Source organism: Phaeodactylibacter sp., from assembly GCF_022763345.1.
Classification (GTDB): Bacteria; Bacteroidota; Bacteroidia; order Chitinophagales; family Saprospiraceae; genus Phaeodactylibacter.
Genome location: NZ_JALEGS010000004.1, coordinates 57,672 through 115,250 on the forward strand (window position 1 = coordinate 57,672; position 57,579 = coordinate 115,250).

55 protein-coding genes and 1 tRNA gene are annotated in these 57,579 nt (G+C 51.1%); 44 read left to right on the forward strand and 12 right to left on the reverse strand.

Annotated features, from left to right (window positions below):
• The first annotated feature begins 105 nt into the window (after positions 1–105).
• From MRY86_RS00535 to MRY86_RS00590, 12 genes are all read left to right on the forward strand, one after another.
• Positions 106–861 carry an SDR family oxidoreductase gene (locus tag MRY86_RS00535; protein WP_293563508.1) on the forward strand — a complete coding sequence of 252 codons (756 nt, stop codon included), beginning with the start codon at positions 106–108 and terminating at the stop codon, positions 859–861.
• Between the two features lie 12 nt (positions 862–873).
• A complete protein-coding gene (locus tag MRY86_RS00540) occupies positions 874–1,563 on the forward strand; it encodes an SDR family oxidoreductase (protein ID WP_293563509.1) in 690 nt (229 codons plus the stop codon).
• Positions 1,564–1,669: 106 nt separating this feature from the next.
• Entirely contained in the window at positions 1,670–1,846 is a 177-nt protein-coding gene (locus MRY86_RS00545) for a hypothetical protein (RefSeq protein WP_293563510.1), read from the forward strand.
• 131 nt (positions 1,847–1,977) lie between these two features.
• The gene (locus MRY86_RS00550) at positions 1,978–2,223 is read left to right on the forward strand and encodes a hypothetical protein (protein WP_293563511.1); all 246 of its coding nucleotides are present in this window, start codon (positions 1,978–1,980) and stop codon (positions 2,221–2,223) included.
• A 79-nt stretch (positions 2,224–2,302) separates the two neighbouring features.
• A complete protein-coding gene (locus MRY86_RS00555; RefSeq protein WP_293563512.1) occupies positions 2,303–3,535 on the forward strand; it encodes an Nramp family divalent metal transporter in 1,233 nt (410 codons plus the stop codon).
• Positions 3,536–3,540: 5 nt separating this feature from the next.
• Positions 3,541–4,722, forward strand: a complete 1,182-nt coding sequence (locus MRY86_RS00560; protein WP_293570943.1) for an aminotransferase class V-fold PLP-dependent enzyme — start codon at positions 3,541–3,543, stop codon at positions 4,720–4,722.
• A 13-nt stretch (positions 4,723–4,735) separates the two neighbouring features.
• A complete protein-coding gene (locus tag MRY86_RS00565) occupies positions 4,736–5,293 on the forward strand; it encodes a GNAT family protein (RefSeq protein WP_293566951.1) in 558 nt (185 codons plus the stop codon).
• 145 nt (positions 5,294–5,438) lie between these two features.
• Positions 5,439–6,176: a S24 family peptidase gene (locus MRY86_RS00570; protein WP_293566950.1), complete on the forward strand. Its 738-nt coding sequence runs from the start codon at positions 5,439–5,441 to the stop codon at positions 6,174–6,176.
• Between the two features lie 445 nt (positions 6,177–6,621).
• Positions 6,622–7,146, forward strand: a complete 525-nt coding sequence (locus MRY86_RS00575) for a hypothetical protein (RefSeq protein ID WP_293566949.1) — start codon at positions 6,622–6,624, stop codon at positions 7,144–7,146.
• Complete coding sequence (locus MRY86_RS00580; protein ID WP_293566948.1) at positions 7,127–7,636, forward strand: MOSC domain-containing protein; 510 nt, start codon at positions 7,127–7,129, stop codon at positions 7,634–7,636. Before MRY86_RS00575 ends, MRY86_RS00580 begins: the two co-directional genes overlap by 20 nt.
• A complete protein-coding gene (locus tag MRY86_RS00585; RefSeq protein ID WP_293566947.1) occupies positions 7,629–7,895 on the forward strand; it encodes a hypothetical protein in 267 nt (88 codons plus the stop codon). Before MRY86_RS00580 ends, MRY86_RS00585 begins: the two co-directional genes overlap by 8 nt.
• A gap of 87 nt (positions 7,896–7,982) precedes the next feature.
• Positions 7,983–15,665 carry a T9SS type B sorting domain-containing protein gene (locus MRY86_RS00590; protein ID WP_293566946.1) on the forward strand — a complete coding sequence of 2,561 codons (7,683 nt, stop codon included), beginning with the start codon at positions 7,983–7,985 and terminating at the stop codon, positions 15,663–15,665.
• A 2-nt stretch (positions 15,666–15,667) separates the two neighbouring features.
• Here MRY86_RS00590 and MRY86_RS00595 read toward each other — a convergent pair whose 3' ends face one another.
• The gene (locus MRY86_RS00595) at positions 15,668–16,297 is read right to left on the reverse strand and encodes a MarC family NAAT transporter (protein WP_293566945.1); all 630 of its coding nucleotides are present in this window, start codon (positions 16,295–16,297) and stop codon (positions 15,668–15,670) included.
• Between the two features lie 551 nt (positions 16,298–16,848).
• Between MRY86_RS00595 and MRY86_RS00600 the strand changes: the two genes are divergently transcribed.
• Entirely contained in the window at positions 16,849–17,448 is a 600-nt protein-coding gene (locus MRY86_RS00600) for a pyridoxamine 5'-phosphate oxidase family protein (protein ID WP_293566944.1), read from the forward strand.
• A 43-nt stretch (positions 17,449–17,491) separates the two neighbouring features.
• Here the strand turns inward: MRY86_RS00600 and MRY86_RS00605 are convergent, their stop codons facing one another.
• Together MRY86_RS00605 and MRY86_RS00610 are read right to left on the reverse strand one after the other, a co-directional pair.
• The gene (locus MRY86_RS00605) at positions 17,492–18,667 is read right to left on the reverse strand and encodes a trypsin-like peptidase domain-containing protein (RefSeq protein ID WP_293566943.1); all 1,176 of its coding nucleotides are present in this window, start codon (positions 18,665–18,667) and stop codon (positions 17,492–17,494) included.
• 5 nt (positions 18,668–18,672) lie between these two features.
• Positions 18,673–19,950, reverse strand: a complete 1,278-nt coding sequence (locus MRY86_RS00610; RefSeq protein ID WP_293566942.1) for an asparagine synthetase B — start codon at positions 19,948–19,950, stop codon at positions 18,673–18,675.
• Between the two features lie 225 nt (positions 19,951–20,175).
• Here MRY86_RS00610 and MRY86_RS00615 point away from each other — a divergent pair, with 225 nt between their 5' ends.
• Complete coding sequence (locus MRY86_RS00615) at positions 20,176–22,272, forward strand: hypothetical protein (RefSeq protein WP_293566941.1); 2,097 nt, start codon at positions 20,176–20,178, stop codon at positions 22,270–22,272.
• Positions 22,273–22,295: 23 nt separating this feature from the next.
• Here MRY86_RS00615 and MRY86_RS00620 read toward each other — a convergent pair whose 3' ends face one another.
• On the reverse strand, positions 22,296–23,315 hold the full coding sequence (locus tag MRY86_RS00620) for a hypothetical protein (protein ID WP_293566940.1): 1,020 nt from the start codon (positions 23,313–23,315) through the stop codon (positions 22,296–22,298).
• A gap of 189 nt (positions 23,316–23,504) precedes the next feature.
• Here MRY86_RS00620 and MRY86_RS00625 point away from each other — a divergent pair, with 189 nt between their 5' ends.
• Positions 23,505–24,347: an SDR family oxidoreductase gene (locus MRY86_RS00625; RefSeq protein WP_293566939.1), complete on the forward strand. Its 843-nt coding sequence runs from the start codon at positions 23,505–23,507 to the stop codon at positions 24,345–24,347.
• A gap of 853 nt (positions 24,348–25,200) precedes the next feature.
• Positions 25,201–25,761, forward strand: a complete 561-nt coding sequence (locus tag MRY86_RS00630) for an outer membrane beta-barrel protein (RefSeq protein ID WP_293566938.1) — start codon at positions 25,201–25,203, stop codon at positions 25,759–25,761.
• Positions 25,762–26,302: 541 nt separating this feature from the next.
• Here MRY86_RS00630 and MRY86_RS00635 read toward each other — a convergent pair.
• The 3 genes from MRY86_RS00635 to MRY86_RS00645 all read right to left on the reverse strand — a co-directional run bounded on the left by MRY86_RS00635 (position 26,303) and on the right by MRY86_RS00645 (position 29,423).
• Positions 26,303–26,683, reverse strand: coding sequence for a DUF3276 family protein (locus tag MRY86_RS00635; protein ID WP_293566937.1), 381 nt, complete (start codon positions 26,681–26,683; stop codon positions 26,303–26,305).
• Positions 26,684–26,761: 78 nt separating this feature from the next.
• On the reverse strand, positions 26,762–27,403 hold the full coding sequence (locus tag MRY86_RS00640; protein ID WP_293566936.1) for a hypothetical protein: 642 nt from the start codon (positions 27,401–27,403) through the stop codon (positions 26,762–26,764).
• Between the two features lie 178 nt (positions 27,404–27,581).
• Positions 27,582–29,423, reverse strand: coding sequence for an ABC transporter ATP-binding protein (locus tag MRY86_RS00645; RefSeq protein WP_293566935.1), 1,842 nt, complete (start codon positions 29,421–29,423; stop codon positions 27,582–27,584).
• 118 nt (positions 29,424–29,541) lie between these two features.
• On the opposite strand from MRY86_RS00645, the gene fbp reads away from it, so the two are divergent.
• From fbp to MRY86_RS00705, 12 genes are all read left to right on the forward strand, one after another.
• The gene (gene fbp, locus MRY86_RS00650; RefSeq protein WP_293566934.1) at positions 29,542–30,555 is read left to right on the forward strand and encodes a class 1 fructose-bisphosphatase; all 1,014 of its coding nucleotides are present in this window, start codon (positions 29,542–29,544) and stop codon (positions 30,553–30,555) included.
• A gap of 113 nt (positions 30,556–30,668) precedes the next feature.
• A tRNA-Leu gene (locus tag MRY86_RS00655) sits at positions 30,669–30,755 on the forward strand.
• A gap of 380 nt (positions 30,756–31,135) precedes the next feature.
• A complete protein-coding gene (locus MRY86_RS00660) occupies positions 31,136–31,453 on the forward strand; it encodes a hypothetical protein (RefSeq protein ID WP_293566933.1) in 318 nt (105 codons plus the stop codon).
• 302 nt (positions 31,454–31,755) lie between these two features.
• Positions 31,756–32,070, forward strand: coding sequence for a metalloregulator ArsR/SmtB family transcription factor (locus MRY86_RS00665; protein WP_293566932.1), 315 nt, complete (start codon positions 31,756–31,758; stop codon positions 32,068–32,070).
• Positions 32,071–32,167: 97 nt separating this feature from the next.
• Positions 32,168–32,485, forward strand: a complete 318-nt coding sequence (locus tag MRY86_RS00670; protein ID WP_044229337.1) for a rhodanese-like domain-containing protein — start codon at positions 32,168–32,170, stop codon at positions 32,483–32,485.
• A 103-nt stretch (positions 32,486–32,588) separates the two neighbouring features.
• Positions 32,589–33,188: a class I SAM-dependent methyltransferase gene (locus MRY86_RS00675; RefSeq protein WP_293566931.1), complete on the forward strand. Its 600-nt coding sequence runs from the start codon at positions 32,589–32,591 to the stop codon at positions 33,186–33,188.
• Positions 33,189–33,190: 2 nt separating this feature from the next.
• Positions 33,191–33,370, forward strand: coding sequence for a hypothetical protein (locus MRY86_RS00680; RefSeq protein ID WP_044229086.1), 180 nt, complete (start codon positions 33,191–33,193; stop codon positions 33,368–33,370).
• A 3-nt stretch (positions 33,371–33,373) separates the two neighbouring features.
• Positions 33,374–34,027 (forward strand): Crp/Fnr family transcriptional regulator, encoded by a 654-nt coding sequence (locus MRY86_RS00685; protein ID WP_044229088.1) that lies wholly within the window; start codon positions 33,374–33,376, stop codon positions 34,025–34,027.
• A gap of 159 nt (positions 34,028–34,186) precedes the next feature.
• Positions 34,187–35,908 carry a solute carrier family 26 protein gene (locus tag MRY86_RS00690; RefSeq protein ID WP_293563515.1) on the forward strand — a complete coding sequence of 574 codons (1,722 nt, stop codon included), beginning with the start codon at positions 34,187–34,189 and terminating at the stop codon, positions 35,906–35,908.
• Between the two features lie 120 nt (positions 35,909–36,028).
• On the forward strand, positions 36,029–38,866 hold the full coding sequence (locus MRY86_RS00695) for a UPF0182 family protein (RefSeq protein WP_293570944.1): 2,838 nt from the start codon (positions 36,029–36,031) through the stop codon (positions 38,864–38,866).
• Positions 38,866–40,614, forward strand: coding sequence for a potassium transporter TrkG (locus MRY86_RS00700; protein ID WP_293564294.1), 1,749 nt, complete (start codon positions 38,866–38,868; stop codon positions 40,612–40,614). The genes MRY86_RS00695 and MRY86_RS00700 overlap by 1 nt, the downstream gene beginning before the upstream one ends.
• Before the next feature lie 9 nt (positions 40,615–40,623).
• Entirely contained in the window at positions 40,624–41,331 is a 708-nt protein-coding gene (locus tag MRY86_RS00705; RefSeq protein WP_293564296.1) for a TrkA family potassium uptake protein, read from the forward strand.
• Here the strand turns inward: MRY86_RS00705 and MRY86_RS00710 are convergent.
• The gene (locus tag MRY86_RS00710; RefSeq protein WP_293564298.1) at positions 41,328–42,290 is read right to left on the reverse strand and encodes an ion channel; all 963 of its coding nucleotides are present in this window, start codon (positions 42,288–42,290) and stop codon (positions 41,328–41,330) included. The genes MRY86_RS00705 and MRY86_RS00710 overlap by 4 nt on opposite strands.
• A gap of 88 nt (positions 42,291–42,378) precedes the next feature.
• Here MRY86_RS00710 and MRY86_RS00715 point away from each other — a divergent pair, with 88 nt between their 5' ends.
• The 9 genes from MRY86_RS00715 to MRY86_RS00755 all read left to right on the forward strand — a co-directional run bounded on the left by MRY86_RS00715 (position 42,379) and on the right by MRY86_RS00755 (position 48,482).
• A complete protein-coding gene (locus tag MRY86_RS00715; protein WP_293564300.1) occupies positions 42,379–42,780 on the forward strand; it encodes a hypothetical protein in 402 nt (133 codons plus the stop codon).
• 148 nt (positions 42,781–42,928) lie between these two features.
• Positions 42,929–44,308 carry a cytochrome ubiquinol oxidase subunit I gene (locus MRY86_RS00720; RefSeq protein WP_293564302.1) on the forward strand — a complete coding sequence of 460 codons (1,380 nt, stop codon included), beginning with the start codon at positions 42,929–42,931 and terminating at the stop codon, positions 44,306–44,308.
• Between the two features lie 20 nt (positions 44,309–44,328).
• Positions 44,329–45,363 carry a cytochrome d ubiquinol oxidase subunit II gene (gene cydB / locus MRY86_RS00725; RefSeq protein ID WP_293564304.1) on the forward strand — a complete coding sequence of 345 codons (1,035 nt, stop codon included), beginning with the start codon at positions 44,329–44,331 and terminating at the stop codon, positions 45,361–45,363.
• 104 nt (positions 45,364–45,467) lie between these two features.
• Positions 45,468–46,025 carry a hypothetical protein gene (locus MRY86_RS00730; protein ID WP_293564306.1) on the forward strand — a complete coding sequence of 186 codons (558 nt, stop codon included), beginning with the start codon at positions 45,468–45,470 and terminating at the stop codon, positions 46,023–46,025.
• Complete coding sequence (locus MRY86_RS00735; RefSeq protein ID WP_293564308.1) at positions 46,022–46,435, forward strand: VOC family protein; 414 nt, start codon at positions 46,022–46,024, stop codon at positions 46,433–46,435. Before MRY86_RS00730 ends, MRY86_RS00735 begins: the two co-directional genes overlap by 4 nt.
• Complete coding sequence (locus tag MRY86_RS00740; RefSeq protein ID WP_293564310.1) at positions 46,432–46,881, forward strand: nuclear transport factor 2 family protein; 450 nt, start codon at positions 46,432–46,434, stop codon at positions 46,879–46,881. The genes MRY86_RS00735 and MRY86_RS00740 overlap by 4 nt, the downstream gene beginning before the upstream one ends.
• Entirely contained in the window at positions 46,878–47,339 is a 462-nt protein-coding gene (locus MRY86_RS00745; RefSeq protein WP_044229110.1) for a GNAT family N-acetyltransferase, read from the forward strand. Before MRY86_RS00740 ends, MRY86_RS00745 begins: the two co-directional genes overlap by 4 nt.
• 58 nt (positions 47,340–47,397) lie before the next feature.
• Positions 47,398–48,273, forward strand: coding sequence for a hypothetical protein (locus MRY86_RS00750; protein ID WP_293564313.1), 876 nt, complete (start codon positions 47,398–47,400; stop codon positions 48,271–48,273).
• 2 nt (positions 48,274–48,275) lie between these two features.
• Complete coding sequence (locus MRY86_RS00755) at positions 48,276–48,482, forward strand: hypothetical protein (protein WP_293564314.1); 207 nt, start codon at positions 48,276–48,278, stop codon at positions 48,480–48,482.
• Here the strand turns inward: MRY86_RS00755 and MRY86_RS00760 are convergent.
• The gene (locus tag MRY86_RS00760; RefSeq protein WP_044229117.1) at positions 48,455–48,988 is read right to left on the reverse strand and encodes a hypothetical protein; all 534 of its coding nucleotides are present in this window, start codon (positions 48,986–48,988) and stop codon (positions 48,455–48,457) included. The genes MRY86_RS00755 and MRY86_RS00760 overlap by 28 nt on opposite strands.
• Positions 48,989–49,239: 251 nt before the next feature.
• Between MRY86_RS00760 and MRY86_RS00765 the strand changes: the two genes are divergently transcribed.
• From MRY86_RS00765 to MRY86_RS00795, 7 genes are all read left to right on the forward strand, one after another.
• On the forward strand, positions 49,240–49,662 hold the full coding sequence (locus tag MRY86_RS00765) for a CBS domain-containing protein (protein WP_293564317.1): 423 nt from the start codon (positions 49,240–49,242) through the stop codon (positions 49,660–49,662).
• A 13-nt stretch (positions 49,663–49,675) separates the two neighbouring features.
• Positions 49,676–50,056 (forward strand): hypothetical protein, encoded by a 381-nt coding sequence (locus tag MRY86_RS00770; RefSeq protein WP_044229124.1) that lies wholly within the window; start codon positions 49,676–49,678, stop codon positions 50,054–50,056.
• A gap of 180 nt (positions 50,057–50,236) precedes the next feature.
• Entirely contained in the window at positions 50,237–51,688 is a 1,452-nt protein-coding gene (locus tag MRY86_RS00775) for an MBL fold metallo-hydrolase (protein WP_293564320.1), read from the forward strand.
• 80 nt (positions 51,689–51,768) lie between these two features.
• Entirely contained in the window at positions 51,769–52,392 is a 624-nt protein-coding gene (locus MRY86_RS00780) for a DUF3365 domain-containing protein (RefSeq protein ID WP_293564322.1), read from the forward strand.
• Positions 52,393–52,399: 7 nt separating this feature from the next.
• The gene (locus MRY86_RS00785) at positions 52,400–54,409 is read left to right on the forward strand and encodes a thioredoxin domain-containing protein (RefSeq protein WP_293564337.1); all 2,010 of its coding nucleotides are present in this window, start codon (positions 52,400–52,402) and stop codon (positions 54,407–54,409) included.
• A gap of 127 nt (positions 54,410–54,536) precedes the next feature.
• Positions 54,537–55,127, forward strand: a complete 591-nt coding sequence (locus MRY86_RS00790; RefSeq protein ID WP_293564339.1) for a DUF547 domain-containing protein — start codon at positions 54,537–54,539, stop codon at positions 55,125–55,127.
• A 90-nt stretch (positions 55,128–55,217) separates the two neighbouring features.
• Positions 55,218–56,378, forward strand: a complete 1,161-nt coding sequence (locus MRY86_RS00795) for an ArsA family ATPase (RefSeq protein ID WP_293564341.1) — start codon at positions 55,218–55,220, stop codon at positions 56,376–56,378.
• A 285-nt stretch (positions 56,379–56,663) separates the two neighbouring features.
• On the opposite strand, the gene MRY86_RS00800 is transcribed toward MRY86_RS00795, so the two are convergent.
• From MRY86_RS00800 to MRY86_RS27115, 3 genes are all read right to left on the reverse strand, one after another.
• Complete coding sequence (locus MRY86_RS00800) at positions 56,664–56,993, reverse strand: type II toxin-antitoxin system RelE/ParE family toxin (RefSeq protein WP_282782127.1); 330 nt, start codon at positions 56,991–56,993, stop codon at positions 56,664–56,666.
• The gene (locus MRY86_RS00805) at positions 56,987–57,244 is read right to left on the reverse strand and encodes a hypothetical protein (protein ID WP_282782128.1); all 258 of its coding nucleotides are present in this window, start codon (positions 57,242–57,244) and stop codon (positions 56,987–56,989) included. Before MRY86_RS00805 ends, MRY86_RS00800 begins: the two co-directional genes overlap by 7 nt.
• A gap of 171 nt (positions 57,245–57,415) precedes the next feature.
• Positions 57,416–57,577 (reverse strand): T9SS type A sorting domain-containing protein, encoded by a 162-nt coding sequence (locus MRY86_RS27115; RefSeq protein WP_363325379.1) that lies wholly within the window; start codon positions 57,575–57,577, stop codon positions 57,416–57,418.
• Between the last annotated feature and the right edge of the window lie 2 nt (positions 57,578–57,579).

A 57,579-nucleotide genomic window follows, 5' to 3' on the forward strand; every position in this document is an offset into this window, starting at 1 on the left:
ATGGCCGTCAAACTACTAAGTTTTGCGCAACTTTACCGCGCAAATGTAGAAGCTTTATCCCAAAAATGGGCAGCTTCCTGCCTTTAATTAGGCAAACGGCGCTTTTTGCATATCCGTACAAACAATACGTTACTCCCATTCGTTGCTCCCATTATGGACCAACGCCCCACACTCCTCCTGACCGGCGCCACCAAAGGTATTGGCCGGGCTATTGCGGATCGCTTTGCACCGCATTGTGCCCGCATGGCGCTCATTGCCCGTACTGCTGCCGACCTGCAATCGGCCCGGCAGGAACTGCAAGCCATCGCCCCGGAATGCCACATTGAAGTATTCCCCTGTGACCTTGCAGATGCCGAAGCCTTACAGAGCCTCTGCCAGATCCTGAAGTCCGGCTACGAAACCATAGACATCCTCATCAACAACGCCGGCGCCTACCTGCCCGGCACCCTTTTGGAGGAACCCAGCGGTGCCCTGGAACACATGATGGCGGTCAACCTCTACGCGCCCTACCACCTGAGTCGGGCTGTATGGCCCCAGATGCCCCGGGGCAGTCATATTTTCAACATCGCCTCCGTAGCCAGCCGGGAAGGGTATATTGGGAAAGGCTCCTACGGCATCACCAAAGCCGCTCTGCTGTCCTTCCATCACAGCCTGCGGCACGAACTCAAAGATAAAGGTATAAGGACAACTGCTATCCTGCCCGGCCCCACCTGGTCCGATTCCTGGACTGGCGCCGACCTGCCGGCAGACCGCCTGCTGCAAGCCTCCGAAGTAGCCGAAGCCATTTGGAGCGCCTGGCAGCTGCCGCCCAATGCCGTTATTGAAGAAATCACCATCCGCCCCCAACTGGGCGATTTATAAAATACTGAAGATATGAAAAACATCATCATCACCGGGGCCAGCCGGGGCATCGGGCGCGACACCGCCCTGAAACTCGCCAAAGACGGGCACCGCGTCCTCGCCCTGTCCCGCAACGAAGCCGCCCTAAAGGCACTGCAACAGGAAGCCGGAGATAACCTGCACTACCTCGCCTACGACATCACCTCCCCGGATGCCCGCCCCCTGCTCGAGATCATAGAGCCCTGGGGCACCGTAGACGTGCTGATCAACAACGCCGGCTACCTGCTCAACAAGCCCTTCCACGAAACCACCGGCACCGACTGGGAAAACGTCATGAGCGTCAACTTCCACGGGCCCGTCCACCTGCTACAAATGCTACGCCCCTTCCTGCAGGCCGCCGAAAAAGCCCACGTGCTCAATATCGGCAGCATGGGCGGCTATCAGGGCAGTTCCAAGTTCCCGGGCCTGCTCGCCTACAGCGTCAGCAAAGCCGCCATCGCTACCCTCACGGAATGCCTGGCGGAAGAATGGAAAGACTCCGGCGTATGTGTCAACTGCCTGGCCCTCGGTGCTGTACAGACGGAAATGCTGGCCGCTGCTTTTCCCGGCATGCAAGCCCCGGTGAGCAGCGAGCAGATGGGGGGCTTTCTAAGCTACTTTGCGTTGCAGGGGCATCACTTTTTTAATGGGAAGGTGTTGCCGGTTTCGGTGTCTACGCCCTAGTGGCTTAGGGTGCTGTATCCCACAGCGCCCTAAGTTCCGCTTTTAGGTTTTTTAAACACATAGCCACATAGAGCACATAGCCAGACAATTTAACCCTATGTGTCCTATGTCCCTATGTGTTTCCCATACCCAAAGCCGCCACCCGCCCCCGCACCGTCTCCAAATACCCCCCGATCTGCCCCCACTGCGTGCGCTTGTACAGCTTTTCCCAGACTTCTATGGCCTGATCGTAGAAAACTTTGGCTTCGACTGTATCTTCCTTCGCCCGGTACAGCTCCGCTAATTTGTAGTAGGAAATAGCCAGCCCGTTTTACCCCTTTCCCCCTCGAAACCAAGCAATCTCTTCTTATCCCTTTCGTATTCAATAATTTTATATTATGATACGGCTTCATCGCTAAATTAAACAAAACCACCATGCAAATCGCCGTAGAAATCTCCATGTACCCCTTCCGGCCCGATTACGAGCAGCCTATCCTGAATTTTATCGGGCTACTGAAAGAGGAGGAAGGACTGCGCGTACAAGTCAACGACATGAGCACCCAAATCTTTGGGGCATTCGATACCGCCATGCCCAAAGTGCAGTCGGCCATCAAGGAAGCTTTTTCGGAAGAGCAGGTGACCGTGATGGTGATGAAGGTGTTGCATGTGCCCGAAGGCTAGCTTTCTCACAGTGAACCTGGAGCAGAGCGGGAAGCTCTACCCCAGGGCCAACAGACCTTGTTTTTTGTATCTTGTCCCAATGAGCAATCTAAAAAGACGGCTAAGCTATTTCGGCCCTGGCTTTATCGTGGCAGCGACCGGCGTGGGCGCGGGCGACCTGATTGCCGCCTCCCTAGCCGGGGCGCGATATGGCACCGTCATCCTTTGGGCAGTGCTGCTGGGCGGTCTGCTGAAGTTTGTGCTCAACGAAGGCATTGCCCGCTGGCAACTGGCAACCGGAGAAACCCTCCTGGAGGGCTGGATCAAACACCTGCCAAAATGGGTGTCCTATTATTTTCTGGCTTATCTGCTGCTGTGGTCTTTCGTGGTGGCGGGCGCTCTGATTTCCTTCTGCGGGCTTGCCGCGCAGACCCTTCTGCCTATTCATGAAAATGAAAGCACCGGCACATTGATCTGGGGTGCCCTGCAATCGGGCCTGGCTGTGCTCCTCGTCCTGGGCGGCAGCTATCAGCTGCTGGAGCGGTTGATGAAATTATTCATTGGGCTTATGTTTGCAGTAGTCATCATTAGTGCCTGGGGACTATCACCGGACTGGGGAGATATCGGAATGGCCCTGCTTTACCCGCGCCTGCCCAATGATCCCAAAGCCGTGATGCTCACCCTCGGGCTGATCGGCGGCGTAGGCGGCAGTGTGACGCTGCTAAGCTATGCCTACTGGCTTTCCGAAAAAGGATGGAGCCAGGCGGGTTTCATGAAGCACGCCCGTATTGATCTGGGGATCGCCTACACGCTGAGCAGCCTGTTTGGGGTTGCGCTGGTGATTATTGCCGCGGGGGTCAGCCCGGAACAGGTCAATGGCTACGGGATGATCCTCAGCCTGGCCGAGCAACTGGGCACCGTGACCGGCCCGGTAGGCCGATGGGGGTTCCTCATTGGCTTTTGGGGTGCGGTATTTTCTTCCATGCTGGGCGTATGGGATGGGGTGCCTTATCTTTTTGCAGACTTCGTCCGGAATGTCCGAAAGCGCCCCATTACCCAAGAGCTCCTCCGCCCTACCCTGCCGTATCGCCTGTTCCTGGGCTACCTGGCGATACCGCCCCTGATCATCGTTTGGTGGAGCAAACCTGCCTGGATTGGCATACTATACGCCGTGACGGGTGCCTTTTTCATGCCCTTTCTGGCGGCCATTCTGATCTACATGAACAACCGCTCCTCCTGGCTGGGCAGTGCCCGCAACGGATGGCTCGCTAATGCCGGGCTGATCCTGAGCCTGCTGCTTTTCCTGGCCCTTTTCTTAACCAAAATCATCTGAAAACTATGCTCAATATTGACCAACTTCGGGCTGATACCCCCGGCGTGCAGCACCGTATCCACCTCAATAACGCTGGCGCCAGCCTCATGCCACGACCGGTACTGGAAGCGGCTCAGCAACACCTTCAGCTGGAGTCGGAAATCGGTGGATATGAAGCTGCCGCCCTTTTCCGGGAACAAAGTATCGGCTTTTACGAGTCCGTTGCCCAACTGCTGAATGCCAAACCGGACCAAATCGCCTGGTCCGGCAGCGCTACGCAGGCGTACAATACGGTCCTATCCGCTATCCCTTTTCAGGCAGGAGACACCATTCTGACTACCGAAGACGACTATGTGTCCAATCAGATCGCCTTTCTGCAACTGGCCAAACGGCATCACCTGCAACTCATCCGCGCCCGGACCCTGCCCGAAGGCGGCGTGGATGCCGGCCACCTGAAAGCGCTGATCCGGCAACATCGCCCCAGGCTCGTAGCGGTCACTCATGTGCCCACTAATTCCGGCCTGGTGCAAAACATCATAGGCATAGGCGAAGCCTGCCGGGCCAATGGTGCGTACTACCTCGTCGATGCCTGTCAGTCCGCCGGGCAGCTGCCTCTGGATGTACAAGCCATTGCCTGCGATTTCCTGACAGCCACTTTCCGTAAATTCCTGCGGGGCCCACGCGGGGCCGGCTTTTTGTATGTCTCCGAACGGGTGCTGGAAGCGGGGCTTGAGCCAAAATTTATGGACCTCCACAGCGCTGCCTGGACGGCTCCGGATGCCTACCGCCCACGGAAAAGTGCCGTGCGTTTCGAAACCTGGGAGCGCTCCTATGCTCTGGTGCTTGCCGCCCGGGCTGCCACCAATTATGCAGTCGAACTGGGGCTGCCAGCTATTGCAGAACGGGTTAGTATGCTGGCAGGATACCTCCGGCAAAGGCTCAGCCCGCTTGAGCAGGTCCGGGTGCTCGATCAGGGTCAGCAGCTTTGCGGCATCGTAACCCTTTCCATAGAGAAACTCAGTGACCGGGAGATTATCCCTGCCCTGAACCAAAAAGGCGTCAATGCTTCTGTTTCCGGGAGAGCAGGCGCGGTTATCGACTTCGAAAAGAAAGGTGTGGACTGGGCGCTGCGGTTCTCCCCCCACTATTACAATACGACAGCAGAGCTGGACCGGGCGGTGGAAGCCCTACAGCAATTGCTCGTTTAATAAGCTGCCGCCTATGCTACCCGAAACCCTGCCCGTACGACCACAACTAGACCTGCTGCGCCCGGAGCTGCTCCACACCGCCGCTTTGTACCGGCTAATAGACCGAAGCAGGGCCGGACTAGAGCCCTGGATGGAATGGGTCAAACAAATCCATACGGAAAAAGACGTACACCGTTTCCTGTTTGACGCTATACGTTTCAATGAAGGGCAGCAGCGTTGCACTTTTTTGGTACGTGCCGACCAGCAGATAGCCGGGCTAGTCAGCCTTGTCCGCATCGAATGGGACCACCACCGGGCAGAATTGGGCTACTGGCTCGGCAGTGGTTTTCAGGGCCGGGGGCTGGCTACTCAATCCTGTCGCCGCCTCCTCAGTTATGCCTTTGAGGAGCTCTGCCTCAACCGCGTTGCCCTGCGGTCCACACAAGACAACCAGCGCTCCATAGCTTTAGCCAACCGATTGGGCTTTACAGCCGAGGGGCAGCTCCGCGAAGCCCTCCTCAAAGAAGAAGCCTACCAACACCTTCAGCTCTTCAGTCTCCTGCGCCGGGAGTGGAAAACAAAAAAAATATAATTTTCTTCCTGAATTGATTTGTTTGCAACAAAAATTTGTTTTAACTTGCGTTCAAGTTGATTGTTTTTGTTTATTACGGTACGCTTTCCCCAGGTCGCATGCATTGCACCGGGTGGAGAACAGCGCGAATTAAATCCTCAAAATTATGATCCGAGAAGACAGGCGGCAATTGAATGAAAGATTTATTACGGTTTTCAATATGTTGGAAGAACGTGGCGAGATCGTCAAAAATGACCGAAATGGTAAAGGCATGGGCGATTTTGCAGAACGCATTCTCGGAAATCGTGCCTATGGTCATATTATTCGTGCTTTCCTTAACCCGGATGATAAGCGTTGCATTGATTACCGCCACGCCCGCGCCCTGTGCCGGGAGTATGGGGTAAATGAGTCCTATATGATCGATGGGGAGGGCGAGCCTTTCGGGCTTGAAGCGCCTAAATACGATCAGGTGATGGAAGATGCACCGAGAATGGGTGGCAACATCATGTTCACCACGACGGAAGCCTTTGCAGGCTCTACAGTGAGCGCAGAAAGCTTTACCAAAGAAGAAAATACCTTTTTCAGCATTCCGGGCCTTTCCGGTGCCAGCCTTGTTGCTTTTCCAATTAATGGCAACAGTATGGAACCGGTCATTCTCGATGGGGACATGGTAATCTGTAGAGAGATCAGTGGCCTGCACGAGATACGTGACAATAAAATCTATGCCGTCAAAAATAATGGGCAGCTTTGGGTAAAGTATGTACAGCGTGTGACCGACAGCCGGGGCCGGGTTACGCATCTGAAGCTGATCTCTGCGAATCATCTGGAGCACGATCCTTTCGTGGAGGACGTTGGGCCCTACACCCGCTTGTATGAAGTAGTCCGCCGGATTAGCGATCTATAGCTGCCCCGGGCCTTCCCTAGCAACAACACATGCGCCTTTTACACCGACGACAAAGTCAAGTTTACATAATCCTGATTAGCACCAACTTGAGTTGGCTACTAACTGTACCCCAATTTTGCGGGTAACAGAGCAATCGGTTTATGTTTTTCAAGAATAATATCCTGCTGTTTTTTGATTGGCCTCCCGGGTAAATGGCCCGGGAGTTTTTAATTTTTAACTACAGCTCCTCCTCTTCCCTCCTCCCTATTTTCCTTATCCGAATAACGAGTTGACAGCTCTGGCGAGGCCCTCCTTCCCCTTCCTAATTTTTTCGGCAGCAAGCGCAGCAGTTCCAAATTTTCGTTTTGTCTTTGTGTTTTTTTACCTACTTTTGACGGTCTGACTTAGCAATAACAAACTAAGCGAGGTCAGATCGTCGCAGCGCCAAGCCAACAACAGCAAATTTATGACGACAGTTGAAATCAGGCCAAGGTTCCAGCGGCAGCACCCTGCCACCGCAAAACAGGTGATACATTACCTTAGCGAAGCTTTGAAAAACAGCGACGGCAGCATTCAGGGCTCCGTCATGGACCATCATATTGTGCTGCGCATACCTGTGGAGCAACAACATTACTGGTCCCCACAGTTAAGCCTCACGATCGAGGACAACATGGAGGGAGGAGCGCTAATCCGCGGCCTCTACGGCCCACGCCCCTCTGTTTGGCTCATGTTTGTCTTTCTTTACTCTTCTCTTGGAGCGATTAGTCTCTTTATCGGGATTACTGGATTTTCTCAACTGAGCCTCGGCATGTCTGCCCCTGCACTTTGGGCTTTGCCCGTAGCTGCCGCAATTGCTTTGGTATTGTACCTTTTCGCGAAAGCTGGTGAGCGCCTCGGCAAAGACGAAATGCACCGGCTCCGAAACTTTATGGATGCCGCGCTGGTTGAAACAGAAGCAAAAGCCAGTATCCTTGAAGTTTCCGACGCTTAATGACCTTCAGCAGTACGTTCCACAGACCGGCCGTTTGGACTGGATTGGCAAACGCCCGCAAAAGAAAAGCCCTTTGGCACCCTGCCATTCCGCCACTATTACTCTGGATGAAGGCATTGTGGGCGACCATTACAGCCGCAAAGGTGGAAAACGGCAAGTCACTCTAATTCAGGCAGAACACCTGCAAGCTATCGGGGCTATTTTGAACCGGGAACCCATCGACCCTGGTCTTACCCGCCGCAACCTCGTCGTATCTGGCATCAACCTGCTCTCCCTGATGAAACAGCAAGTGCAGATCGGTACTGAAGTCATTCTCGAAATTACTGGCAATTGCCACCCCTGCTCCCGGATGGAAGAAAACCTGGGCGATGGAGGATATGCGGCGATGCGCGGGCACGGAGGCGTAACCGCCCGTGTGGTCCAAGGCGGAACGATTACACAGGGAGACCCCATTCGTATTTTTGAATCCAAAACTCAAACCCATGCCTAAATCTGTAGAAATTCTCTGCCCAAAATGCGACTGGAAACCCGATGGCCGCGCCTGGTGGATGTGCACCTGTGGGCACCTATGGAATACTTTTGAAACCGGAGGGCGCTGCCCTTCCTGCAAGAGGCAATGGGAGGAGACTCAATGCCCAACCGATGGCGGTGGTTGTGGTGCCATCAGCCCTCACCTCGACTGGTACCGTGGGCTGGACGACTGGCTTGTTGAGGAGTTGGAGCAAATCACTATTCTGTCGCCAGCTTAGTCATTTCAAAAGTTAAGGAGCTTCCGCATTCTCCTAAATAATAGTAACTTTGGAGACTGTTCCATTAATCCCAAGGACATTAGAAATATGCGGCGGACCTGTTTCCTCTTTTGCTTGGCCCTGTTGAGTGGCACACCTCTTCTTTTCGCGCAGCCCTGTGGGCTTACAGACACCCTGGGTATTGCGGTCAACTCCAGCCCTACGTACACCTATGAAGTCTTCGATATTTTCAATAACGACTTAAGCGCCGTTGATCAGGGCATTTGTGGCATAGACATCCGCTTTGCCCATCAGTACGTAGATAATCTTGTGCTCACGCTCACCTCTCCCGGCGGGCAGTCTGTCACGCTGATCGGTCCGGATACCGACCAGCAATTTGAATTCACCTTTGGCTCAATTTGGGATATTGGCTTTGTGCCTTGCCTTGAAGTCCCTGACCCCGACCCCGGCTCTCTTTTTGGGTGGGACAACAACCAAACCGGCAACTTCTCCAACCTGAACTTTTACACCGGCTCCTATTACCCCTTTCAGGGCTGCCTGGAAGATTTCAATACCGGACCTGCCAATGGCACCTGGACCATTAGTATCGAAAATACCCCATCGGATTACATCGGAGAAATCACCTTTTTCCAAATCCAGTTTTGTGATGCTCGTGGCCTCGATTGTTGCTTTGCCGAAGGGGGCAACTTATTTGCAGATGACATCCTCACCTGCGAAGGGGATACCATCCTCGATATCGACCCACTCCTGGCTTTCGATAATGGGCAAACCCCTGACACCGCAATCTATGGCTATACCTACCTCCTGGGGCAGGACGGCACCTTCATTGACACCACTGATCACCCTGACCTGACTGGCTTTGCACCGGGCAGCTATCAAATCTGCGGGCTAAGCTATCAATTGGAAGATATCGACAGCCTTCCTGAACCTGATGGAATACTAACGCTCGATAGTATCCGAAACAACCTCACAGGCCTGGAGCCACGCTTTTGCGGAGAATTGAGCGACAGCTGTGTCCAGGTCACGATTGTACCCCTTCCAACCACCGAGCTGATCGAGGACACCATCTGCCTTGGCGACAGCCTGGTTGTGGGAGATACTACACTGACCAGTACCGGCTTTTACGAAATCGAACTGCTCAGTTTCGCCGGCTGCGACAGCCTGGTCCAAATAGACCTGACCGTACTGCCCCCAGTTGAGACCAATCTGACCGATACCCTCTGCCCCGGGCAGTTCATCACGGTCGGATCGAATGCTTATAATACAACGGGAGTTTTCCGGGACACTTTGACCTCCAATTCAGGGTGCGATAGCATTATCCTTCTTGACCTGACTGTGCTGCCGCCCAATATCGTAGACACCACTGTCACCATTTGTCAGGGGGAAGGTTTTTCGGTTGGAGACAGCCTCCTAACCGAAGCAGGAAGCTATAGTTTCTTCCTGACCTCTGCACAAAATTGCGATAGCACGCTGAATATAACAGTGGAGGTCCTGGCACCCAATGCCAGCATCGCCCCAGCCTTTGACCTGACCTGCATCACCACCGAGCTAATTCTTGAAGGAACCGCCTCCGCACCGTCCGGGCAACTAACCTACCAATGGTATGCACCAAATGGCACACTACTGGGCACCAACGCTACCCAAACCGCAAACCTGGCAGGAGATTATGTACTGGAGGTCAGTCAAATGTCAACCGACATGACCGTATGTACCGACTTTGACACCATTACCGTGCAAGTTGACACCATACCCCCCACTGCGGATGCCGGGCCGTCGGATACCCTCAATTGTACACAAGGCCAGGTCACCCTGGGCACGCTGACCAGCCCTAATCCAGATCACACTTACTTCTGGTTTACGCCGGATGGCAATATTGCCAGCGATGTTTTCCAGCCTACCGCTGTTGCCAACGAGCCTGGCAATTATTTTCTCGTGGTTACGGACATAGACAACCGCTGCAGTGACACGTCTATGACTACTGTTCTGGAAGACCAGTCCCTTCCGATAGTCAGCCCCGGCTCCGACACAGTATTGTCCTGCCTGAACCCCGAAATTCTTTTGGATGGGAGTGGCTCTTCCACCGGAGATGAATTCGCCTATGAGTGGCGAGACGCATCCGGTAGCCTGATACAAGATGGCACGACCCTTTTCCCAACGATCAGCCAAGGCGGCACCTATCAATTAATGGTGGAGAACACCCTAACCAATTGCCGGGACTCTGCGACAGTAGAAGTGAACTACGACACCATTGCACCACGCATCACGCTCCCGCTCCCGGACACCATTACCTGTACCCAGCCTACTGTGAGTATTTCAGCAACTGTGACGGGTGCCGGAGCAGCCCCTATTTATAACTGGGCATCCTCAGGCGGCAATATCCTAACCGATCCGGGCAACCTCAATATTACGGTAGATGCAGGGGCCATTTACACTTTCACTGCAGAAAATACGCTGAATGGCTGCCAGGATACCGCGGTGGTCACCGTTCTGGAAGATGTTACTGTTACCAATGCCGTTTTGGCTACACCCGATACGCTGGACTGTTCCCAACCGAGTATTACCCTGGATGGCACGGGTTCGTCTTCCGGGCCAGACATCTTGTACACCTGGTCCGGCAGCCCACAACCACCGGTCAGTACTGATGGCTTCAATGCAACGGTAGACGCCCCCGGCACCTACCAGCTTATTGTAACCAATACCGCAAATGCCTGTGCAGATACGGCCATGGTCAATGTTGCGCTGGATACCCTCCAGCCACTGTCAACTGCCGGACCGGACCGCACGCTTACCTGCGACAGCACCCTGGTCACGCTCGATGGCACGGGCTCGAGCACAGGCCCTCAGTATGACTACGACTGGGTGGAAATCTTTGGTACGGGCCTGGTAGATACGAATACCCTCCAGGCTACCATTGCCAGCCCCGGCGTGTACATGCTAGTGGTGACTGATACACAAAATGGTTGCTTTGATACCTCCTTTGCGGTTGTCAACATCGACACCTTATCCCCAACCGCAGCTATTGTAACGCCCCTTCGGCTCAACTGTATCTTGTCGGAAGTTATACTCGACGGCACCAATTCTGACGAGGGCACCGGGTTTAGCTTTGAGTGGAGCTCAGCCGACAACAGCAGTTTTGTCAGCGGCGTGAATTCGCTAACCCCTACAGTCAACGCTCCGGGCCTCTATCAGCTTGAGATTGAGAATGACAGTACCGGCTGCACACGGATTGCTGAAGTGGAAGTCTTTCAAGACACCCTTCCTCCGGTGGCTAATGCCGGAGCCGATACGCTCATCAATTGCAACCAACCCACTGTATTAATCGGTAGCAACAGCAGCAGTCAGGGCGCAGATATACTTTATAGTTGGTCCGGGCCACCGGAGGGCATTTCCGGTCCTATGAATGGACAGTTTGCTGTGGCTAATGCCCAGGGTACTTACATCCTTAACGTACGCAACACGACTACGGGCTGTGAAGCCTCAGATACCGTTTTTGTGGCAGCAGACTTCAGCTTGCCGCTTGCCAGCGCCGGCCCGGACCAGGAATTAGGCTGTGCCATTCCCGAGGTAACGCTGACCGGCGCAGGCAGTACTGCCCTTAATACTATTTTCGAATGGACGGGTCCCTGCCTGTCCGGTGATGCTACTGCTCAGGACATTTCCGCTACCTGCGACGGGCTTTACATCTTATCCGTCACCGATACCCTCAATGGTTGCACCACAAGGGATACCGCTCTTGTGACCCGGGACCCGCTGAGCCCTAATGCCATTCTACCGGATACTATAGCGCTGTCCTGTTTGGAAGGGACAGCCCTGCTCGATGCAACTGCCTCGGAAGGTGCCACATTTAGCTGGTTCTTCAATGGCATGCCAATATCGCCCGGCGGGCTTAGCTTCACGATTGATAGTGCAGGCATCTACACCTTGATCGCCGATAACGCCGCCGGCGACTGCCCGGATACGGCTTCCGTATCGGCCACGCTGGACTGTAGCCCGGCCCTTCAGATTGCGGCGCCCGATACGCTGACTTGCGCTATCACCACAATCACCCTGAATGCAACAGGTACGGAGTCCGGGCCCAACATCACCTACACCTGGCTGGCCCCAGGCCCTGATTGTATAGAGTCCGGAGACACCACGCTTCAGCCAGTTGTACGCTGCCCTGGCGTTTATCAGCTCATTGCCACCAATACTACCTTCGACCTTAGCGATACCCTGGCAGTTGAGGTGCCATCCAACACCCTCGCCCCCATAGCGGAAGCCGGCCCAGGTGACACCCTGACCTGCCCGGAACCTACAACGACTCTAAGCGCCACCGGGTCAACCATCGGACCAGGCATTGGCTATACCTGGACGAAGCTGGACGATGAGACTTTTGTGAAAGACAGCTTCAGCATCTTCGTGAATGATGCCAGCACTTATTTCCTGACCGTGATCGACAGCACCAATGGCTGCTTCGCGGAGGACATCGTTGTCGTACAGCGCAGCAATAACCTACCGGATATCAATTTCAGCTCTACGATCATCCCCTGTATGCAGGACTCCTTTTGGTTGCAGGCTTTTGTAGTACCCCAGGGCCCACAGTATGTTTATGAATGGGAAGGCGGGATTATTCTAGATAGTGCGGATAGCGTTGCGGTACTGCTGGACACAGCCGGCGTAGTGCGTTTGACGGTTACCAACCCTGCAAATAACTGTTCCAGTTTCCGGGACGTGACCGTCGTGCAGCAGGAGTGCGTGCCCTGCCTGGACAGCATCCCGGCAGACACCCTGACCTGTGCTGCTCCGCAAGTCACCCTCAACGGCAGCTTTTGTGAGCCCTGTATTGGTTGTACCGTTGAATGGACTACCATGAACGGGAATATCCTCAGCGCCACCGACAGCCTCTCCATTGTGGTGGACCAACCCGGGCTTTATACCCTCAATGCCACCGACACCCTGGGTTTTTCCGCGAAAATCACGGTTAATGTAGCTGAGTTTTCCAGCCCGCCCGAGCTTATTCTAAGTCCGGATCAGGAACTAAACTGCACCGATACCCTCGCTACACTGACGGTCTCTGGGATGCCAGGCACTTCATTCTCCTTCCAATGGTCGAGTGAAGACGCTCCACTGCCTGAAGGAGACACGCTCCCTTCCATTACAGTTGCTCAGCCGGGGCTTTACGCCGTACTGGTTACCGATTTATTGACAGGCTGTGAAAACTCGGGAGAGGTCGAAGTTGCGGCCGATACCGTCCCCCCCTTAGCTGATGCCGGCCCTGCACAGGCCCTGACCTGTGAACAACCTACGGTCACCCTCGATGGCAGTGGCTCTGCCTTTGGCAATGCCATACAATATGCCTGGAGTGGCCCTCCGGCAAACATACCTGGCGGAGCGACCTTTAACCCATCGGTCAACACGCCGGGCTGGTATGAGCTTATGGTTACGGATACCACGACTGGCTGTGCCGGTTTAGACAGTGTTTTCGTAAGCCAAAATACGGATCTGCCAACAGTACCTTCCATTCCGGATACGGTGCTGACTTGCACGTCTCCCTCCGTGTTGCTACAGGGCAGCATTCCAAATAACACAGGTTACAGTTCCTGCTGGTACCGTCTGAATGCTGCCGGGAACCCCACCGGCCCTTGCGTGCCAACGCTTGATATTGATGTCAGCCTGCCTGGACAGTATGGATTTGAAGTCCAAAATGACACTTCAGGTTGTACGAGCATGGTGACAGTAATGGTCGGTCTGGACACCCTCGCTCCCGCCTTGGAAGTAGCAGACACCCTGCTATTCCCCTGCAATAATGACAGCCTCAGTATTACCGCCACAGCTGCACCAGCGGCATTAGTGACATACCAATGGAGCAGCCCGGGCGGCCTCCTGGTTCAGCAAGCCGATCAGGCTACCGCCACTGTTTTTCAGCCCGGCGTTTATCAGGTGCAGATTGAACGGGCAGACAATGGCTGCTACACTGCACAGCTGGTCTGGGTGAACGCAGACGACCGGATCCCGGAGGTTACTGCCGGGCCAGACACGATAATCACCTGCAACAATGACCCTATACGGCTCAGTGTGGACCTTAATACGGATAGTGGACAGAGCGACCTGCAATGGACAACTCCTGACGGGCAAATCTTATCTGGGCCCCAAACCGCTACCCCACAAATAAGTGAGCCCGGTTGGTATTTCATATCGGTCACTGACCCGGAAAGTGGCTGCAGCGCAACAGACTCCACCTGGGTTGCCAATGGCCGTATCGCGCCCGAAGCCGCCCTCACCAATCCGGGATTGCTTACGCTCAACTGCAATGCAGACAGCCTTTTGCTGGATGCTAGTGCCACCACCGGAGGCACAAGCGCTGGCTTTTCCTACGAATGGCGGCGCGGGGCTTTCAATACCATCGGCACCACCGCTCAGCAGTGGGTAACCGAAGTCGGAAACTACCGGCTGCTCGTTCAGGATGAAGGCTCCGGCTGCCGGGACACCCTGCTCTTTCAAATCAGCGGAGATTTCGAACCACCTGTGGCGGACCTTGCCACCCCTAACCGGCTCAATTGTACCGTCACCTCCGTTGTGCTGGACGGTACCGGGTCAGAAAGCGGGCCTAACCTGGTGTATACCTGGCTGGACAGCAATGACCTCGTGCTTGCTCAGGATACGTTGAGGCTGACCGTGAGCACGCCAGGCGCATACACCCTGCAAGTCACTAATGAGGCCAATGGCTGCTCATCCTTTGAAACAATGGAAGTGGAAAGCGATGCAGACTTCCCGGAAATCAATATCGCTGTACCGGAACAGCTTAGCTGTAGCCGGACCAACGTCACCCTTAACGGCAGTGCCTCTACCGGTAACGGCCCACTGCTCTTTAACTGGGCTGCGGAAGCGGGCGGCGTACTGACAGGGCCTGCCGGACAGCCCACCGCAACAGCTACCGCTGAAGGCCTGTACGTACTAAGCCTGACGGACCAAAGCAACGGGTGCACCGTGGTAGATACGATAGAGGTCTCCGCTTCCTCTCCTCTCATCACAGATGTCAACTGGCTGGCTCAAAGTCCATCCTGCCCCGGGGACCGCGATGGCAGTATCTTGCTGGATTCTGTAGCCGGAGGCACACCACCTTTCCTATCAGCTATAGACGGCGGAGCGCTGTCCTCCGATAACGCCTTCGTCAATTTGGCGGCAGGCACCTACCCTATCCTGCTTGAAGATTCAAATGGCTGTCAGTGGGACTCAACGGTAACGATTACGGCCTCGAGTGGTATTGATATTGAACTTGGGCCAGATACCACCATACAGCTTGGGCAGCAAATCAGCCTTTCCGCAATGGTGGAAGCCGGGACGCCCGACTCTGTTTGGTGGTGGCCAGCCCCGGGCATTCAGGAAGGCTTGTCCTACACGGTAGCCCCAACGTTAACCACCCTCTATCAGGTCTGGGCAGCAGATATGAACGGGTGCGTGGACCAGGCTACCGTCAACGTGAAGGTACTCAAGGAGACACCCGTTTATGCACCAACGGTCTTTTCGCCTAACGGTGACAACAACAATGACCTTTTCCTGCTCTACAGCCGGGATGGGCTGGGCTCTATCGAAGTGTTCCGGATTTTTGACCGCTGGGGCAACCTCGTGCACGAAGCCCGGGACTGTCCACTGAATGATGGAGCTTGTGGATGGGACGGAAATTTCAGAGGAAGCGAAATGGACAGTGATGTCTTTACTTTCTATGCGGAGATCAACCTATCGGGTGGAGGCACCACCATTATTTCAGGTGATGTCCTCCTTTTGCGATAGTCTTAAGCAAGCACTTTCACCAGCTCAACGATGCCGGTGATGATGTTTTGAATGCCGATGGCCATAACCAGGAAGCCCATGATGCGGCTTAGTGCATTCAGCCCGGCCACCCCCAGCAGTTTTTGCAGATAAGGGGAATACCTAAGGACACTATACACGATAGCGCCCATCGCGACCACCACAGCCGAAATAACAAGTCTCGGTTCCCAGGCCGTATGCTCAGCCTGAATACTGATCAGGTAAGAGATGGACCCTGGCCCTGAAAGCAGCGGCATCGCCATTGGTGAGAAGGAAATATCGTCCTTGGTCAGCGCTTCCTGTTTCACTTTTTTGTCTACCGCCCGCCCTTCGGCAAACTTTCCGCTCATGAGGGAGTAACCGGACAGGAGAATGACCAATCCTCCGGCAATACGCATCGCATTGATGCTAATGCCAAAAAAGCTTAGAATGAGCGAACCGGCCAGGAAAAAAGTCAGCAGAATCAAAGTGAAGTAAAGGCTGGTATGCAAAGCCGTCTGCGTCCGCTCCTGTTTGGTGTAATGCGGAGTCATACCCAGAAACACCGGAATTGCTCCAAGCGGATTTACCATGGAAAATAAGGACGCCAGCACTGCTAAAAACAGCTCTAACATGGTTGTGTATACTTTTTGGGTGGCAAAAACCACTCTTGTTTAAAATTTAATTCCGAATCAAGCAAGTTAAGTCCGAAAATCAAAATAATTGCCGGTCAGACTGTACTTAAGTCTTCATATACACTTGTTATCTTCTGAAAGTTTCCCTGTCTGCGTTAAATTTTAAAAGTTTTTTGACCTAAAACACTGTACTAAAAAAACAAAAAGGGGAGCAGAAAAGACTGCTCCCCAGAAAAACACCTAAAACCCATATTCTTTACATGAAATATTTCATGCCATATTTTTGTTCGTTGCGGAATGTTGAGCCAATTGCAATTATTCCTGCAAGTGGCTTCAACGTCATTCCCCTTTTTAGTGAACGGTTATTCTTTCTCTACGTTCAGAGAAATATTACCGATTTACTTGCATTCCTTTAGACTTAGGAAAACGCTGAAGTCACACATTTATTTAACTTTTTTCGCGTAACGGCAAAAGTAAAATAAGTCCTCTTAATTTACAGTGATATTTATCACGAATTTTTGCAATGCCATCTCCAAAACAGTTTTTTTTCAATGGAAAGATTCGACAATCCTGATAAATTTCTCCACGATGCCTGGCACCTGCTGATTAAAGCAGCAATTAAGCGAAAAGGCGATTACCAAAAACCAAGCGTTGCCACCGTTGATTCGGAAGGTTTTGCCCGGCAACGGGTGATCGTATTGCGCGAGGTAGACTTTCAGCAGCGACAGCTTACCTTTTTTACAGATGCCCGCTCTCGGAAGGTAGAGGAGCTTTCAAATCATCCACACTTGTCTTGTCTGTTTTGGGATGAGCGCAAGAAAGTCCAAATCCGAATGAACGCACAGGTCATTCTGGAACAAGGGTCAGCGCGTTGCCGTCAGTACTGGGACCGGCTTCCGGTACAGGGGCGGTCCAGCTATGCAGCCCTTTCAGCGCCCGGCACGCCTCAGCAAACAGACAATGTACCTCTGCCCAATCATTGGCACGATGAAATGGACCTGCAGGAAACCGCCTATGCGTTTGAGCACTTCATGGTCATCACTTGTCAGGTTTACAGCGCAGACCTTTTGCACTTACACCATGAGGGCCACCAAAGGGCGCAATTTGCCTATCAGGATGGCGCATGGGCAGGAAGTTGGGTTGCTCCCTGATAGTACATTCTTTCCGCCGACAGGAAAGAGGGTTGCCAACTGCTTAGCGCGCAGGATCCAGCCTTAATTGTGTTTTCTGCCTTTTTTCATCCCGAAGAAACTCTACCTCCACGAGATCCCCTGGTTCATACTTTTCAAGGATCAGAATCAGGTCGTTGGTGGATTTAACAGCTTCACCATCAATCCCGGTGATAATATCCCCCAGTACAATACTGCCATAACGGTCCCGCATCGTTGGGCGGATACCGGCTTTCTCAGCACCGCTGCCTTTAATCACATCGATAACAAGTGCGCCGTCCAGCCCCAGTCGCTCCACAATCTGCGGGCGAGCCAGCTCCACGCCCAGAGTGGGCCGTTTGAGCCGTCCAAACTCAATTAGCTCAGGGACTACCCAGCTGACTACGTCGACCGGAATGGAGAAGCCAATCCCGGCTGAAGCACCGGAAGGGCTGTAAATTGCGGTATTCACTCCTATGAGGCGGCCGGAGCTGTCCAGGAGCGGCCCTCCGGAATTGCCGGGGTTAATCGCAGCGTCCGTTTGTATGACATCACGGATTGGAATTCCAGCTACGGATTCTATTTCCCGGCCCAGGGCACTCACAATACCTGTCGTTAGGGTTTGGTCCAGGCCGAAGGGGTTACCAATGGCATAAACCGACTGGCCGACCTGCAAATTATCGGAAGTGCCGACCGGCATTGGCCGCAGGATATTCCGGGGCGCTTCGATGCGCAATACGGCCAGGTCCTTCTCAGGAGCGACCCCAACCGGCACTGCTTCCCAGGTACTGCGGTCAGCCAGCGTAACCGTAGCGCGGTCTGCACCTTGAATAACATGGTAATTGGTAATGATATGCCCCTTGTAGTCCCAAACGAAACCAGAGCCGCTACCTCTTGGGATTTCAGTAATATTCCGGCTGAAGTAATCCCGCCTTACGTTGGTGGTAGTGATGTAGCATACCGAAGGCGCAGACTCTTCAAACAACCGGATGTTAGCACGCTCCTGAGGATTGAGCCCATTTGAGGCGGCAGGCTCACGCGTGGCAGGCAGGTTGACCGTCTCGTCCGATTCTGAAGCGTTAGGATCAGAAGTTTCGGTTATTTCCTCCGATGGTGTTTCACCTGGCACATCAGCATCTGCCCGGGAAGTCCACGCAGCACCGGCAAAAAAACCGCAGCCAAGTAAAGCCAGCCAGATGAATATGCTAAATCGATTGTTCATATCAATTAAGTTTTACGTTTCTTCTTCTTTGCTGCCGGGAACAGGATGTTATTCAAAATCAAGCGATAGCCTGGCGATTTGGGATGCAAGCTAAGGTCTGTTTCCGGATCTTGCACGTAGTGGCGGTAGTCTTCCGGATCGTGGCCTCCGTAAAAGGAGAAGAACCCCTGACCGTACTCACTGTGCAGATAACGCGCTTCTTTAGCGGGTTTGTTCTCTCCCAGCACCAAAATATTCGATTTGATATTTTGGTTACGGAAGGCGGTCGTTTGCCCCATAAACCCTTTTACCGTGCGGGTATGGTTTTGGGTAAGCATGGTAGGGACGGGATCCCACTTTGCAGAAAAATCGAATAAGGTAAAGTAGTCCTGTTCAGGATTAATCCGCCGCCCACGGGAGTGGTCAATATCCGAATATTCGTACTCCAAAGGGTTTCGCTCCAGTTGGAAGTCCTCAAAGGCAAAGGTCTTGGAGTAGTCTAGCTTGGATTGGGCATTAGGGTCAACCGGATCACCATCGTACATCTCGGCACAGATATCTACCCCTTCTGCCGCCAGAGCAATATCATAGGTGTCGGTGGCGGAGCACATCGCAAACATAAAGCCGCCACCTACTACATATTCTTTGATGCGCTTCACTACCGCCAGCTTGAGCTGAGAGACTTTGGTAAAGCCCAAGTCGTAAGCCAGTTCTTCCATCTTACGCTGATTCTCGCGGTACCAGGTCTGATTGTGGTAGGTGCGGTAAAAACGGCCGTACTGCCCCGTGAAATCTTCATGGTGGAGATGAAGCCAGTCGTATTCGGTTAACTCATCGTTGAGCACCTCACGATCGTAGATGGTTTCGTAGGGAATCTCTGCGTAAGTCAGGACGAGCGTCACGGCATCGTCCCAGGGTTGTATTTTTTCGCCTCTGGCATTGAAGTCGGGCGTGTAGACGGCAATTTTAGGTGCTTTCTCAAGCTTGATCGCCTCCATATTGACTTCCGGGTCAGCAATCTCGTTCAGGATGCTGTTGAACTGCCCATCCGCCACCACTTCATAGGATACTCCCCGGGTCAGGCATTCCTTTTCAAAAGTCCGGTTGTAGGGAAAGGCAAAGCTGCCGCCCCGGTAATTGAGCAGCCACCAGGCTTCCACATTACTGGACAGCACCCAGTAGGTAATGCCGTAGGCCTTCAGGTGGTCCTTTTGGGTCTCATGGTCCATAGGCAACAGGATGTAGGAAGCCTGTACCTGAGCGGCCAGGAGTAGGAAAAACGCGATCTGCAATAATTTCTTCATGAATACTTCAAATTTCTTTTGCCGGGTGGAAGCCGCCCGGTCCAACATTTTACGACACACAATTGTATACTAAACTCGTAATATAAGATATTAAACGAACAGGCTCCCAAATGTATGTCTCAGTTAGTGTTTTAACAAAATACTAACAGGAGGTTCAGGTGGTCTCCTGAAAAATCCGTTATTATTGTGTGCTCTGACGATGAGCGCAGCAAAATAAAAGAATTGATGGACAATATTAGCTTTCAGTATCCGGTATGGTATTTATTCCTCTGCCTTGCATTGGGCGGCCTCTTTGCAGGAATACTCTACTATCGGTCTACAGCATTTCGCTCCCAGAGCAGCACTATCAACACGCTGCTGGGGCTCCTTCGGTTCGCAGCGGTCAGCCTGATTGCCATTTTGTTGCTCACGCCTCTCCTGCGCAGAGTGGTGCGGGAGGTCAAAAAGCCGATCATCCTGATTGCCCAGGACCAGTCTGAATCGGTAGGGGCCGCTCTGGGCGAGCAGAAAGCCGCCTATTTGTCGTCCCTGAATGCACTGCAGGCTGAGCTGGAAGGCGAATACGAAGTAAAAACATACGGATTCGGCAGTGAAGTCCGGGAGGGGATTGACTCTGCCTTTACGGACAAGCAAAGTAATATCGCCGAAGCCCTCTCTTCGCTCTACGACCTTTACAGCGGGCAGAACCTTGGTGCAGTAGTACTCGCCTCCGATGGCATCTACAACGAAGGCAGCAATCCGCTATACGCCAATGCAGCGTTGGATGCGCCGTTGTTCTCCATTCCACTGGGCGATACGACAGCACAGCGCGACTTGCTGGTCAAGCGGGTTTTTCACAATCGCATTGTTTACCTCGGCGACAAGTTCAGCATACAGGTAGACTTGGCAGGCGATAATGCCGCGGGCAGCAACAGCCGGGTGAACATCTATAAAATTGTGAACGGTGAAGCAGTGCTTTTGCAGCAGGAAGCTGTTAATATTGACCAGGACAACTGGTTTGAAACCCGTGAGTTTGTTCTTGACGCAGACCAGGCGGGGGTGCAGCGCTTCCGGGTGACCCTTGGCGAAATCCCAGAGGAAGCAACCGCTGTCAACAACAGCAAAGACATCTTTATAGATGTGTTGGATGCCCGTCAGAAAATTCTCGTTTTGGGCAATGCGCCTCATCCAGACCTGACGGCCTTCCGGCAGGCCCTTTCCAACAATCAGAACTACCAGGTAACCACGGCTACCGCAGACAATCTGGAGGAATCCCCCGGTGAGTTTGATTTCATCATCCTGCACAACCTGCCCAGCCGGAACAAGGCAGCAACATCTGTCCTGAACGCAATTGCCAGGGAGCAAATCCCCCATTTGTTTGCAGTGGGCAACCAAACAGACTTACCGCAATTCAATCAGGCACAACGGGTGCTCAGCATTCAGCGTCGTGGCAATTCAACCAATCAGGTGCAGGCCTACATCAAACCAGGCTTCAATCTTTTCCAACTGAGTGAAGACCTTAAAGAACAACTGCCGGGGTACACCCCGCTCACCGCCGTATTTGGGGATTACAATATCGAGAGCAGTGCCTCTGCCCTACTCTATCAACGTATCGGCAAGGTGGAAACAGATTACCCCTTGCTGGTGCTGGGTGAAGGCAGTGGAACCAAGGTCGGTGTGCTGGGCGGAGAAGGCGTCTGGCGCTGGCGGTTGTTTGACTATCTTCAGAACCAGGACCACGAACGGTTCAATGAGCTGATCGGAAAAGTCGTACAATACCTCAGCCTGAAAGAAGACAAACGCCGGTTCCGGATCAGCCTCAGCAAGAACATTTTTGATGAAAACGAGCCTGTGTATTTCGATGCCGAGCTGTATAACCAAAGCTTTGAACTCGTCAATGACCCTGACGCCAGCCTGACCGTAAAAGACGCAGCGGGGAAAGAATACAATTTCACCTTCAATAAAGCGGGAAATGCCTACCGGCTCAATGCGGGTATCTTGCCCGTGGGCAACTATCGGTTCACAGGCAGTGTGTTCTTTGGCGGTGAGCGGCTCACCTACGATGGGCAGTTTAGCATTCAGCCTATACAACTCGAGCAGTACGAAACAACGGCCGATCACAACACCTTGCGCCTGCTGAGTGAGCAGTACGGTGGTGCCGTTTATTACCCGGAGTCAATTTCGGAAATTGCAGCGGCTATCCGCAACCGGGACACGGTTAAACCTGTGATTTACGAAACGGCGCAAACGCAGCCTATTATTAATTTTAAATGGTTATTTGCAATCCTGCTTATCCTGCTTGTTATGGAGTGGGGTGCTCGGCGGTATTTCGGTGCTTACTAAACAAATAACCCATTTTTTACTGATCAACTGAATGCATATTCCATGCGCTTCATGGTTTGTTCTATTTTGCTTTCAAGCTTATTGAAATAGTGATTTCGGTTTTTACTTGAGTGGACACTCATGGATACAGAATATTGCTTTACTTTTTTGAACCATGCTTCCTTTAGCAAGCAAAGCTTTTTGTTATTGGTGAACAAAAAATTGGGGTTATCAAATGCATTGTACAAGCCATATCGCTGCTGTGCAATGCTTAGTATGGTGGTATTGGTAACGGTTAGCTCGCTGTGGAAGAGGTCGAACACGCCATTCGCCTTGATCGGTTGATGCCCTGGCATAAACTTTTTACCTGACTCTGCCATTAAACGGGCGTGGCGGATCAGCTCAAGAAGTTCAAGACAAACCTCCTGACAAATCTCAAAGGTCTTAAAACGACCCTCTACCGCCAGGTATTCGATCTGACTGAGGGATTGCTGCAGCAATGCGAGCGTCCAAAAATCAGTAGAATTGATGGTACAATATATTTGACTGGTCTCCATGGCCAATGCCTGCTCTTTGGCATTAAGCAAGTCAAAATCAAAGGGCTTGTCCTGCAAAAAGTCCAGGTGCCAGGTCGTCAGTCCATGTACATACATTTTAAATGCAAATAGCTTGGGGAACATCATGCTAATGAAGATGGGAATCTCCTGTGAGCTGTAATATACCCACAGCTCTGGCTGCTTTACGAATTCCTTAAGATGCTGGTTCATCAGCATGAGATAATCCCAAAAGCTATTCGCGTCCTGTTCGTACAGGCTGTAAGAAAAGAATATCTTATTGGTGTCTTCATGTACCAGTTCATCAAGAGAAATACTGAAGCGGATCGCTAGCAGATGTAACTCCTGAGAAGTGAGAAGGGTGTCTCCTCTCAATCTCCGATAAATACCATCCCGGTTTACCGATAGCACTTTCATCAATTCACTGATGGCTTCGGACTTTCCGGAAAAGCGCGTTAATATTTCGTTGAATAGCTTAAGTTGAAGGGTATCTGGCTGCTCCTCATTCATAGTAATTTGCTTAACGAGGCATAATGCAATGGAAAAATACAAAATATTGAAATTTTAGCGGCAATATGGTGCAAATTTTATTGATATAGCATAAAAAACTATGTATTGATGGGAAAATGGATTCCCCATCCCCCTCTGGAATTCCCGAGCTTGCAGTCATAATTTAAACACTAATAATTCCGCTGTCTTATGAAAAAGACTGTACTAATAACCGGAGCATCGTCCGGGCTGGGAAAAGCACTGGCGGAAAATTTTGCTGCTGCCGGACACGAGGTATATGGTACAAGCCGTCATGCCCAAAAAGATCAGAGCACGCCTTACACGATGCTAAAAATGGACGTATTGGATGAAAGCAGTATAGGGGCGGCAATATCGAAGATTCTTGAGCAAGCCGGGCACATTGACCTGTTGATCAACAATGCGGGTCTGGGTATGGCCACCCCTGTGGAAGAGGCCTGCCTTGAGCACACTCATAGGGTTTTCAATACCAATGTCTACGGAGCGATCAGGACCTGTCAGGCCGTAATGCCTTCTATGCGACAAAGGGGCGGAGGGCGGATCATCAATATAAGCTCGATTGGTGCAAGAGTAGGGCTGCCCTTCCGAGGCATTTATTGCGGGAGCAAAGCCGCCTTGGACATCATAACTCAATCCATGCGATTTGAGTTTATGCCTTTTGGTATTCAGACCTGTAGCGTAATGCTCGGAGATGTCAGGACGAACATAAATGCCAACCGGATTAAATCTTATAAGTCCAGCGGTCCCTACTCGGCTGCTTTTGAAAAGTCTTACAGACAAATAAACAAAGAGGTGGAAGAGGGAATGCCTGCAGACAAAGCCGCTCAGTTGATAAGCAAACTGTCAGAGCGTTCCTTGCTTCCCCCCTGTTACACCATTGGAAAGCCCCTGCAAAGGTTTTCCATTACTTTGAAAAAACTGCTGCCTGCGACCTGGTTTGAGCGGGCACTCCGCAAATATTTGCAAGTACAACTCCAAAAGAGTTCTATGAGCAGGGATTATGAGCCCAGCTGAGGTTATTGCCGCTTTGAAGTATATTTTTTTGCCACCTTTTGGCATTCGCCAGACAAGGCGCGATCAATACGAAAACGGCATCAAAGGGATCTGTTCATAAATCCTAAATTGTGGAATAAAAAGATTTGGGTTTTCCTCTCTGAGCTTTTGGCACTTTTGCATCACATATTCCAGTGGCAGTGCAACGTTTCAATAGTTAATTGCATACTAGTAGTATGTAACCTTTACTGAAAACTTCGGCTGACTTAGTCAGAAAGCTGACTTATCGGAAATTCAATTATTGATCTTTTGCAGGTAACCTTTTATCTTGAGGGCAAATAAAATATTGAAACATGTAAAAAGATGGTGTTTTGGTTATTAAAATTCTTAAAATAACCAATTCATACACCAAAATAAACCGAAACCCGTTTTAACATTATCCAAACAAAATGGGGGCCTTGGTTAAAAATTTTGAAAAAAGATGTTAATTTTTGATTAAGCACCCAACGCGGACTGGATTATTTACGTCAATGGTAATAACTTGGGCGTTGTAAATCATAAGCGAACAGGGATAAACGAGCGCTCAGATTCTGGATTCAATAGCAAACTGCTATTTTACAATAATTGGGGTACAAGGTTGGAACTTTGAAACGGCAATGTGCCGCATGGCAATCTCATGCCAGATGCCATCATGCAGTGCTGTTTCCAAAAAATTTAGTGCAATACATGTAGTGTGTTGCAACAGGTGAGTCGTGCTTACACCGAAGCTACGGGTAACGCCGCTCTACTTAGGACAGTAATCACAATACTTTGGACCGTTAAGCTTTTTTGGCTGAACGGAGATAACGTTTTAGAACACCTAAATTTTGGACCAATGAAAAAGCTATTCCTCAGCCTAACCGTACTTTGCCTGGCTATCCAGTTTGTTCAAGCCCAGCGCTTTGAGCCTCATGTTGACCTCAACCTTGGCATCGGCGTCCTGCCTACCTTTGTAAAGGACCACGGGAAGGCTAAAATGCTGCCGATGACCCTCACTGCTGATTATAAATTCACAGAGAATTTCAGCCTCGGGCTTGCCGGTTCTTATTCCATCACTGAGTCTGGACTTTATCAGTTCCGTGATGGGACCACTGCTCAGTGGCGTAACAAATTCTCAACAATAACGCTTCGTGCAGCTGCCCACAGCCGGCTTATCAACGATTGCTTAAATATTTACGGTGGCCTGAATGTGGGTTACACCAATTCTGCAATTGAGATGATGCAGGGAGAAGAAAAAAAGATAAAAGCAGAAAGGGGTATTGGCCGTACCGGCAGCAACTTTCTTTACACTGCCTTCCTGGGCACCCGGTATTGCCTGGGCGAAAAAGTAGGGCTGTTTGGAGAGGTTGGATTCGGTGTATCTATTGCCACAGTTGGTGTTAGCGTCAGGCTATAGGGCACGCGCTGTTATACTGACGATCTGACTGCCGGGGATAGGCAAGAGACCGGCCAATAAGCACTAGACACATGTACCGCTGCCGGGCAAGGCATTCGACGGTAATGGTTTATGGCAATCAGACGGATTTGAAATGCCCCATGGTTAAAAACGGATGTACTGACAGCCGATTGAAAAGTTACGAGGAATAACAAAGAAGAACAGGACTTTCTCATTTTGGATGCCACCGAAATAGCATAATAGCAAGAGCGTTGGATATACCAATTCTTTTTAAGCAGGCCTGTTCTTCTTTTTATACGCAATACGAAGTGGTCACTTACTGGCGCTGACGGCCAGCACGGGGAACGATAAATGTCGGGTCGTTGATCCAGACATTCATCGTCTGGGTCGTTGCTCCAGACATTCATCGTCTGGAATCTTGGATTTACGACATCGGCCACTGACGAAGCATAGCTTGTCAGGGCAAGCGCAAGCCATTTCCCAGCGTAAATGCAAGCATTGAGTAGGTTTGCTGTGGCGAACTACTTAATCGTCAGTATATTTACCAGCTTATATCCTCGTCCGTCTCCAGCTGATCCCTTCCGTTATCGGAAAAGCTGTCGCTATTGGCCTGTTCTTCTTCGTACTCCTCATGCCGGCGTGTGAACTCGTCATAGTCATACTCTGGCATCAGGTTTTCCTTAACGTGATCGATAGTTTCTTCGAGATGACTCAGAAATCGGTTAAAATCCTCTTTATACAAAAAGATCTTATGCCGTTCGTACCCGTCCCCGTTGAACTTTTTAGTGCTTTCGGTGAGGGTAATGTAGAAATCGTCACCTTTCGTTCGCCGCACATCAAAGAAGTAGGTTCTTCGTTTGCCAGCACGCATTTTAAGCGAGTACTCGCTATCAAATCTTCTTTGGTTACTCCCGTTATCCACTACTTGTGAAGGTTTAGTTACGTAAATGAAAACGTGCCTTACAAAAGTAAGTAATTGCAGGAGATTTCAAAAAAACCATTAATACCTAAATGCAGGGTCAGTTTCATGCAAATCAAACTTGTACCACTGCTTTGCGCCCTCGTTCCAATGATCAACGATCAGCAACTGAGCTTCTTCCCCGGACACGCAATCAATTTGTGTATCATTGCCCTGATATTCGTAATCCACCCACCAATGGACTTCAAATGGCCCAAGAGGTAGCGGCAGTGCCCCGCCCTTCAGCATGATGCGCAGAGAAGTTCCTCCATTGATACAATGACTTTCAATTAGCTCAATGCCAACAGGGCTTGGTGCCAGCAAAGCATATCCGCTATCACCACTGCTTAGCGGTGCCTCCGCTGGCGCGCCACGCTCACAATCTGAACTGTACCGGTACATCAGGTAGACCTCCTGATTGGCCTCGCAGCACCGGATGGCAGACATGAACACACCACATTCATTTTCCGCTTTTTCCATCAGGGCCTCCCGCGCATTTTCAACAGCGGTTTCACAATCTATTAGCAGGCAATCCGAGGTGCCCGGCCCAGGCACATAACGGCTAATCAGCATGGGGCTTCGACCAATCGATTCTGTCAATACTGTTTCTTCTTTCTGGCATCCCATGGTCAGGAAAAGGAGAATGGAAAAGCCCGCTGTAAAAACAACCTGGTAAGCTTTCATGGCTCTTGTATTTGGTAGACCAAAATTGGTATCAGACTGATATTCAGCGAGGTGTAACAAAAGGATCGTTTCCCAATCAAAATACGATTACAGGAATTGCGACATCCCTTATGCCACAATCCTAATGGTCTCAGGCCAAAAAAGCACTGCGGATAATCAACAAAAAGAGTGACTTTAATCAACGGGCGGGCGCGCCTTCATCGACTTCTTCCAGGCGCTGCTTTTCTACCATTTCCGAATAGTAGCCGCCCATCTTAATCAGTTCATCATGAGTACCGGATTCAGCAATCCGGCCATCCTCAAGGACCAGGATTTTATCGAATTCCAGCAAGGAGTAAATCCGGTGCGTAATTATAATTGCGGTTTTATTGGACAGGGCGCCGGAGAGATAGCCCAGAATTTGCTGCTCGGTTTTGGTATCCACCGCCGACAGGCAATCATCCAATAAGACAATATCAGGCTGCTTCAGGAAAGCCCTGGCAATGGAAACCCGCTGCTTCTGCCCTCCAGAGAGGGTCACCCCCCTCTCGCCCACAAAGGTATCGAAGCCGTTAGACAGTTCCATAATGTCGTCATGCACAGCAGCATAGCGGGCGTACTCTTCCACCTCTTCCCGGCTGGCATCCCGCTTGCCAAAAGCTATATTGTGGGCGATGGTATCAGAAAACAGGAAAACATCCTGAGGTACATACCCTACTGCACGGCGCAGCTGAAAGAGGTTGTGGTCCCTGACATCCTTGCCATCCACCGTAATCCGCCCCTGCTCCACGTCGTACATACGGACCAGCAGGTCGGCGATGGTGGACTTTCCGGACCCCGTTTTGCCAATAATGGCCATTTTCTGCCCCGCCTTCAGCTCAAAGCTGACATCTTTCAGCGCCTGTGTCCCCGTATCCGGGTAGACAAAAGAAACGCGGTCAAAGGCAATGTTTCCACGGATCTCATCGGTTTTTGTGTCGGTGTGATTCGTTATTTCCGGTTCAAGGCTCAAAAATTCATTGATCCGCTTTTGGGAAGCTGCTGCCTGTTGAATGATAGAAGCAATCCAGCCGATAGCTGTAACCGGCCAGGTCAGCATATTGACGTAGATAACAAATTCAGCAATATTGCCCGTGCTAATCGAACCACGAACCACCTGCAAGCCGCCAATATAAACGGTGATGACCGTACTCGCACCAATCAACAGGACCATAAGTGGGTAAAAGAAGGCGTTTACTTTAGCGAGGTCGAGGGCTTTGTCCCGGTAAATATCGCTCTCCTTGCGGAAAAAGGACAACATAGGCACTTCCTGCACATAGGATTTGACGACCCGGATGCCGGAATAGATCTCCTGAGCATTCGTATTCAGATGAGCCAGCTGCTGCTGAATGACCTCGCTTTTTTTATTGATCAGGTTACTGACATAATATATGGATACCGACAATATCGGCAGAGGGGCAAGGGCATATAGCGTCAGTTCGACATTTACTTGCAACATGGAGTAAATTACGAGCACAAAAAGCGAAACCAGGTTGATGCCATACAAAATTGCGGGCCCCAGGTACATGCGCACTTTTGAAACGTCCTCGGTAATGCGCGACATCATATCCCCGGTCTTGTTCCGCTTGTAAAAAGCCATGCTGAGGTCTTCGTATTTCTGGAAAATCTCTTTGCGCATGTCGTATTCGATCAGGCGGGACATAACGATGATCGTCTGCCGCATGAAATACATAAAAATCCCCATCAGCAAGGCGAACAACAACACCAGCACACCGAAATAAAGCAGCGACCTGCCCAGAATGCTGTACAGTTTAGGCTGTAGCTCAAAGCCATTCAGCAGGCCAAATAAACCAATATTTTCCACGACCAGATCCAGCGCTTCCCGGATCATCTGCGGCTGCAGCACCCGGAAATAGTTGGACAGGGACACAAAAAGGATCCCCAGAAGAAAATGCTTCTTGTAGCGGAAAAAAAACTTATTAAGATAGGCTAATTGCTTCACGTGCGGTCTGGCTTCTTTCTGGTACCCTTTGTAAACCATTGATTAGCGGATTGGTTGACTTGGCCCTCACAGTCCGGGCTGATTTAATGCCATTTGTCACCTCTTTACTCCGGCTCAGTTTTTATATTTACCCTTCCTAACCACAAATATCCGAATTATGAGCCGAATCGTCACCTTAGATGAATTTATCATCCGAAGGCAAAAAGATTTCCCCTATGCTTCCGGAGAATTGACCGGACTGCTGCGCGATATTGGCGTGGCTGCCAAAATTGTCAACCGCGAAGTCAACAAAGCCGGGCTGGTCAACATCCTTGGTGAAGCCCGGGAAGAAAATGCCTCCGGCGACACCGTCCAGAAACTCGACCTTTACGCCAACGAAAAGCTGATCGACTGCCTGAAAAACAGCGGAGAATGCTGTGGGGTCGCTTCTGAAGAACTGGAAGACATCATCCCCATCAACTCTGTAGCTTCCAAGGCCTCCAAGTATGTCGTGGTGTTTGATCCCCTGGATGGGTCTTCCAACATTGATGTCAACGTTTCTGTAGGGACCATTTTTGGAATCTACCGCCGTCTCAGCGACGCTGAATCCACCGTCGAAGTGGAAGACTTTCTACAGAAAGGCCTGGACCTGGTCGCAGCCGGCTATGTGCTTTATGGCACCTCTACCTTATTGGTTTACACGACAGGCCGGGGGGTCAACGGATTCACCCTGGACCCCACAATCGGAGAGTTCTGTCTGAGCCATACCGATATTCAAATACCGGACCGCGGAAACTATTACTCTGTCAATCAGGGCTACTACCTGAAGTTTGATGTAGAGATGCGCCGGTATATCGATCACTGTTCTGACCTAAACCTGCGGTTGCGCTACATCGGGTCTATGGTCTCTGACATTCATCGTATTCTCTTTCAGGGTGGCATTTTTCTTTACCCAAACACTCGAAAATACCCACAGGGAAAGCTCAGGCTGGTGTACGAGTGCAACCCGCTGGCTTACATCGTGGAACAGGCTGGTGGCAAAGCCATCACCTGCCAGCTGGAACGCATTCTGGAGCTTGAGGTCAACCACCTCCACCAGCGTGCTACGATTGCCATTGGGTCACCGGGTATGGTTGATGAGATGAAAGCTTTTGTGGAACGGTACAGTGCCACTCCTGTGTTTAATGGTTGACAAGTCAATGGGGGGTGAAAAAAGCGATCAAAAAAAATGCTGTAAAACCTTGCTTTTGTAAAGACCAGAAGTGTATATTTGCATCGCTTTAAAAATAAGCGCTACTGCTCCATGCCCAGATGGCGGAATTGGTAGACGCGCTACCTTGAGGGGGTAGTGTCCTTATGGATGTGCAGGTTCGACTCCTGTTCTGGGCACCAAAGCCTGATTGTCGATGACAGTCAGGCTTTTTTATGTCCTTACTTAATATTGGATTTTACCCGAAAAAAAAGTAATTTTACCGCATCAAGCACAAAATAGTCAGAAGAAAGGCTTTATTAAAAAGCTTTAGACACGCACGCTTCACTTTCCTGACACTCCTGCACAACACCTGAGCCTGGCACTATGAAAAACAGGGTCGCTGTACTCGTTTCAACTGTGCCTTCAATCAATAAGCAGAGCAAGAGTAAACTTTCAAGTGTTTCCATTTTATTCCTGCTTTTTGCCAACGATGTGACTAAACAACAGAGGTATCGTCTTAACTCAACAACCAAGATTTAAGCCTTTTGGCTTGCAATCGTGCAGATTTATCAGACAATAGATGAAGAAAGTTCCAGAAACTAAAATCGGTTTTTTACAGGTAGAAGAGACACCGTCTGTTGTCGCGTACCTGCATTGCTTTTGTGCAGAGGGGAGTCAACTTATTGTAGACGTCCTGAATGAGCAGGGTAAAACCTTCCGCACGCACAAAACCACCTTAGAACCTGGGCCCCACAAAGCGCCCATACGCCTGGGCAAATTACCCTCGGGACGTTATAATGCGTGGATAACCCTGGGGCAGGTTTCCGGTATCCGAAGCTTTACCGTTACTAAGGGCGGTACCATCAAGGACCGGATTAAAACCTGGCTCAAAAGATAGAATCCCTACCTTTTTTATAGATTTTTTACTTGCCTGCTTCAACTAAGCACCAATAGTTGCGTTTCTTAATCGTCAGTATTTACGCTGGGAAGTGGTTTGCGCTTGCCCTGATAAGCTTGACTTCATCAGCGGCCTGTCTTGACAAGCGACGCTTCGTCAATGGGCGATGTCGCAAATCCAAGATTCCAGACGATGGATGTCTGGATTAATGACCCGACATTTATCATCGGTGACCACTTCTTAATGCGTATATCCAGGAGTGGACCCCACCACACGCTTTATCACCTCACACCATTGAAACCATGCCAGACAAAAAAACAATCGGTAAAAAAGAAGCTGAAAAGCTGGAACGCATTGCTTTCATTTTAAAAACGGTTGCCCACCCGCTCAGGTTAGGCATCGTGCATCTCTTGGAGCAACATTCTCAGCTTTCCGTTTCTGAAATCTGCACCATGCTTGGATCAGAACAATCCCTAACTTCTCATCACCTCCAAAATATGCGCCTCAAAGGCATCCTTCATGCCGAACGGGATGGTCGCAGCATGCTATACACTCTTAAAGAGCGTGATGTCTCTTCTATCATCTCCTGCCTGGAGAACTGCAATTGCAATATGTAAAATGCGCTACTAAGCATTGGCCAACCGGCATAATGCCTTTTCTTTTTGTTTTTTACATGAACAAAACAAACTATATTCGACTTTCAAACTTATTATTATGGCACCTTACCGTTCGCTGCCTGCGGATTTGTTCATGGTGGAACTGGCACTTACGTCAGATGCTGTCCTGATCGACCTGCGCACACCTCGGGAGATTCGGAGGGACAAATTGATGGACCAGGCCATGAACATAGATTATCTCAGCGACACCTTCGATGAGGAAATCGAAACTCTTGACCGGCTGCGGCCCTATTTTCTGTACGACGACGGTGGCAAAAGAGCACCTTTAGCTGCCGCTCTTATGGCCCGGCGGGGTTTCAAGCAAATTGCTTACCTGCAAGGCGGCCGAAAGGAAGTTCAGGAATTTGAGCAGTAGCCGTAATTGTCGGGATGACTATGGCAAAGGCACTTTTTTGTACGGGAGAATGGATCGCTTCCAATCCGGTTGTGCTTAAAAATTTTGAAAGTTAAAACCACAGATGAAAGAATTCTGGGAAAAACGCTACTCAGCGGAAGAATATGCCTACGGCAAAGCACCAAACACTTTTCTCCGGGCCGAATTAGAACATTTTGAGCCGGGACATGCCCTCTTTCCGGCAGAAGGGGAAGGTCGTAATGCCGTTTACGCTGCCCAACTTGGCTGGTCAGTGGAAGCCTTTGATTACAGTAGTGCAGCCCGGCAAAAAGCGCTGAGCCTGGCCCAAGCCTATCAGGTAACCCTGCAGTACCAAGTTGCTTCCATAGAAAGCTTCCCCTTTGAGCGTAAGGAGTACGACCTTATTGCCTTGTTTTTTGTACACCTGCCACCAGCACTTCGACAACAACTGCACGCGGCTTGCATCACTGCGCTGCGGCCCGGCGGCAAGCTACTGTTGGAAGCCTTTCACAAGGAACAGCTCCCCCTGAATTCCGGTGGCCCAAAGCAGGAAGCCATGCTGTTTAGCCTGGAGGAGCTGGAAACCGACTTTGCATCTCTTTCACTCGACCAGATTTCCCGGCAACGTGTTATTTTAGAGGAAGGCCCCTACCATCATGGGCCAGCCGAGACTGTTCGAATTCGCGCAACCAAACACCAATAGATATGGAAAGCCTGAAAGTAGCCCAATCCACCTTCGATGATATCGCCAAAGAAATCCACAGTGATCAAAGCCCGGTAGGCATCGATGCCAAGAAGACACACATCATTATCCTGGATAAACTGCTGCAGCTGGAAGAACGGCTGAAGCAAATCGAAGCAAAACTAGAAGCAAAAGACCACTAACTTATGATCACAGAAAAGGCAAGGCCAGAAATCCTGTCGCTCATTCGTCAGCACTACCCTCAGCTAGCTGAGCGCAACCTGCAGGATGCCATCGCGGATGAAGGAACGATCATGCATTTCAAAGCCGGATCGCTCATCATGGATTTTGGTGCCTACGTCAAAATTATGCCCCTGATCATCAAGGGCAGCATCAAAGTATCCCGGGAAGACGAGGAAGGTAATGAACTGTTCCTCTATTATCTGAAGCCCGGAGAAACCTGCTCCATGTCCTTTACCTGCTGCCTCATGGACAAAAAGAGCGAAATCCGCACGGTAGCCGAAGAGGATACCACCCTGATCGGCATCCCCACCCGTTTTATGGATGAGTGGATGAGCCGGTACCCTAGCTGGAAGAATTTCGTGATGACCTCCTATGACAACCGTATGCTGGAATTGGTGCGCACCATCGACAGCATCGCCTTCAAAAAGATGGACGAACGCCTGATGGATTACCTGGAGCAGAAAGCCGAAGCCAACAACAGCCGGACCCTAAATGCCACCCACCAGGAAATCGCCTACGACCTGAATGCCTCAAGAGAAGCCATCTCCCGGCTACTGAAACAGCTGGAAAAGGATGGTGTCGTGCAGCTTGGACGCAACCGTATAGAACTATTATGATTCCTCCGAAAAGCCAGTCTGAGAAGGTAAGAAAACATTTATTGTGATGTTCGTCACTGCAAGCCCCGGTAAAAAGGCAGACTTTTGTATCGTTGAGCCGCCAATTGTTAACAAGCGTTTGTCAAGCCGCATTTGACAAATTCAAAATAGTTCTCCGCGATGCGAATTAAAGACTTTCTGCCCATTCTCGACTGGCTTCCAAATTACAAGACAAGCAACCTGCAGGGCGATTTATCGGCAGGTCTGACCGTCGGCGTCATGCTCATCCCTCAGGGCATGGCCTATGCGATGATTGCTGGCCTGCCGCCGATTTATGGCTTGTATGCCTCCACGATCCCTTTGATCATTTATGCGATCCTGGGTACTTCCCGTCAGCTGGCGGTAGGCCCGGTAGCGATGGTCTCCCTCCTGACTGCAGCGGGTATTGGCGCTCTAGCGGACGGGGGCACAGAGACCTATATTATGCTGGCTGTTGCATTGGCCCTCTTTGTGGGTGTCATTCAATTCCTGCTCGGCGTTTTCCGGCTTGGGTTTCTGGTCAACTTCCTTTCCCACCCGGTCATAAGCGGCTTTACCTCAGCGGCGGCATTGATTATTGGGCTGTCTCAGCTCAAGCACCTGCTGGGGGTTAATATCCCAAGAAGCCACCACGTGCACGAAATCCTTCTCAACGCCATACAACAATTTGGAGAAGTTAACTGGTATACCTTCGGCGTAGGTATTGGAGGTATTTTGCTAATCAAAGGCGTGAAAAAAATCAACAAAGCCATTCCCGGGCCACTGTTGGCTGTAGTGTTTGGTATAGCTGCGGTATATGGTTTGGGACTGGTGGATCAAGGCGTTAAGATAGTGGGGACTGTTCCTGAGGGATTACCCTCTTTCGTTATTCCGACATTCTCAGGTGAAGATTTTTCCGCTCTGCTGCCTATCGCACTGACAATTGCTCTGGTCAGCTTTATGGAAAGCATTGCGGTAGCCAAAGCCATTCAGGCCAAACACAAAAATTATAAGGTATCAGCTAATCAGGAGCTGATTGGGCTTGGTGCAGCCAACATCTTTGGCTCTTTGTTCCAATCCTACCCTGTAACCGGCGGATTCAGCCGTACTGCGGTCAATGATCAGGCAGGCGCTAAAACCGGGCTGGCTGCCATCATTAGCGCGGTACTCATTGCACTGACCTTGCTTTTCCTCACGCCACTATTCTATTACTTGCCTAAGGCTATTCTGGCATCTGTCATTATGGTTGCGGTTTTTGGGCTGATCGACTTTAAGGAAGCCAAGCACCTTTGGACTACCGACCGGGCAGACTTTTGGATGCTCATCGCCACCTTCGTTGGTACGCTTTCCCTTGGCATTGAGCAAGGTATCCTTATCGGTGTGGCCCTGTCGCTTGGTGTGGTTATTTTCCGCACCACCATGCCTCACTTCGCCGTACTGGGCCGCATACCCGGCGAAGACCACTACAAGAACATCAACCGCTTCGATAACCTGGAGCAACGGGAGGACATCCTCATCATGCGCTTCGATGCGCGCCTGTACTTCGCCAACGTCAACTTCTTCAAGGAAGCTATAGAGGCCGAAGTGGAACGCCGCAAGGACAAGCTTAAGCTTTTAATACTTGATGCCAACAGCATCAACAGCGCAGACAGTAGCGGGCTGCATGCCCTGGAGGAGATTCGCGCGTTCCTGGCCTCCCTGAATATCGAATTCTATATGACGAGCGTGAAAGGGCCCCTTCGCGACACCCTGCAAAAAGGGCACTTCGATGAGAAGCTGGGCAAGGACAAGTTCTTCATGCACATTCAGACTGCGGTGGACAATTTTGATGAGAAAAATCCGCAGCGGTATAAAGATTATGTGCTGCAGACGAACCTGGATTAAAAAATCTAACGATCTGCTTCCGAAGAAGCGCCCTGATCATTTTTGGTCCGGGCGCTTTTTTATTAGGCGGTAACGGGTAAACATCTGTCCCCCTGCGTGCGCTTAATCAGAAAAGCCTCCATGTTTACCTTAATTTTTGTGCTACTGACCGGCCTTGGCGTTTTCTTCATTTACCGGAGCCGGCAAGTGGAAGGTAGTGGTCAGAAGACATTGGGTATCAGCCTTATTCTCAGCACGATCTTATTGTTTCGTTTCCTGGATTTCTGGGGCGAGAAAATCTGGTTTGATGAGCTGGGGTACAACGACCGCTTCTGGACGTTATTTCTGGCTGAGTCCCTGTTTGTGGTAGCTGGAGCGCTGTCGGGGCTTGGGCTGCTGGCACTTTTGTCGCACCACCTGCCCGCTTCAAAAAAGTGGTTGCGGCGCGGCGTACTGATTGCAGGAACGCTACTGGGAGCCGCCTGGGGGTTTGCCAACTGGAGCAGCTTTCTGAAATTTTGGTATCAGGCTACTGTGGGCATCTCTGATCCAATCCTGGGGGTAGAAGGCAGTTTTTATCTCTTCACTCTACCCTTTTTAGACGGGCTCTACAATTTCCTCTTTATGTTGGTACTGCTAGCCCTGGGCATGACCGTTGCCGGGCGGTATGAATTCTATCAGGAGGGGCGCAGCATCAAGCTTTACCAATCAGACAACGCCAGGGGCAAAGCCTCCCGCCGAATGCTGTTTGTGAATGCCGCATTGCTGCTCCTCGTCCTAGCCGGAGGAATTTACCTGGACCGTTTCCACTTGCTTTTTTCAGACCTGGGCACGGTGTCTGGCCCTGGATGGACAGACGTACATATTGTGCTGCCTGCCCTTTCTACCACGCTGGTATTTACGGCACTGGCAGGGCTCAGCTTATTGATTCCGGCTATTCGGGAGGCGCTGCAGCACCTGCTTTTCCGATTGGGCATGCGCAAAGCAGGTGATCCGCTTTATGTAATCGGGAGTACAGCTGCAATGGTAGCGGCCTTTTGGTTGATCGCGCTAAATGTTTTGCCCGGCGCCTACCAAAGCTTCCGGGTGGAGCCCAACGAAATTTCATACGAGAAGCCTTACATCGGGCATAATATCGAATACACCCGCTTTGGCTTCGGGCTGAATGAGGTGGAAAGCCGGGAATTCCCTGTGCGGGACTCCTTCAGCCGGGACATGGTTCAGGACAACCCCACCATTTTCAACAACATCCGGCTTTGGGACTGGCGCGCATTGGATGCAGTACTGAAACAGTTTCAGGAAATCCGCCTGTACTACGAGTTCAACGATGTTGACATCGACCGGTACCGCTACGACGATGGCTACCGGCAGGTCATGATCTCCGCCCGTGAGATGAGGGCATCCAACCTACCGGATAAAAGCCAGACTTTCGTCAATGAAGTTTTCAAATACACGCACGGTCACGGCATTGCCCAAACCACCGTTGCTGATTTTACTTCCGAAGGCCTGCCTAATTTCCTGGTCAAAAACATCCCACCGGAAAGCAAATACCCATCTCTTAAAGTGGAGCAGCCTCGGATTTACTACGGAGAGCTCACCGATGACTACGTTGTCGTCAACAGCAGTGAGCCCGAATTTGATTATCCGCAGGGCGATCAAAACGAATACTACAGTTATAGCGGACAAGGTGGTGTAGAATTGTCGAGTGCCTGGCGCAAGTTTCTCTATGCCTACAAAATGGGAGAATTCAAACTGTTGCTCAGCTCCTATCCGACCAGGGATAGCCGGATCTTATTCCGGCGGGATATCAAAAGGCGGGTCAGGGCACTCGCTCCATTCCTCCAACTCGACCAGGACCCCTACATCGTCAATGCGGATGGGCAGCTGTACTGGATGATTGATGCTTACACCACGTCTTCCTATTTTCCCTATTCAGCCCCTTACAATGCCACCGAGCGGATACAGTACAAGGAAGGAGAAGCACAGGAACAACTGAAAATAGGCCACCGTTCTGACTTTGACGGGCAAAACTACCTGCGCAACCCGGTCAAGGTGACTGTCAATGCTTTCACCGGTGCCGTTGATTTTTACACTTTTGACGAGGACGACGCTATTTTAAAAGTCTGGGACAAGATTCTCCCGGGCATGTTTCAGCCCAGGAGTAATATGCCGGAAGCGCTGCAGGCCCACATCCGCTATCCGGTCGACTACCTGCTGACTCAGGGGCTGGTCTATGCCAAATACCACATGAATGACCCTGAGGTTTTTTACAATCAGGAAGACCTGTGGATACGAGCGACTGAAAAGTACTACGGCAGCGTTCAGCCGGTAGAGCCTTACTATATTATGTGGCAGCCTCCGAATAGTGAGGAAGCGGGCTTTTCGCTTATCCTCCCCTTTACCCCCAAAAACCGGCAGGTATCCATCGGTTGGATCGCCGGGCTTTGCGACCCGGGGCAGTATGGCCGGTTCTTAGCCTATAATTTCCCAAAAGAAAAACGGGTGTTAGGCCCGCAGCAGGTGGAAACCAAAATCGACCAAAACAGCTACCTGTCCGGTCAGCTCTCGCTTTGGGACCAAAGGGGATCAAGAGTCATCCGGGGCAATGTGCTGGCCATCCCGGTTGCAGAAACGATTGTGTACGTCGAGCCCATCTACCTTCAGGCTGAGACCGCTGCTTATCCCGAGTTGCGCCTGGTCTGCATCATGCACAACGATCAGCTCAGTTACGCTGAGACCTTTGACGAAGCACTGGCGGGGCTCTTCGATACGGCTGCGTCAACGGATCAGAGTGGTGCCCCCTCCTCTGCAGCCTATGAGGAAGGTACGAGCATTCAGTCAGGTATCTCAAGCGCCCGGGAAGCCTTCCAACGCTACCAGAACGCGACCGGAGAAGGGCGGTTTGAAGCCGCTGCTCAAGCCCTGAATGACCTTCAGCGCGCCCTGGAAGACCTCAATCAGCAATCGCAAGACCAATAATGAAGTGGTCCGCCTACTATATCATTGACCTTGGCGTTACCATCCTTGCCCTTGGCATGTTGGGAATACTGGTTTGGGAATACGGCTACGGGCAGGCCTTTGCTTATGAGCGGGGGATATATGCCCTTTTTGGTGGCTTACTGGCACTTGAAACCGGGTACAGCCTGGGCAGGCATCCGGGGCCGCTGCTTTTCAGACGCAACACACGGATCGCTTTATTGATTTCAGGGTTACTGGTTATGGTTTTCAGTTTACTGAGTCTGGTACAGGTATTTCCTTTGCAGGCTTACTGGCTGGTGCGCCTACTGGTTTTGCTCCTTTCCCTGACCCTGATGATCGAACGGCTATTCCGGATAGAAACCCGGCGCATGCACCCAGCCCTTATCTTTGTCAGCAGCTTCGCAGTATTGATTGGGCTGGGCACGCTGCTGCTACTCCTGCCGCAGTCTGCCAAAGAGGACATCTCCCTGATAGATGCCCTGTTTACGGCCACGAGTGCCGTTTGCGTAACCGGGCTGACCGTGCTGACCACGGGGGAAGATTTCACCCTGACCGGGCAGGCATTCATTCTGGTGCTCCTGCAGCTAGGCGGGCTGGGCATGCTGACGTTTACCAATGTATTCGGATTGTTCTTCCGCAGCTTCGGCTCTTTCCGCAACCGGCTGATGCTGCAGGACATGATCAACAGCCGCACGATTGAAGGCACTAAAGGTCTGTTGGTCCGCATCCTCGTATTCACCTTTGTGGCAGAGGGTATCGGGGCATTGCTTATTTACGGTGGCCTGGCAACCGGGAGTGCCCCGGACGGTAATCGGGCCTGGTTTGCCATCTTTCACGCCATATCTGCTTTTTGCAATGCCGGTTTTTCTACCCTGCCCCAATCGCTGTACGAAGAGACCTTCCGGATGCAATATGGCGTCCACTTAACGATTGCTGCCCTGATTATTTTGGGAGGCATAGGGTTCAACACCATCATTGGCTACCTGCAATACATGGGGGAAGCCCTGCGGTACTATTTTTACCGGTTGATTAATCGCGCTGACCGGGCTATCCCGGCCTCTTTGCCCCTACTTTCCACCAACGATAAGCTGGTGCTGCGGACCACTACGGCACTGCTAGTAGGCGGCACGCTCGGATTTTACTTTCTCGAAGGCACCAACAGCCTCAGCGACCAAAGCTCATTTGGGCAATGGGCGACCGCTTTTTTCGGTTCCGTTACGGCGCGGACGGCCGGTTTCAATTCCTTTGACACAGGCAGCCTCGCCGGCCCTACCTTGCTTTTGCTGATTTTGCTGATGTGGGTGGGCGCCTCCCCGGGGTCTACCGGTGGCGGCATCAAAACCACCACTTTTGGGATAGCCCTGCTCAACATCTGGCAGCAGGTGCTGGGCCGGAATCGAATTGTACTGGGCTGGCGAAGCGTGCCGGGCAGTGCACTAAACCGGGCTCTGGCCATCATCATGCTCTCCCTGCCCGGAATTGGGATACCCGTATTTTTGCTACATCACTTTGAGCCAGGTATCGCGCTGATGCCCATCGTATTTGAATGCGTCTCCGCCTACTGTACTGTAGGGCTGAGCATGGGTATCACAGAGCAACTATCAGACCCCGGCAAGTTTACGCTTATCGCAACCATGTTTATCGGGCGGGTGGGGTTTCTCACCTTCCTCACCGGACTGGCGCGTCAGTGGGCCAAGGAGCAGCACGACCCTGCCCGGTATCCGGAGGAAGATATTTTCATCAATTAATGCTCAGTTATGAAGTTTATCATTATCGGTCTTGGGAATTTTGGGGCTACACTTGGGCTGCGGCTTGTGGAAGACGGTCACGAGGTGATTGGCGTGGACAAGCGCCCCGAGCCTGTGAACCTGCTAAAGGATGGGCTCACCCATACCATTGAGCTGGATACTTCCGACGAACTTAGTATGGATAAACTACCGCTGGAAGGGGCAGACACCATCCTTGTGACCATAGGTGAGGACATTGGTGCTTCTGTGACCGCTACTGCTTTTGCCAAAGAGCGGCGAAAAGACGCTACCCTTATTGCCCGGGCCATTTCCGATATTCATCATACCATATTGGAAGCCATGGGGGTGGACGAGATCATCCATCCGGAAGCCGAATTTGCTGATCAACTGGCCAACCGGTTACTGGTGGACGGTGCCTTGAAATCACTGACACTCGACAGCCAATTCAGTATTCTTGAAGTCAAGGTACCGGAAAAAATGATAGATAAGACCGTGGAGGAACTGGCTTTGCCAGATGAGTGGTCCGTCACCATCGTCACCCTACTGAAAGAACGCAAGCGCCGGTCCATCTGGGGCGTCAGCAAAGGTTACCGGGAAGTGATAGGCGTGGTGCGCCCGGATACCACCCTTCAGGCATCCGACCGGCTGGTCCTTTTTGGCAAAACGCAGCAGATACAAGATATGCTGGAAGCTTATGAAGATCATTCAGAAGACTAAACCTCTTCTTCCAATTCATCAATCCGGTCCAATTCCAGCACGGTATGCCCTGCTTCCTGGAAATACATGCGCCGGAATTTCTTGCCCCAGACCAAATCCCTGAATATGTAGGAACTATTGGCATGGATATCCTGAGCGAAGGTCTCATCGTAACCCTGAAGCAGTACCAGAAATTCGGGCTGCATAGCTTCCAGTTCCTCCGGGGTCTTTTGCCATAGCGGGCTGTCCTTATCAATGATGTGCACAAGCACCCAATTGAGGGGAAAGAGAAAGACTTTATCCCGTTCCAGTTCAAGCAGGGTAAAGCGCCGGGCCTTACGCCCTTTTTCATCTTCACTTACCCATGACATACTGACCTTGGCACTAAGATTGATCAGCTTGTTGTTGCGCTGATTGACGATTTGGAACTGGAAACTCTCGTAGGGCGTATCCTTGTAAGGCCGAATGACGGCTTTCTTACTGAACAAAATACTTGACTGCGGCTGCGCAAAGCGGGCAAAGAAAAGCCCCGTAGCCAGCGCAAACCCCATCAGGCCCACTAATGCATCAATGGAAGCAATGATATTGGCTGCGATGCCGGTGGGACTGATCGCACCATAACCTACCGTGGTAAAAGTCTGGACACTAAAGAAAAATGCAACAAAAAAATCACCCACAGGCGAGTTAGCGGGTTCTGCACCCGATAAATATTCCAGACCGATGGTCAGGTAAATCAGTGCGAAAACAGAATTCACCACGATGTAAATCGCTGTGATCAGCGCGAAAAAGCGCAACCAGGACATTTCCACCAATGCCTGATAGGGCCGCCATGCTTTACCGCCACGGCGAAGGATATTGTAGGAACCGTCTCGGTTAATCAGCCGGTCTTCGCCAGACGTAATGCCACTGCCGAAGCCGAGGTCGTTATCAGAAGCAGCAGCGCGCCCGGTTAAGGATGAAGTTATATCTCTCAGTTTCATGCCTCTAATTTAAGAAAGTCTGGATTCTGCTTTTCTCAACTCTTTGCCCATCTTTCCGTTTAAGATCAAAAAGAGATACCTATAAGCCATGCGCCCCGATGATCTCGACCACTTACTGAAGAACCTCGAACAAGGTGCCGCTGATGAACTGTCAGAGCTGGAGTCCTTGGGCGCCTCCTTCTATCCTACCGGACAGTTGTTACGGCTACGTGGGCAATGGGAGGTAAAGAATACCCTCTTTAAAAAGTTCCAGCGTTTTTTCATCGGTGCGGTGGCTACCTCACCGGTTTGGTTAGTCCTGTGGGGGCTTTGCCTCAAAATCGGCATGGCCCGGCTGGGGCTTATTTTTCTGGCTTTCTTTCCTTTTTCTTTTCTGCTGTTCTTCTTCGGGCTCTATTTTATGCACACCTTTTTCAAAGGGCAGGGCCACCTTGACCGGGTTGGGGAGATGATCAGCCATGAACTGCAGGACCGGCAGGGAAATAAGTAAAAAGTACCACAGACTCCCGGAAAAGCCCTGACAAAATGGGCTGTTTTACCGTTATTTTTGGAGTGGATACAAAAAGTACCACCGAATCAAACACAATGTTGGCAGCCTTCCTGAGAAAGCCGGCTGACCTCACATAAAACCGATAATAATGGACGTAGAAATTCTTTCCAGAATTCAATTCGCCTTTACGGTATCGTTCCACTACATCTACCCTCCACTGAGCATTGGTCTGGGATTGATCATGGTCGCCCTGGAGGGGCAGTACCTGCGCACCGGTAATAAGGAATACCACGTATTGGCGAAGTTTTGGACCAAAATCTTTGCATTGACCTTTGGCATTGGTGTGGCCACAGGTATTGTTATGGAGTTTGAGTTTGGTACCAACTGGGCCACCTATTCAAAGTATGTGGGTGATGTCTTTGGCAGCGCGCTGGCCGCTGAGGGGATTTTTGCCTTTGCTTTGGAAAGTGGCTTTTTGGGCGTATTGCTTTTTGGCTGGAACCGGGTTAGCCCGCGAGTACACTTCATTGCTACGCTGGGCGTTTGGCTGGGCTCTATGTTTAGCGCGGTATGGATAGTGGTTGCCAACTCCTGGCAGCAGACACCGGCTGGCTTTCATGTGGTGGGCGAAGGCCTGGATGCCCGGGCGGAAATCACCGACTTCTGGGCGATGGTCTTCAACCCGTCGAGTGTGGAACGGCTGGTCCACGTGTGGCTGGGTGCTTTCCTGGCGGGCGCTTTTCTGGTACTGAGCGTGCATGCCTATTACCTCCTGCGCAACCGCCATGTGGAGCTATCCAAAAAAGCCTTTAAAATCGCCCTGATTGTAGCCACCATTGTCTCATTGGGGCAACTGGTCGCCGGTCATGCCTCAGCAGATGGGGTCGCCGAAAATCAGCCCGCCAAACTGGCTGCACTCGAGGGCCACTTCGAAGCTGATGCGCCGGCAGATATGTACCTGATGGGTTGGGTGGACAAAGAGTCGCAGCAGGTCACCGGCATCCCGATTCCGGGCGGCCTTTCCTTCCTGCTCCATTTCGACTTCAATGAGCCGGTCACCGGTCTGAATGCCTTCCCCATCGAAGATCAGCCACCGGCACTGAATGCTATTTTCCAGTTTTACCACTTCATGGTGGCATTTGGGATGCTTATGATTGCGCTGACGCTTTACGCCTCCTTTCAGTGGTGGCGGGGCAAACTGTTTGAGCAACGCTGGCTGCTTTGGGTCTTTGTCTTTGCAGTCCTGCTGCCAAATCTTGCCAATCAGTTTGGCTGGTTTGCAGCCGAAATGGGCAGACAGCCCTGGGTGGTCTACGGCTTGCTGCGGACCAGTGATGCGCTTTCGGCTTCCGTACAGGCCAATCAGGTTCTGTTCTCGCTGATCATGTTTTTCCTGGTTTATGCGCTGTTGTTTGCCTTGTTCATTTACATGCTGAACAAAAAGATCAAGCATGGCCCGAGCGAAGACCAACTGCTGGACCACCGTTCCCGGCATGAAGAAATGGCGGAAGCAGCAGGAAAATTATAGAAAAGCTAACCTGAAAAGATATGGCAACTTTATTTGGATTGGATTATCCGACACTTTGGTTCCTCGTCATTGGCGGGCTGTTCAGCGGCTACGCTATACTCGATGGGTTTGACCTGGGAGCCGGAGCTTTACATTTGTTTTTTAAGAAAGAAAAAAGCCGGCGCATCGCCCTCAATGCGGTGGGGCCGGTCTGGGATGGCAATGAGGTTTGGCTTGTGATTGGTGGAGGTGCCCTCTTTGCAGGGTTCCCGGTGGTCTATGCCAGTTTGTTCTCGGGTATGTACATCCCGTTTATGTTGTTTCTTTTGTTCCTCATCTTTAGAGCAATATCGATTGAATTCCGAAGCAAGGAGGAAATGAAGTGGTGGCGGACCATGTGGGATATTAGCTACAGCGTGGCGAGTACTGCCCTTTCTGTCCTGCTGGGTGTTGTGCTGGGCAACGTGCTGATCGGGATTGAAATCGGGCCGCAGGGCAACTTTCAGGGGCACTGGCTGGAGTTTCTCAACCCCTATGCCCTGCTCGTGGGTGTCACGACACTGGCGTTATTCTCTACTCACGGTGCACTTTACCTCCTGATGAAAACGGAAGGGCGGCTGTACGCCAAACTGTCTATTCTGGCCCGGCGCGCGATTATCTTTTTTATCGTAACGTTTAGCCTGGTCACCCTATATACCCTGATTTACATCCCACACCTGACAGACCGCTTCAAAGATTTGCCGTGGCTGTTCGTTGTGCCCGTGCTTGCCTTTTTAAGCATTGCCAACATCCCGCGCCTGATCTCCAAGCGGCGGTTTCGGGATGGGTTTATTTTCTCAGCTATCACCATGAGCCTGCTGCTGATCGTCGTAGCGATTGAGCTCTATCCGGTGATGCTGCTGTCCACTGTAGACGAGGCTTACAATATTACGATTTACAATGCGGCCGCCTCTGAAAAATCACTCGGCATAATGCTTACCATTGCGGCTATCGGGACACCATTAGTACTGGCGTATACGGCTTTTGTCTTTTGGACTTTCCGGGGCAAGGTAGAGCTGGACGAAACCAGCTATTAAGACTTATTTCATGACGATCATTTTTGGTTTCATGCAGACGAAACCATTCGGGCAGGGAGGAATTCCCTGCCTTTTTTTTATTTTAGTGGTCTGATATGGAAAACATGCTCTACCACTCCAAAGCCATTCCTAAAGCTGAAAGCTTTCAACCTTTCTGGTGGACAGGGTTTCTACTCCTATTAAGTATTGTTGTATTTGTTGTAGGGGATTTTTTGCCTGTAAGTGGCTGGTGGGCAGTTCTTTTTATTACGGGCAGTTCAATAGTATTTGAGTGGAATCGCCTTAAAAGGCGTACTTACGCAGTACAACTACTGAGGGGTAAAAAAGTATTGGAGCTTACTATTGAGAAAAAGGGTGTGCAGTTTTACTGCAAGGGGCCTTTACAAACCTTCCTTTGGTGGACCTACGAGTTTGATCCATCGGGTGGGAAGCATGATGCCCGAAGCAGTTATGTCGTCCTCCTGCGCATTGAAGGCATTGATGGCAATTCTGTTCAATTCTCAGAGAGCTACGGGCCCTGGAAATCTGCTCCTCAAGGTATGGGATATAGCCATCTTCAATTAGATAACCAGTTACCAATTTTCGAAATGGATCATCTTGCTAACTTCCAGGCCGTGATCCGGGAACATCAATTATCAGAATCAGAACCTCCTGAATCATGAAAAAAGTAACAAGCCTGGGCGGTATCTTTTTCCGTTCTAAAGACCCGGAAAACACCAAAGCCTGGTACCAGAAACATCTGGGCCTGCGGGTGGGACCGTATGGAACAAATTTTGAATGGCGGCATGCAGACCAACCCGACCAAAAAGGCTTTACACTTTGGAGCCCATTTGATCACCATACCGACTATTTTGGCTCTACCGATCAAGACTTTATGATCAGTTTTCGTGTAGACGATCTTGAGGCACTTGTGATTGAATTAAGGGCAGAAGGCGTGACCATTATCGATGAAATTGCAACTTACGAATACGGAAAATTTGTCCATATCCTGGATGCTGATGACCGTCGTATTGAGCTATGGGAGCCTAATGATGAGTACTATGACCAAATGATTGAAGCCCGTACCAAATGATTATTCAAGACTTTTACACCGCCTTCCAACGCAAAGACAGCGCCGCCATGCAGGCCTGCTACGCTCCTGATGCCCGGTTTGCCGACCCGGTATTTCCCGGCCTCAACTATGAGGAGACCTGCGCGATGTGGGCCATGCTCGTCTCTGCCGGCAAAGACCTGGAGTTGAGTTTCTCAGATGTGCACCTGCGGGGTAACCACGCCTCTGCCAACTGGCAGGCGATCTACACCTTTTCCGCAACAGGGCGAAAAATCATCAATAACATACAGGCCAACTTTGAGCTGCGGGACGGGAAAATCTACCGGCACAAGGATGAGTTCAACTTTTACCGGTGGGCACAGCAAGCCTTTGGCACCACAGGTTACCTCATTGGCTGGACGCCCTTTTTCCAAAAAAAGGTACAGGCTTCTGCCCGCCGCAGCCTCGAAAAGTATATGGCCCGATGACCTTCCGGCGACTTGAGCGCAGTCAATCCCTGCCTATGCCACTTCTGCTGGAGGCTGATCCGGACGAAGCAAAAGTACAGGCTTACTGCCGTACCGGCCAGGTTTGGGTTATGGAAACGGACACCATCTGCGGCGTGGCGGTGCTTCAAGCTGTGGAAGAAGAGCCTGAACCCACCGCCGAGCTTATGAATATTGCGATCAAGCCCGGGCTTCAGGGCAAAGGGATGGGAAAGCAACTGCTTAATTTTCTGATTGCTGAGGCTAAAAGGCAGGGGTTTCAACGCTTGCAGGTCGCTACTGGCAATTCCAGTATTGGGCAGCTGGCGTTCTACCAAAAAGCAGGATTCGAGCTGCTGCGCCTGGAGCGGCATTACTTTACCAAAAACTACGCAGCGCCTATTATCGAAAATGGTATCCACTGCCGTCACCGCCTTGTCCTGGAGCTACTGCTGCCTTAAACATTGCTAACTCTGCGGATAACTTTGTATTTTAGCTACACACAAACCCCATTACACCATGTACCACCTCCGATTCCTCACTGCCTTCGTTTGTTTGCTGTTTTTTTCATTCGTGAAGGCTCAGGAAAATTGTGACACGCTGATTTTACATCCTGATCGCACCTTACTCGTATTAATTGACTCCATCGCTGATGAGAAGGTATATTGCAGAATGTGCACAGGCAAACGGAACCGAGCTCAGTCTATACCATTAAAAATGGTAGCAGACATTAAACAACATCGTGAAACCAACCCGATAGATTCCAGCCAGTCTGTTGACTTCAGGGCAATAAAAGAAGAATCAAAAAGACCAGCCCCTCCCCTTCCGGAGTGGCTTTTCACCTCAACTGCTAATAAAAAAATACAAAAGCGGCTTCAAAAGGGCATCAAAATCAAGGTGGTCTACAAAGAAAGTGGATATAAACGCACTCGTATTTCTAAATTACATGACATCACGCCCACCCATCTTATATTGGACTTGCATGGCGATGCTTTTAAAGAAATCCCTAGGGCCGACATTTTAAAGATCACCATCAAGAATAAATTTGGGTTGGCTACCGGAGTGATTGGTGGCTTAGCATTGGGCGTGGGGTTAGGCATCGCTCTGATGATTGGTATATTATTACTGCTATCTATTCTTTTGGTTTTTTTCTTTTCTGGCGGGCAAAGTACAGATGTCAGTAGCGTTGAAGAGGAGACTAATCAAGGATGTGTCTGGGCTATTCTGGCCATTCTATTAGGGGTGTTTGCATTAATTGCCTCAGCACCCCCCGTAATAAAAGCCCCATTCTCTGCAAAATGGGAAGTCCAAAAAATAACAGAAGAGATGAAACAGTCGATAGAGGATCAAAAAAAGAAGGAGGCTTCAGAATCGATCGGTATTCAAAATCCCTGATTATGTCCTTTTTTGCTAACATCCGGCAGTTCCTGCAAAAACCTTTTCCGGAGACGGAAAGCTGGACGAAGTATTTCCGGAATATTGCGCTCATCAGCCTGTTTGTAGCGCTGTTCCTGTATGTCTTTCAGCCCTTTGGCATCTCTACTATTGAATCCGGGAAGGCTTTGACGTGTTTAGTTCAGGACATAAACCGGTCAATGAGGTAATTGGAAAATTTCACCAAATCTTCCCGGAGGCTATCTTCCTCATCACCGAAAAACTCCAGAAATTCATAGCAGCGCCCATCGTGGGTCAAAATGGCAATTGTGCCTACGAAAAGCTGATCGTAAGGGAGTACTTTGGTATTCAGCTCCGCTATGTCTTCAACATTGACCCGCCTCACCTTGAACCCTTCTTTGATCGCTATTTCCTTCGAGCTCAGTGTTGCAGACTTTTTTTGGGCTTCTTTTTCACGCTCCCGCATATTCATGTATGCTATCAATGCAGTCACGCTTAGCAAAACGGGGATACCCACTATCCGAGACCGGATATAGAAAAGGGCTATAGTACTGATTATCGCACCGATAACTGCAGTATATAAGTATAGCTGCAGATTCCTGTTCCTGAATTTGCTTCGGGTAATGACCAATCCACCATCTTGCTGAGATGTCACTATAAAACTATGCCGCTCTAGCAGGAGCTGTATGGCACTTTCTGAGATTTGTGTTTGCATATACAGAGGTTTAGTCCTGACGATTTCCAAAGGTAATATTTTGATTAAAATCAGCTGGCTTTTTCCAATATTGGATTAAGAACTTTTTGACAGCCCAGGTTCAATGGTAACAACAGCGTATAAACTTAGTCCAGTAGCTACCTGACCATAAAATCAAATCCTGACAAACCTCACTACCCCTCCTGACAAACCTCATCGCAACCCGCGGGAAGCTTGCGCATCTTGCCAATACACAACTAACCAACAGCATCATGATCAAATCCATCCCCATTCCTGTAAGTGAACTGATGAGCCGGGACCTCGTGGTGCTAAAGCCAGAAGACAACCTGCAGGCCATCGAGCAGTGCTTCCGGGCTTACAATATCCACCACATTCCTGTTGTCAATGAGGAAGGGCAGCTCAAAGGGCTTGTCACCCGATCCGATTTTTCCAGGGCCAATCACCTGCTGGCTCATTTCCGACAGGACATCGAATCTGTACTGGTACAGGATATTATGACCCGACAGCTCGCTACTACAACCCCCGACACACCAGTGCACGAGGTAGCTACTGTTTTTCTGTCCAACATCATGCATGCCCTCCCGGTCGTAGACGGCGACACCCTGGTGGGCATCATTACCACTCAGGACCTGCTCCGCTACCTGCTGGAACAACGCAAACAATTAACCGAATAAAAAATAAACTGATATGGTGACGACAACGAATTCAATTGAGAAGCTCCACTTCGAACACCGTCTCTGGATGAACGAGCTGAGCTTTTTCTCCGACGAGCTCAAAATCTACGAGCACCGTCTGGAGGACCTTGTGAACAAGAATAATGAAATGAAAGTGCTTAGCCTTTTGGAGCAGTTTCAAAATCAGTTCATCCGCCAACGTGAGGTACTGGAAGAATTGCACCACAACATCAAAGTACACGAACAAAAAATTGGCGAAGCGATGCGCCGCGGCGAAGAAGTCCCCGCAGATCCTGACTTCCACGAGTACATGAAGGGAGAAATGGAGTCCTACCGCAATATTTACAGTGACCTGAAGCGTAAGTTTTACGGCTTCCTGGCCAAATATTTATAGCCAGCCAACCTGACAACATTTAAAACCAGCGAAACCAAACCAAGCCTGCTGTAGCACTATTTGCAGCAGGCTTTTTTTTGCCTGCCTAATTTGTGACGCCCGTCACTGATCTAACGTTCATCCTCCCTTACCTTTGTAGTGTTATTCATTTGAACCGAACACTAAAAATTCTCGATAAACATGAAAGTCGAACAGATTTATACCGGGTGCCTTGCAGAAGCCGCTTACTACATTGAAAGCGACGGCGAAGCAGCCATCATTGACCCATTGCGTGAAACCAAACCCTACCTTGACAAACTGCGCGAGGAAGGGGCAGAACTGAAGTATATTTTCGAAACCCACTTCCACGCAGACTTTGTTTCCGGGCACATCGACCTGGCGAAAAAAACCGGTGCCACCATCGTTTACGGCCCGAAAGCAGAAACCGCTTTCGATAAGCATATGGCTACTGATGGCGAAGAGATCAAACTGGGTAAGCTGACCATCAAGGTCCTCCACACCCCAGGCCACACCCCGGAAAGCACCACCTTCCTGCTTATTGATGAGAAAGGAAAGGAACACAGCATCTTTACCGGCGACACCCTCTTCATTGGTGACGTAGGCCGCCCGGACCTGGCACAGAAGACTGGAGAAGTCACCACCGAAGACCTCGCAGGATGGCTTTTTGACAGTCTGCGTGAGAAAATCATGACGCTGCCCAATGAGGTCATCGTATATCCCGGCCACGGTGCAGGCTCTGCCTGCGGCAAGAATATGAGCGATGAAACCTGGGACACGCTTGGCAATCAGAAGAAGACCAACTATGCCCTGCGTGCCGATATGACCAAAGAGGAGTTCATCAAAGAGCTGACCGCTGGCCTGATGCCACCACCGCAGTATTTCGCCGCAAACGCGAAAATGAACAAAGCCGGTTACGCCAGCTTTGATCAGGTGCTGGAAACTGGTGCCGTTGCCCTCGACCCCGCTTCTTTCGAAGAGGTTGTAGAGCAGCATGAAGCACTCGTACTCGACACCCGCAGCGAAGCCGCTTTCCGCGAAAGCCACATCCCGAATTCCATCTTTATCGGTATCGACGGCAACTTCGCGCCTTGGGTGGGCGCTCTGATCGGCGATCTGCAGCAACCTATCGTTTTCCTCGCAGAAGCCGGCCGGGAAGAAGAAGTGGTGACCCGTTTGGCCCGCGTAGGCTACGACAACACCCTGGGCTTCCTTAACGGAGGTATTGATGCCTGGAAAGCCGCTGGCAAAGAAACCGATTCGGTAGAAGCCATCACCGCAGTGGAATACGCTAAGCGCCTGGCTGAGGGCGAGGTGCCCACTACGCTTGATGTGCGCAAGCCAACAGAGTTCCTCTCCCAGCATGTCACTACAGCCCGCAACTTCCCGCTGGATTATATCAACAAGAATATGAACCGGCTGGAGCGCAGCGAAACGTACTACCTGCACTGTCTGGGCGGCTATCGCTCCCTGATCACCGCTTCCATCCTCAAAGCCCGGGGCTTCCACAATTTGGTGGACATCATCGGCGGATGGCGCGCGATCGAAGCGAGTGAAGCACCGGTAACGGACTACGCTTGCCCAAGCACACTGTCACAAGACACGATTGACGAGGCGATCAACGCCGTCGCATAAATAGAAAGGCCTTTTATAAGCCCGGCGACTTCGGTAGCCGGGCTATTTCTGTTTTCACAACACCAATCAATCCTATTAACATGAAATCTTTACTGACTATTCTGGCCGTTGTGCTCGGTGTCTTTGCCATGAGCACGGCATGTTCGCCGTCCAAAGATTCCGAAAAAACACCAACGGAGGAGGCTTCAGCCCCTTCCACCCTGGACACTGCGCAGTACAAAAAGCAGGGGATGGAAATCGCTATGGGCACTTTCAAGGTCCTCAGCGGGCAGCTCAAAGCTGCGATGCAGGAAGGTGGTGTTAAGAATGCGGCCCAGTACTGCAACACCGTTGCCTACCCGCTGGTCGATAGCCTCTCCGGGCAGTACAACGCCCAAATCCGCCGCGCCAGCAACAAAGTCCGCAATCCCAAAGATGCGCCTACCCCACGGGAACAGGAAATCCTCGATGCCTACCATGCACAGGCAGCAGCTGGTGAGCAGCCCAAACCCCAAATCCGCCAACTGGCTTCGGGTGAAATCGCTTTTTATGCCCCCATCATGATGCAAGACCTCTGCCTCAAATGCCATGGCAAACTGGGCGAGACCCTGAAAGCCGAAGACTATGCTATCATTCAGGAACTTTACCCTGAAGACAACGCCATCGGATATGAAGCCGGCGACCTGCGCGGTATCTGGAGCATCACCTTCCCCGCACCGAATTAATGCCGGCATGAATGAACTCCGCGACGCCATCAGTCCCTACCTCCGCCAACATGCCGATCAACCGGTGCACTGGCGATGCTGGAATGAGCGTACCCTGGCACAAGCCCGGCAGGAAGACAAACCGATCATACTAAGTATCGGGTACAGCACCTGCCACTGGTGCCATGTGATGGCCCGGGAAAGCTTTGAGGACGCTGCCGTCGCGGAATTCATGAATCAACACTTCATTTGCATAAAGATTGACCGGGAAGAACGGCCAGACCTCGACCGCCACTTCATGCGCGCCTGCGAAGCCCTCACCGGAGATGGCGGCTGGCCCCTGCATGTTTTCCTCACCCCCGGGCAGCGCCCCTTTTACGCAGGTACCTATTTCCCTCCTCATGCCAATGCCAAACGTGCCGGATGGATGGACACCCTGCAACTTGTCGCTTATAATTTTTACCAAAACCGGCGCACTGTAGAAACCGAAGCCGACCGTACGGCCACAAAAATGGTGCGCCTGCAGGCGGCTCCTGCCCAAACAGCTGAGCAACAGGCCGCAAACAGCCAATCTTTAGCCGCCGGGCTTCAACGCCACTTCGATACCCGTCATGGTGGCTTCGGGCAAGGCAGTAAATTCCCCAATACCATGGCGCTGGAGTGGCTTTTGCATCAGGCCTGGTACCATTCTGACCTCAGCAGTTATCAGCATCTCCATCATTCTCTGGAGCGCATGCTTCAGGGTAGCCTGCACGATCCTGTAGGTGGCGGTTTTGCAAGGTATACCGTAGACCACGAGTGGCGGGTACCCCATTTTGAGAAAATGCTCTATGACAACGCCCTGATGGTCAGTTTACTCAGCAAATTACAGCGCTGGCAGCCCCGGCAGGCTTACCTCCAGGCAATCCGGTCTGCACTCGGCTTTCTGAAACGGGAACTGCAAGCGCCTAGTGGGTTATTCTATGCTGCGCTCAGTGCAGAAACAGCGGGTATCGAAGGCGCTTTTTACACCTGGACATATAATGAACTGACCGCCCTGCTGCCCCGGGAGCCTTGCTGGTTTTTTGAATACTACCACATTCGGCAGGAGGGCAACTGGGACAACCGGAATATCCTCTATGCCAATCAGTCCGTTTCCAGCTTTGCCAACCGATTGGGGCTATCTGAAGCCACCGTTCAGGCTTATCTGGATAGCTGCAAGGCAAAACTCTTCCGGCTTCGGGAACAACGCCCCCGTCCCGCCCGGGACGAACAGCTCCTGACCGCCTGGAACGCCCTCACTGCATCAGCTTTTCTGGAAGCCTACCTCGTTACGCAGCAGCCCACCGACCTGCAGACCGGGCTTGCCATCCTACAGCAACTCGAACAAACCCAAACCGATAGCGAAGGCTTACTGCTCCATCAGCAGGGAAGCGCGCACCACGCCTACCTCGACGGCTATGCTTATTACATACAGGCTTTGCTGCTTGCGCATAAAGTCACTCAGGATACCCACTGGCTTGAAGAGGCTCGAACGGCAACGGAACAAACCTATAACCTGTTCCAAAAACGCCAAAGCCCTCTGCTAAGCTTTGTTCCGAAAACACTGCAAGACGCCCCTGACCTTGCCTTTGAGGTAAGCGAAGAAGACACCCCTGCACCCAACGCCGTTATGGCTATGAACCTGCAACAACTCGGCTTACTGCTCCACCGGCCGGAATGGACCGACCGGAGCAGTTCCATGATAGCAGCCGCCCGTGCCCGTTTGCAGGAGCACCCCCTGCCCCATGCTACCTGGGGGCAAGCCCTGCTCGCACAGGAGCAAGGCTGGCTCGAACTGGCAGTAGTTGGCCCCGAAGCGCCTGCCCAAAGTCATGCCATCAATCAGCAGTACTGGGGTTACTACATCCTGATGAGCACCGATACGCCAACCGAGGCTTATCCACTGCTGGCTCACCGCGGTGAAGATACCCGAACTCCAATCTATGTTTGCCGGAACTATCAGTGCCAGAGACCTGTTTACAAGGTGAGAGATATTGATCTGGTGGTCAAACACTGATCTTCACCCAATAAATACACTCACCATAGCACCATCCAAACTCACTTTACCGCAACTTGCCGAGCAATTACTGTTGGTACTACGAGACCGCAAGCCAAGCCGCCCCCTTGAGGCAGCACTCATGTCTATGACTATACCAGAGCTTCAGCAGGCGCTGAATACCGAGGATGCCCGTAAAGCTTTTTGGATCAATATTTACAATGCTTACTTTTTGCTTTTGCGGCAACAGGGGTGGGAACGCCCTGATATTTTTCGGGAGCCCCTTGTCCCTATTGCCGGTAAACGCTTCAGCCTTGATGATATTGAACACGGGATTCTAAGGCGGTGCCGGGCCAAATGGGCTTTGGGCTATCTCCCCAGCCCCTTATTCAGGTTAAGCGTTTATAAATTGATGCTTCGGCGTCCGGATTACCGTATTCACTTTGCGCTCAACTGTGGGGCACGCGGCTGTCCGCCCATTGGTTTTTACCAGGAAGATATGATCAGCGAGCAATTAGATGTTGCCACACACGGTTTTCTGGAGCAGGAAACCGTTGTTGACGAAACACAGAGCGTTTTGCATACCACCCCGCTCATGCGCTGGTACCTTGGCGATTTTGGAGGGTTTCATGGTATCAGAAAATTGTTAGTCCGCACCCTGGGCCTGAAGCAGCACAACTGGCGAATCCGTTTTCAGCCCTATGATTGGCAGGAAGCGCTTTATCGGTTCAGCTCTTAAAACGGCCTTAAGTCAACCCTCTCCGATACTTATATCTCCTTAACTTTTTGGCCTGCCTTTCCTTTTAAAGCATAACTAAATCTCGAAGCTATGCGCATTATGCTCTTCACCGGAAAGGGAGGGGTAGGAAAGACCACACTGGCTGCGGCAACAGCTCTGCAGGCCGCTCAGTCCGGCATAAGGACCCTTATCCTTTCCACTGACCCCGCCCACAGCCTTTCCGATGCACTTGATCAGGAGCTCACCCCCGAGCCTCAGGAGATTGCCCCTAACCTGTTCGCTCAGGAGGTGGATGTCTACTATTCCATGAAAAAGCACTGGGAAAACGTCCGGCAGCTCATGCTGGCCACCTTCCGCTTTCAGGGAGTGGAAAATGTAGTTGCTGAGGAGCTCTCCGCCCTGCCCGGCATGGAAGAGGCCTCCGCATTTTTGTGGCTGGAGGAGTACCACCGGGAAGGGCTTTATGACCTTATCGTCATTGACAGTGCGCCTACGGGCGAAACGCTGAGCCTGCTGTCTCTCCCACAGGTCACACAGTCCTGGGTCATGAAAGCCTTCCCGGGACAACGGTTTGCCATGAAGGGGTTTGGGGCAATGGTCCGGGGCATGACGGGTATCCCATTGGACTATGGGCTGGACGAACTGGAGCGGCTCTTTGACAAGCTGGAACGCATACAGAAAGTCATGCAGGACCCGGAGATTTCAAGTATACGCGTTGTCCTTAATCCGGAGCGCATGGTCATCCGGGAAGCCAAACGGGCATTGACCTACCTGCAGCTTTATGGTTATAATGTGGATGCGGTGCTCGTCAACCGCATTTTGCCGGAAGCAGCCCGGGCGGGAGGTTTTGAGCAGTACCTGGACCAACAGGCGGACTACCTGGAGGAAATCGAGCAAAGTTTTCAGCCCCTGCCCATTTTCAAACTCGCCCATCAGGGGCGGGAGGTGTTTGGGCAGGAACTGCTACAGGAAATCGGGCAGTCGCTTTACGGCGACCGGAAAGACTTTACGGAAGTGCTGTATCAGGATAAGCCCTTCGAACTGCGGGAAACCTCTGGAGGCTACATCGCCCGCCTGAAACTCCCTTTTGTACAGGACAAAGATTTCACCGTCAACAAATACGGGGACGAGCTCGTCGTATCCATTGGCAACCAAAGGCGGACCATCGCCCTGCCCCGCTTTGCCAATTACCTGCAGGTAGAAGGTTATACCTTTGAAGCCCCCTGGCTGGAAGTACAACTGAAAAGATAGCACAGGGCAATTGCTGTTTTGCTTTTTTGTAACTTCCAACCTGACACAACAAAACAGCGAATCCTATGAAAATAATTGCGCTTGACGGAAGAACGCTTAACCCGGCCCCGGCAACAGACCGGGATTTCGTAAATCGTTTTCCGGTTACCACGGCGCTCAACATTTCATAACCAAAAGGGTAATAATCAGTGGCGGCCATGAATAAAGGCTTGTATAGTAGATTCACGAAGGAGCTGCAACGAACACCGCTTTACTGTACACGTGGTGGGTTTAGCGGTAAAGCGTTTAGGATTTTAGCTCGTCAATAATTCCTTCCTGCCTTTGGTGGCTGTGATATATTTTGACCACCAATACCACCAACTCCTCTTTATCTACTGTGTATACTATTTTGTATTCCCACTTCAGCATTCTGCGGAACACGACTTGTTCCGTACTGATTTCCTTGAACGCTTCGTGTGATTCAGGGTAAGTTTCAAGCCGGCCAATAGCCTCCATAATGCCTCGCTTTACATTTGTGGCTACTGTGTTAGACTCCGACCTTCTTAGGTACTGAACAATTTGGCTAAGATCCTGGCGGGCTTTTGGGGTGATCCGGACCTTATACTTCTTTACCATGTGTCTGCTTCTTTTCGGAAGTCTTCCAAAGTAATATATTCCCCGTTTTTTGCAGCTTCCACATCTGCCAGCAGCTCTTCCCGCGCTGTACTTGCCCTGACTGGTGTGCCATCGATTTCGTAACCAATAATCGGGTCTTCTTGCTCTTTAACATAGGTATCCAACATGGAATGGACTACTTTCAAAAAGCTCTCGTCTTTCACTTGCTCCAGGTAAGACTGGATTTCGGCTTTGATTTCTACAGCGCTCATAAGTATTGATTTTGTAGATTCCTAAAGATAACGGTTTTACCGGTGAATCCGTTCTCGGAGCAGCGGGAGTTTGCAGGTTAACTTCGTTTCCACCTCCTTTTCTGTCTACAACTTATCCTCTACATGGGGCAGGTTTTCTGGTTATTACCTGGTTGATTTTGTTTTGATGATTCATTCCTTTACAAACTTCCGCACCATTTGCTCCGCTCCTACTTGCAAGCGAACCACATATACTCCCCTCGGCCAGCCTCCCACATCTAATTGCCAGCTACGGGGTGCCGGGCTCAAGTTCAGGTCTTCTGTGTAAAGCATTTGACCGGATAGGTTTTCAATAA

Bases quoted from the DNA above. Each gene is read 5' to 3' on its own strand.
- MRY86_RS00720 (WP_293564302.1), top strand. From the start codon at position 42,929: ATGGACGTAGAAATTCTTTCCAGAATTCAATTCGCCTTTACGGTATCG.
- MRY86_RS00775 (WP_293564320.1), top strand. From the start codon at position 50,237: ATGAAAGTCGAACAGATTTATACCGGGTGCCTTGCAGAAGCCGCTTAC.
- MRY86_RS00705 (WP_293564296.1), top strand. From the start codon at position 40,624: ATGAAGTTTATCATTATCGGTCTTGGGAATTTTGGGGCTACACTTGGG.
- fbp (WP_293566934.1), top strand. From the start codon at position 29,542: ATGAGCCGAATCGTCACCTTAGATGAATTTATCATCCGAAGGCAAAAA.
- MRY86_RS00765 (WP_293564317.1), top strand. From the start codon at position 49,240: ATGATCAAATCCATCCCCATTCCTGTAAGTGAACTGATGAGCCGGGAC.
- MRY86_RS00595 (WP_293566945.1), bottom strand. From the start codon at position 16,297: ATGTTAGAGCTGTTTTTAGCAGTGCTGGCGTCCTTATTTTCCATGGTA.
- MRY86_RS00600 (WP_293566944.1), top strand. From the start codon at position 16,849: ATGGAAAGATTCGACAATCCTGATAAATTTCTCCACGATGCCTGGCAC.
- MRY86_RS00770 (WP_044229124.1), top strand. From the start codon at position 49,676: ATGGTGACGACAACGAATTCAATTGAGAAGCTCCACTTCGAACACCGT.
- MRY86_RS00740 (WP_293564310.1), top strand. From the start codon at position 46,432: ATGATTATTCAAGACTTTTACACCGCCTTCCAACGCAAAGACAGCGCC.
- MRY86_RS00750 (WP_293564313.1), top strand. From the start codon at position 47,398: ATGTACCACCTCCGATTCCTCACTGCCTTCGTTTGTTTGCTGTTTTTT.
- MRY86_RS00615 (WP_293566941.1), top strand. From the start codon at position 20,176: ATGGACAATATTAGCTTTCAGTATCCGGTATGGTATTTATTCCTCTGC.
- MRY86_RS00645 (WP_293566935.1), bottom strand. From the start codon at position 29,423: ATGGTTTACAAAGGGTACCAGAAAGAAGCCAGACCGCACGTGAAGCAA.
- MRY86_RS00585 (WP_293566947.1), top strand. From the start codon at position 7,629: ATGCCTAAATCTGTAGAAATTCTCTGCCCAAAATGCGACTGGAAACCC.
- MRY86_RS00570 (WP_293566950.1), top strand. From the start codon at position 5,439: ATGATCCGAGAAGACAGGCGGCAATTGAATGAAAGATTTATTACGGTT.
- MRY86_RS00730 (WP_293564306.1), top strand. From the start codon at position 45,468: ATGCTCTACCACTCCAAAGCCATTCCTAAAGCTGAAAGCTTTCAACCT.
- MRY86_RS00755 (WP_293564314.1), top strand. From the start codon at position 48,276: ATGTCCTTTTTTGCTAACATCCGGCAGTTCCTGCAAAAACCTTTTCCG.
- MRY86_RS00660 (WP_293566933.1), top strand. From the start codon at position 31,136: ATGAAGAAAGTTCCAGAAACTAAAATCGGTTTTTTACAGGTAGAAGAG.
- cydB (WP_293564304.1), top strand. From the start codon at position 44,329: ATGGCAACTTTATTTGGATTGGATTATCCGACACTTTGGTTCCTCGTC.
- MRY86_RS00605 (WP_293566943.1), bottom strand. From the start codon at position 18,667: ATGAACAATCGATTTAGCATATTCATCTGGCTGGCTTTACTTGGCTGC.
- MRY86_RS00690 (WP_293563515.1), top strand. From the start codon at position 34,187: ATGCGAATTAAAGACTTTCTGCCCATTCTCGACTGGCTTCCAAATTAC.
- MRY86_RS00540 (WP_293563509.1), top strand. From the start codon at position 874: ATGAAAAACATCATCATCACCGGGGCCAGCCGGGGCATCGGGCGCGAC.
- MRY86_RS00630 (WP_293566938.1), top strand. From the start codon at position 25,201: ATGAAAAAGCTATTCCTCAGCCTAACCGTACTTTGCCTGGCTATCCAG.
- MRY86_RS00695 (WP_293570944.1), top strand. From the start codon at position 36,029: ATGTTTACCTTAATTTTTGTGCTACTGACCGGCCTTGGCGTTTTCTTC.
- MRY86_RS00780 (WP_293564322.1), top strand. From the start codon at position 51,769: ATGAAATCTTTACTGACTATTCTGGCCGTTGTGCTCGGTGTCTTTGCC.
- MRY86_RS00710 (WP_293564298.1), bottom strand. From the start codon at position 42,290: ATGAAACTGAGAGATATAACTTCATCCTTAACCGGGCGCGCTGCTGCT.
- MRY86_RS00715 (WP_293564300.1), top strand. From the start codon at position 42,379: ATGCGCCCCGATGATCTCGACCACTTACTGAAGAACCTCGAACAAGGT.
- MRY86_RS00625 (WP_293566939.1), top strand. From the start codon at position 23,505: ATGAAAAAGACTGTACTAATAACCGGAGCATCGTCCGGGCTGGGAAAA.
- MRY86_RS00665 (WP_293566932.1), top strand. From the start codon at position 31,756: ATGCCAGACAAAAAAACAATCGGTAAAAAAGAAGCTGAAAAGCTGGAA.
- MRY86_RS00670 (WP_044229337.1), top strand. From the start codon at position 32,168: ATGGCACCTTACCGTTCGCTGCCTGCGGATTTGTTCATGGTGGAACTG.
- MRY86_RS00565 (WP_293566951.1), top strand. From the start codon at position 4,736: ATGCTACCCGAAACCCTGCCCGTACGACCACAACTAGACCTGCTGCGC.
- MRY86_RS00785 (WP_293564337.1), top strand. From the start codon at position 52,400: ATGAATGAACTCCGCGACGCCATCAGTCCCTACCTCCGCCAACATGCC.
- MRY86_RS00575 (WP_293566949.1), top strand. From the start codon at position 6,622: ATGACGACAGTTGAAATCAGGCCAAGGTTCCAGCGGCAGCACCCTGCC.
- MRY86_RS00550 (WP_293563511.1), top strand. From the start codon at position 1,978: ATGCAAATCGCCGTAGAAATCTCCATGTACCCCTTCCGGCCCGATTAC.
- MRY86_RS00560 (WP_293570943.1), top strand. From the start codon at position 3,541: ATGCTCAATATTGACCAACTTCGGGCTGATACCCCCGGCGTGCAGCAC.
- MRY86_RS00795 (WP_293564341.1), top strand. From the start codon at position 55,218: ATGCGCATTATGCTCTTCACCGGAAAGGGAGGGGTAGGAAAGACCACA.
- MRY86_RS00800 (WP_282782127.1), bottom strand. From the start codon at position 56,993: ATGGTAAAGAAGTATAAGGTCCGGATCACCCCAAAAGCCCGCCAGGAT.
- MRY86_RS00745 (WP_044229110.1), top strand. From the start codon at position 46,878: ATGACCTTCCGGCGACTTGAGCGCAGTCAATCCCTGCCTATGCCACTT.
- MRY86_RS00555 (WP_293563512.1), top strand. From the start codon at position 2,303: ATGAGCAATCTAAAAAGACGGCTAAGCTATTTCGGCCCTGGCTTTATC.
- MRY86_RS00590 (WP_293566946.1), top strand. From the start codon at position 7,983: ATGCGGCGGACCTGTTTCCTCTTTTGCTTGGCCCTGTTGAGTGGCACA.
- MRY86_RS00640 (WP_293566936.1), bottom strand. From the start codon at position 27,403: ATGAAAGCTTACCAGGTTGTTTTTACAGCGGGCTTTTCCATTCTCCTT.
- MRY86_RS00680 (WP_044229086.1), top strand. From the start codon at position 33,191: ATGGAAAGCCTGAAAGTAGCCCAATCCACCTTCGATGATATCGCCAAA.
- MRY86_RS00685 (WP_044229088.1), top strand. From the start codon at position 33,374: ATGATCACAGAAAAGGCAAGGCCAGAAATCCTGTCGCTCATTCGTCAG.
- MRY86_RS00620 (WP_293566940.1), bottom strand. From the start codon at position 23,315: ATGAATGAGGAGCAGCCAGATACCCTTCAACTTAAGCTATTCAACGAA.
- MRY86_RS00610 (WP_293566942.1), bottom strand. From the start codon at position 19,950: ATGAAGAAATTATTGCAGATCGCGTTTTTCCTACTCCTGGCCGCTCAG.
- MRY86_RS00735 (WP_293564308.1), top strand. From the start codon at position 46,022: ATGAAAAAAGTAACAAGCCTGGGCGGTATCTTTTTCCGTTCTAAAGAC.
- MRY86_RS00700 (WP_293564294.1), top strand. From the start codon at position 38,866: ATGAAGTGGTCCGCCTACTATATCATTGACCTTGGCGTTACCATCCTT.
- MRY86_RS00760 (WP_044229117.1), bottom strand. From the start codon at position 48,988: ATGCAAACACAAATCTCAGAAAGTGCCATACAGCTCCTGCTAGAGCGG.
- MRY86_RS00805 (WP_282782128.1), bottom strand. From the start codon at position 57,244: ATGAGCGCTGTAGAAATCAAAGCCGAAATCCAGTCTTACCTGGAGCAA.
- MRY86_RS00675 (WP_293566931.1), top strand. From the start codon at position 32,589: ATGAAAGAATTCTGGGAAAAACGCTACTCAGCGGAAGAATATGCCTAC.
- MRY86_RS00790 (WP_293564339.1), top strand. From the start codon at position 54,537: ATGACTATACCAGAGCTTCAGCAGGCGCTGAATACCGAGGATGCCCGT.
- MRY86_RS00545 (WP_293563510.1), top strand. From the start codon at position 1,670: ATGTCCCTATGTGTTTCCCATACCCAAAGCCGCCACCCGCCCCCGCAC.